The 57,671-nt window shown below is 38.2% G+C and carries 61 protein-coding genes, 1 pseudogene and 2 riboswitches; of the genes and pseudogenes, 23 read left to right on the top strand and 39 right to left on the bottom strand.

Features of this window, described 5'->3' with window-relative positions; translation table 11 throughout:
* Positions 1-115: 115 nt before the first annotated feature.
* A riboswitch (cobalamin riboswitch) is annotated at positions 116-306 on the bottom strand.
* A 64-nt stretch (positions 307-370) separates the two neighbouring features.
* The 7 genes and pseudogenes from ribH to katA all read right to left on the bottom strand — a co-directional run bounded on the left by ribH (position 371) and on the right by katA (position 6,588).
* The gene (gene ribH, locus PH210_RS03460; protein WP_289983079.1) at positions 371-841 is read right to left on the bottom strand and encodes a 6,7-dimethyl-8-ribityllumazine synthase; all 471 of its coding nucleotides are present in this window, start codon (positions 839-841) and stop codon (positions 371-373) included.
* A 49-nt stretch (positions 842-890) separates the two neighbouring features.
* Positions 891-1,496, bottom strand: a pseudogene (gene ribB / locus PH210_RS03455) (3,4-dihydroxy-2-butanone-4-phosphate synthase); the annotation flags it as partial.
* A gap of 12 nt (positions 1,497-1,508) precedes the next feature.
* Positions 1,509-2,168, bottom strand: coding sequence for a riboflavin synthase (ribE, locus tag PH210_RS03450; RefSeq protein WP_289983076.1), 660 nt, complete (start codon positions 2,166-2,168; stop codon positions 1,509-1,511).
* 123 nt (positions 2,169-2,291) lie between these two features.
* Positions 2,292-2,438: riboswitch (FMN riboswitch) on the bottom strand.
* A gap of 92 nt (positions 2,439-2,530) precedes the next feature.
* On the bottom strand, positions 2,531-2,995 hold the full coding sequence (locus PH210_RS03445) for a GyrI-like domain-containing protein (RefSeq protein WP_289983075.1): 465 nt from the start codon (positions 2,993-2,995) through the stop codon (positions 2,531-2,533).
* A 145-nt stretch (positions 2,996-3,140) separates the two neighbouring features.
* Positions 3,141-3,665, bottom strand: a complete 525-nt coding sequence (locus tag PH210_RS03440; protein ID WP_289983073.1) for a CBO0543 family protein — start codon at positions 3,663-3,665, stop codon at positions 3,141-3,143.
* Between the two features lie 97 nt (positions 3,666-3,762).
* On the bottom strand, positions 3,763-4,986 hold the full coding sequence (locus PH210_RS03435; RefSeq protein WP_289983070.1) for a CapA family protein: 1,224 nt from the start codon (positions 4,984-4,986) through the stop codon (positions 3,763-3,765).
* Positions 4,987-5,127: 141 nt separating this feature from the next.
* Positions 5,128-6,588, bottom strand: a complete 1,461-nt coding sequence (gene katA / locus PH210_RS03430; protein WP_289983068.1) for a catalase KatA — start codon at positions 6,586-6,588, stop codon at positions 5,128-5,130.
* A gap of 232 nt (positions 6,589-6,820) precedes the next feature.
* On the opposite strand from katA, the gene PH210_RS03425 reads away from it, so the two are divergent.
* Positions 6,821-7,012, top strand: coding sequence for a hypothetical protein (locus PH210_RS03425; RefSeq protein ID WP_289983067.1), 192 nt, complete (start codon positions 6,821-6,823; stop codon positions 7,010-7,012).
* Positions 7,013-7,071: 59 nt separating this feature from the next.
* Here PH210_RS03425 and PH210_RS03420 read toward each other — a convergent pair whose 3' ends face one another.
* The 3 genes from PH210_RS03420 to PH210_RS03410 form a co-directional block, all read right to left on the bottom strand.
* The gene (locus tag PH210_RS03420; protein ID WP_223587819.1) at positions 7,072-7,272 is read right to left on the bottom strand and encodes a cold-shock protein; all 201 of its coding nucleotides are present in this window, start codon (positions 7,270-7,272) and stop codon (positions 7,072-7,074) included.
* Between the two features lie 123 nt (positions 7,273-7,395).
* Positions 7,396-8,130, bottom strand: a complete 735-nt coding sequence (locus PH210_RS03415) for a Cof-type HAD-IIB family hydrolase (protein WP_289983747.1) — start codon at positions 8,128-8,130, stop codon at positions 7,396-7,398.
* A 135-nt stretch (positions 8,131-8,265) separates the two neighbouring features.
* Positions 8,266-8,571, bottom strand: a complete 306-nt coding sequence (locus PH210_RS03410) for an iron-sulfur cluster assembly accessory protein (protein ID WP_289983066.1) — start codon at positions 8,569-8,571, stop codon at positions 8,266-8,268.
* Positions 8,572-8,942: 371 nt separating this feature from the next.
* On the opposite strand from PH210_RS03410, the gene qoxA reads away from it, so the two are divergent.
* Genes qoxA through qoxD form a run of 4 tightly spaced genes read left to right on the top strand, consistent with a single transcriptional unit; the run spans position 8,943 to position 12,749 of the window.
* Entirely contained in the window at positions 8,943-9,893 is a 951-nt protein-coding gene (gene qoxA, locus PH210_RS03405) for a cytochrome aa3 quinol oxidase subunit II (RefSeq protein WP_289983065.1), read from the top strand.
* A complete protein-coding gene (qoxB, locus tag PH210_RS03400; RefSeq protein ID WP_289983063.1) occupies positions 9,883-11,859 on the top strand; it encodes a cytochrome aa3 quinol oxidase subunit I in 1,977 nt (658 codons plus the stop codon). Before qoxA ends, qoxB begins: the two co-directional genes overlap by 11 nt.
* The gene (gene qoxC, locus PH210_RS03395; protein ID WP_289983061.1) at positions 11,849-12,454 is read left to right on the top strand and encodes a cytochrome aa3 quinol oxidase subunit III; all 606 of its coding nucleotides are present in this window, start codon (positions 11,849-11,851) and stop codon (positions 12,452-12,454) included. Before qoxB ends, qoxC begins: the two co-directional genes overlap by 11 nt.
* 1 nt (position 12,455) lies before the next feature.
* Positions 12,456-12,749, top strand: a complete 294-nt coding sequence (gene qoxD / locus PH210_RS03390; protein WP_223587826.1) for a cytochrome aa3 quinol oxidase subunit IV — start codon at positions 12,456-12,458, stop codon at positions 12,747-12,749.
* 123 nt (positions 12,750-12,872) lie between these two features.
* Here qoxD and pssA read toward each other — a convergent pair whose 3' ends face one another.
* From pssA to PH210_RS03365, 5 genes are all read right to left on the bottom strand, one after another.
* Positions 12,873-13,574: a CDP-diacylglycerol--serine O-phosphatidyltransferase gene (pssA, locus tag PH210_RS03385; protein ID WP_289983057.1), complete on the bottom strand. Its 702-nt coding sequence runs from the start codon at positions 13,572-13,574 to the stop codon at positions 12,873-12,875.
* A gap of 36 nt (positions 13,575-13,610) precedes the next feature.
* Positions 13,611-14,273: a phosphatase PAP2 family protein gene (locus PH210_RS03380; protein WP_289983056.1), complete on the bottom strand. Its 663-nt coding sequence runs from the start codon at positions 14,271-14,273 to the stop codon at positions 13,611-13,613.
* 98 nt (positions 14,274-14,371) lie between these two features.
* Complete coding sequence (locus PH210_RS03375) at positions 14,372-15,154, bottom strand: TerC family protein (RefSeq protein ID WP_289983054.1); 783 nt, start codon at positions 15,152-15,154, stop codon at positions 14,372-14,374.
* 267 nt (positions 15,155-15,421) lie between these two features.
* Entirely contained in the window at positions 15,422-16,063 is a 642-nt protein-coding gene (locus PH210_RS03370) for a pyridoxamine 5'-phosphate oxidase family protein (RefSeq protein ID WP_289983053.1), read from the bottom strand.
* 3 nt (positions 16,064-16,066) lie between these two features.
* On the bottom strand, positions 16,067-17,599 hold the full coding sequence (locus tag PH210_RS03365; RefSeq protein WP_289983052.1) for a carboxypeptidase M32: 1,533 nt from the start codon (positions 17,597-17,599) through the stop codon (positions 16,067-16,069).
* A gap of 270 nt (positions 17,600-17,869) precedes the next feature.
* Between PH210_RS03365 and PH210_RS03360 the strand changes: the two genes are divergently transcribed.
* On the top strand, positions 17,870-19,933 hold the full coding sequence (locus PH210_RS03360) for a peptidoglycan D,D-transpeptidase FtsI family protein (protein ID WP_289983050.1): 2,064 nt from the start codon (positions 17,870-17,872) through the stop codon (positions 19,931-19,933).
* A 7-nt stretch (positions 19,934-19,940) separates the two neighbouring features.
* Here the strand turns inward: PH210_RS03360 and PH210_RS03355 are convergent, their stop codons facing one another.
* Genes PH210_RS03355 through PH210_RS03335 form a run of 5 tightly spaced genes read right to left on the bottom strand, consistent with a single transcriptional unit; the run spans position 19,941 to position 25,215 of the window.
* The gene (locus tag PH210_RS03355) at positions 19,941-20,405 is read right to left on the bottom strand and encodes a (2Fe-2S)-binding protein (protein WP_289983048.1); all 465 of its coding nucleotides are present in this window, start codon (positions 20,403-20,405) and stop codon (positions 19,941-19,943) included.
* Positions 20,406-20,442: 37 nt separating this feature from the next.
* Positions 20,443-21,273 carry an FAD binding domain-containing protein gene (locus PH210_RS03350; RefSeq protein ID WP_289983046.1) on the bottom strand — a complete coding sequence of 277 codons (831 nt, stop codon included), beginning with the start codon at positions 21,271-21,273 and terminating at the stop codon, positions 20,443-20,445.
* Complete coding sequence (locus tag PH210_RS03345) at positions 21,273-23,591, bottom strand: xanthine dehydrogenase family protein molybdopterin-binding subunit (protein ID WP_289983044.1); 2,319 nt, start codon at positions 23,589-23,591, stop codon at positions 21,273-21,275. The genes PH210_RS03350 and PH210_RS03345 overlap by 1 nt, the downstream gene beginning before the upstream one ends.
* Positions 23,579-24,223: a nucleotidyltransferase family protein gene (locus PH210_RS03340; protein WP_289983043.1), complete on the bottom strand. Its 645-nt coding sequence runs from the start codon at positions 24,221-24,223 to the stop codon at positions 23,579-23,581. Before PH210_RS03340 ends, PH210_RS03345 begins: the two co-directional genes overlap by 13 nt.
* Positions 24,205-25,215, bottom strand: a complete 1,011-nt coding sequence (locus tag PH210_RS03335) for an XdhC family protein (protein WP_289983041.1) — start codon at positions 25,213-25,215, stop codon at positions 24,205-24,207. Before PH210_RS03335 ends, PH210_RS03340 begins: the two co-directional genes overlap by 19 nt.
* A gap of 134 nt (positions 25,216-25,349) precedes the next feature.
* On the opposite strand from PH210_RS03335, the gene PH210_RS03330 reads away from it, so the two are divergent.
* Positions 25,350-26,891, top strand: coding sequence for a multicopper oxidase family protein (locus PH210_RS03330; RefSeq protein WP_289983039.1), 1,542 nt, complete (start codon positions 25,350-25,352; stop codon positions 26,889-26,891).
* 108 nt (positions 26,892-26,999) lie between these two features.
* Here the strand turns inward: PH210_RS03330 and PH210_RS03325 are convergent, their stop codons facing one another.
* Together PH210_RS03325 and PH210_RS03320 are read right to left on the bottom strand one after the other, a co-directional pair.
* Positions 27,000-27,188, bottom strand: a complete 189-nt coding sequence (locus PH210_RS03325; protein ID WP_289983036.1) for an NUDIX hydrolase — start codon at positions 27,186-27,188, stop codon at positions 27,000-27,002.
* Positions 27,169-27,507, bottom strand: coding sequence for an NUDIX hydrolase (locus PH210_RS03320; RefSeq protein WP_289983034.1), 339 nt, complete (start codon positions 27,505-27,507; stop codon positions 27,169-27,171). Before PH210_RS03320 ends, PH210_RS03325 begins: the two co-directional genes overlap by 20 nt.
* Positions 27,508-27,923: 416 nt before the next feature.
* Here PH210_RS03320 and PH210_RS03310 point away from each other — a divergent pair, with 416 nt between their 5' ends.
* Entirely contained in the window at positions 27,924-28,274 is a 351-nt protein-coding gene (locus PH210_RS03310; RefSeq protein ID WP_289983030.1) for a hypothetical protein, read from the top strand.
* Here the strand turns inward: PH210_RS03310 and PH210_RS03305 are convergent.
* From PH210_RS03305 to PH210_RS03295, 3 genes are all read right to left on the bottom strand, one after another.
* Positions 28,271-28,900, bottom strand: coding sequence for a TVP38/TMEM64 family protein (locus tag PH210_RS03305; protein ID WP_289983028.1), 630 nt, complete (start codon positions 28,898-28,900; stop codon positions 28,271-28,273). The two genes, PH210_RS03310 and PH210_RS03305, sit on opposite strands and share 4 nt — an antisense overlap.
* 21 nt (positions 28,901-28,921) lie before the next feature.
* Positions 28,922-30,358, bottom strand: a complete 1,437-nt coding sequence (locus PH210_RS03300; RefSeq protein ID WP_289983027.1) for a PAS domain-containing sensor histidine kinase — start codon at positions 30,356-30,358, stop codon at positions 28,922-28,924.
* A 147-nt stretch (positions 30,359-30,505) separates the two neighbouring features.
* Complete coding sequence (locus tag PH210_RS03295; RefSeq protein ID WP_289983025.1) at positions 30,506-31,267, bottom strand: C40 family peptidase; 762 nt, start codon at positions 31,265-31,267, stop codon at positions 30,506-30,508.
* Positions 31,268-31,636: 369 nt separating this feature from the next.
* On the opposite strand from PH210_RS03295, the gene PH210_RS03290 reads away from it, so the two are divergent.
* A complete protein-coding gene (locus tag PH210_RS03290; RefSeq protein ID WP_483312077.1) occupies positions 31,637-32,818 on the top strand; it encodes a TIGR04053 family radical SAM/SPASM domain-containing protein in 1,182 nt (393 codons plus the stop codon).
* Positions 32,819-32,859: 41 nt separating this feature from the next.
* Here PH210_RS03290 and PH210_RS03285 read toward each other — a convergent pair whose 3' ends face one another.
* The 3 genes from PH210_RS03285 to PH210_RS03275 are packed head-to-tail and all read right to left on the bottom strand — an operon-like array spanning position 32,860 to position 36,388.
* A complete protein-coding gene (locus PH210_RS03285) occupies positions 32,860-33,957 on the bottom strand; it encodes a Ger(x)C family spore germination protein (protein WP_289983023.1) in 1,098 nt (365 codons plus the stop codon).
* The gene (locus tag PH210_RS03280; protein WP_289983021.1) at positions 33,954-35,027 is read right to left on the bottom strand and encodes a GerAB/ArcD/ProY family transporter; all 1,074 of its coding nucleotides are present in this window, start codon (positions 35,025-35,027) and stop codon (positions 33,954-33,956) included. The genes PH210_RS03285 and PH210_RS03280 overlap by 4 nt, the downstream gene beginning before the upstream one ends.
* A 26-nt stretch (positions 35,028-35,053) precedes the next feature.
* A complete protein-coding gene (locus tag PH210_RS03275) occupies positions 35,054-36,388 on the bottom strand; it encodes a spore germination protein (RefSeq protein WP_289983018.1) in 1,335 nt (444 codons plus the stop codon).
* 115 nt (positions 36,389-36,503) lie between these two features.
* Between PH210_RS03275 and PH210_RS03270 the strand changes: the two genes are divergently transcribed.
* The 9 genes from PH210_RS03270 to PH210_RS03230 all read left to right on the top strand — a co-directional run bounded on the left by PH210_RS03270 (position 36,504) and on the right by PH210_RS03230 (position 44,722).
* The gene (locus tag PH210_RS03270; protein WP_289983016.1) at positions 36,504-37,847 is read left to right on the top strand and encodes a hypothetical protein; all 1,344 of its coding nucleotides are present in this window, start codon (positions 36,504-36,506) and stop codon (positions 37,845-37,847) included.
* Positions 37,848-37,858: 11 nt separating this feature from the next.
* The gene (gene corA / locus PH210_RS03265; protein WP_289983014.1) at positions 37,859-38,815 is read left to right on the top strand and encodes a magnesium/cobalt transporter CorA; all 957 of its coding nucleotides are present in this window, start codon (positions 37,859-37,861) and stop codon (positions 38,813-38,815) included.
* Between the two features lie 112 nt (positions 38,816-38,927).
* Complete coding sequence (locus tag PH210_RS03260; protein WP_289983744.1) at positions 38,928-39,950, top strand: M42 family metallopeptidase; 1,023 nt, start codon at positions 38,928-38,930, stop codon at positions 39,948-39,950.
* Positions 39,951-40,114: 164 nt separating this feature from the next.
* Positions 40,115-40,264 carry a teichoic acid D-Ala incorporation-associated protein DltX gene (dltX, locus tag PH210_RS03255; protein WP_289983013.1) on the top strand — a complete coding sequence of 50 codons (150 nt, stop codon included), beginning with the start codon at positions 40,115-40,117 and terminating at the stop codon, positions 40,262-40,264.
* Between the two features lie 17 nt (positions 40,265-40,281).
* Positions 40,282-41,799: a D-alanine--poly(phosphoribitol) ligase subunit DltA gene (dltA, locus tag PH210_RS03250; protein ID WP_289983011.1), complete on the top strand. Its 1,518-nt coding sequence runs from the start codon at positions 40,282-40,284 to the stop codon at positions 41,797-41,799.
* Complete coding sequence (gene dltB, locus PH210_RS03245; protein WP_289983009.1) at positions 41,796-42,962, top strand: D-alanyl-lipoteichoic acid biosynthesis protein DltB; 1,167 nt, start codon at positions 41,796-41,798, stop codon at positions 42,960-42,962. Before dltA ends, dltB begins: the two co-directional genes overlap by 4 nt.
* A gap of 5 nt (positions 42,963-42,967) precedes the next feature.
* Positions 42,968-43,204, top strand: a complete 237-nt coding sequence (gene dltC / locus PH210_RS03240; RefSeq protein WP_223588656.1) for a D-alanine--poly(phosphoribitol) ligase subunit 2 — start codon at positions 42,968-42,970, stop codon at positions 43,202-43,204.
* Complete coding sequence (gene dltD / locus PH210_RS03235; RefSeq protein WP_289983008.1) at positions 43,201-44,415, top strand: D-alanyl-lipoteichoic acid biosynthesis protein DltD; 1,215 nt, start codon at positions 43,201-43,203, stop codon at positions 44,413-44,415. The genes dltC and dltD overlap by 4 nt, the downstream gene beginning before the upstream one ends.
* Before the next feature lie 67 nt (positions 44,416-44,482).
* Complete coding sequence (locus tag PH210_RS03230; RefSeq protein WP_289983006.1) at positions 44,483-44,722, top strand: twin-arginine translocase TatA/TatE family subunit; 240 nt, start codon at positions 44,483-44,485, stop codon at positions 44,720-44,722.
* A gap of 52 nt (positions 44,723-44,774) precedes the next feature.
* On the opposite strand, the gene PH210_RS03225 is transcribed toward PH210_RS03230, so the two are convergent.
* Together PH210_RS03225 and PH210_RS03220 are read right to left on the bottom strand one after the other, a co-directional pair.
* Complete coding sequence (locus PH210_RS03225; RefSeq protein ID WP_289983005.1) at positions 44,775-44,900, bottom strand: hypothetical protein; 126 nt, start codon at positions 44,898-44,900, stop codon at positions 44,775-44,777.
* 110 nt (positions 44,901-45,010) lie between these two features.
* Entirely contained in the window at positions 45,011-45,562 is a 552-nt protein-coding gene (locus tag PH210_RS03220) for a hypothetical protein (protein WP_289983004.1), read from the bottom strand.
* Between the two features lie 258 nt (positions 45,563-45,820).
* On the opposite strand from PH210_RS03220, the gene PH210_RS03215 reads away from it, so the two are divergent.
* The gene (locus PH210_RS03215) at positions 45,821-47,044 is read left to right on the top strand and encodes an NAD(P)/FAD-dependent oxidoreductase (protein ID WP_289983002.1); all 1,224 of its coding nucleotides are present in this window, start codon (positions 45,821-45,823) and stop codon (positions 47,042-47,044) included.
* A 67-nt stretch (positions 47,045-47,111) separates the two neighbouring features.
* On the opposite strand, the gene PH210_RS03210 is transcribed toward PH210_RS03215, so the two are convergent.
* The 7 genes from PH210_RS03210 to hmpA form a co-directional block, all read right to left on the bottom strand.
* Positions 47,112-48,059 carry an aminoglycoside phosphotransferase family protein gene (locus PH210_RS03210; RefSeq protein WP_289983000.1) on the bottom strand — a complete coding sequence of 316 codons (948 nt, stop codon included), beginning with the start codon at positions 48,057-48,059 and terminating at the stop codon, positions 47,112-47,114.
* Between the two features lie 8 nt (positions 48,060-48,067).
* Positions 48,068-48,436, bottom strand: a complete 369-nt coding sequence (locus PH210_RS03205) for a VOC family protein (protein WP_289982998.1) — start codon at positions 48,434-48,436, stop codon at positions 48,068-48,070.
* A 286-nt stretch (positions 48,437-48,722) separates the two neighbouring features.
* Positions 48,723-49,703, bottom strand: a complete 981-nt coding sequence (locus tag PH210_RS03200) for an ABC transporter permease (RefSeq protein WP_289982996.1) — start codon at positions 49,701-49,703, stop codon at positions 48,723-48,725.
* Positions 49,696-50,610: an ABC transporter ATP-binding protein gene (locus tag PH210_RS03195; RefSeq protein ID WP_289982995.1), complete on the bottom strand. Its 915-nt coding sequence runs from the start codon at positions 50,608-50,610 to the stop codon at positions 49,696-49,698. The genes PH210_RS03200 and PH210_RS03195 overlap by 8 nt, the downstream gene beginning before the upstream one ends.
* A gap of 15 nt (positions 50,611-50,625) precedes the next feature.
* A complete protein-coding gene (locus tag PH210_RS03190; RefSeq protein ID WP_289982993.1) occupies positions 50,626-51,402 on the bottom strand; it encodes an SGNH/GDSL hydrolase family protein in 777 nt (258 codons plus the stop codon).
* A 324-nt stretch (positions 51,403-51,726) separates the two neighbouring features.
* The gene (locus PH210_RS03185; protein WP_289982990.1) at positions 51,727-52,341 is read right to left on the bottom strand and encodes a DedA family protein; all 615 of its coding nucleotides are present in this window, start codon (positions 52,339-52,341) and stop codon (positions 51,727-51,729) included.
* A gap of 134 nt (positions 52,342-52,475) precedes the next feature.
* A complete protein-coding gene (gene hmpA / locus PH210_RS03180) occupies positions 52,476-53,690 on the bottom strand; it encodes an NO-inducible flavohemoprotein (protein ID WP_289982988.1) in 1,215 nt (404 codons plus the stop codon).
* A 227-nt stretch (positions 53,691-53,917) separates the two neighbouring features.
* Here hmpA and PH210_RS03175 point away from each other — a divergent pair, with 227 nt between their 5' ends.
* Positions 53,918-54,766 (top strand): DegV family protein, encoded by an 849-nt coding sequence (locus PH210_RS03175; RefSeq protein WP_289982986.1) that lies wholly within the window; start codon positions 53,918-53,920, stop codon positions 54,764-54,766.
* An 81-nt stretch (positions 54,767-54,847) separates the two neighbouring features.
* Here PH210_RS03175 and PH210_RS03170 read toward each other — a convergent pair whose 3' ends face one another.
* Positions 54,848-55,513 carry a vWA domain-containing protein gene (locus PH210_RS03170; RefSeq protein ID WP_289982984.1) on the bottom strand — a complete coding sequence of 222 codons (666 nt, stop codon included), beginning with the start codon at positions 55,511-55,513 and terminating at the stop codon, positions 54,848-54,850.
* Between the two features lie 172 nt (positions 55,514-55,685).
* Between PH210_RS03170 and PH210_RS03165 the strand changes: the two genes are divergently transcribed.
* Entirely contained in the window at positions 55,686-56,279 is a 594-nt protein-coding gene (locus PH210_RS03165; RefSeq protein WP_289982983.1) for a YdcF family protein, read from the top strand.
* Positions 56,280-56,312: 33 nt separating this feature from the next.
* On the opposite strand, the gene PH210_RS03160 is transcribed toward PH210_RS03165, so the two are convergent.
* A complete protein-coding gene (locus PH210_RS03160) occupies positions 56,313-56,873 on the bottom strand; it encodes a GNAT family N-acetyltransferase (protein ID WP_289982981.1) in 561 nt (186 codons plus the stop codon).
* A gap of 190 nt (positions 56,874-57,063) precedes the next feature.
* Here PH210_RS03160 and PH210_RS03155 point away from each other — a divergent pair, with 190 nt between their 5' ends.
* A complete protein-coding gene (locus PH210_RS03155) occupies positions 57,064-57,372 on the top strand; it encodes a transposase (RefSeq protein WP_289982978.1) in 309 nt (102 codons plus the stop codon).
* 47 nt (positions 57,373-57,419) lie between these two features.
* Positions 57,420-57,671: IS3 family transposase (locus PH210_RS03150; RefSeq protein ID WP_289983743.1), on the top strand; the 252-nt coding region annotated here is incomplete at its 3' end.

The following is a 57,671-nucleotide window of genomic DNA, read 5'->3' as shown; positions in this document are numbered from 1 at the left end:
ATAGGTCCTCTGATACAAAAAAACATCCCCCTTAACGGAAGATGTTGGTTTGAAAAACAAAATACTGTCATATGTAGCATAGACTTGTCTTTCACCCCCTATCCTCGTAGGTATTTCGGCGATTAAAAGATAGGCAGGTTTCCTGGCTCATGATCATTGCTTCCTATGTCTTCCCATCAATTTGACAGTGACTTAATTATAGGTAAACTCCCATTTACAGTGGCGGGACCGCGTTGGCTTTGCACCAACTTCCCTTTTAAGTTATCATCTTAAAAAGATTTAAACACCTAAATTTCAATATATATTTTTTGTTAATTGAAATTATAAATAATATTTTATAAATTGTATATGTTTTTTTGCAATAATAACATTATTTATCAAGGTTTCTGCACAAGTTTGCCATTTCAATGGCAGAAGCTGCTGCTTCCCAGCCTTTATTGCCGGCTTTCGTACCCGCACGCTCAATTGCCTGCTCAATCGAATCAGTCGTTAATACGCCAAAAATAACTGGGATGCCGCTGTCTAAATTGATACGAGATACTCCCTTTGCAGTTTCATTACAAACATAATCAAAATGTGGTGTAGAGCCGCGAATAACGGTTCCAAGTGTGATGACTGCATCATACTTTTTGCTGTTCGCCATTTTTTGTGCAATTAACGGCAGTTCAAATGCGCCTGGAACCCAAGCAACGTCTACATCTGTCTCACTTACTCCATGCCGTTTTAACGCATCCTGCGCACCGCTTAATAATTTGCTTGTGATAAATTCATTGAAACGTCCAACTACAATTCCAACCTTTAATCCTGAGCCAACTAAATTACCTTCAAAAATATGTCCCATCTTAACTCCTCCAATGAAATATTTTACTTTATAAATTGTTTGCTGTATCTTTTTCCTTATTCTTTCGGTATTTTATTAAATCTTCAATGGTAATCATTTTTATCCCTAGTTTATCGGCAATTTTACGAAGTTCTGGGACACGTGCCATCGTTCCGTCTTCATTCATAATTTCGCAAATCACTCCCGCAGGCGATGCGCCGCATAGTTTAGCTAAGTCTACCGCCGCTTCAGTATGTCCCGTTCGTTTAAGAACCCCGCCATTTCTTGCGACAAGCGGAAAAATGTGCCCTGGCCTCTTAAAATCTTCAGGCTTTGATTCCGTAGCAATCATGCTAAGAACCGTAGCTGAGCGTTCAAATGCTGATATACCTGTTGTTGAAAATTTATGGTCAATGCTTACCGTAAAGGCGGTACCATGCGGGTCTGTGTTTTTTGAAACCATCGGATCTAGTTCCAGCTTTTGTGCCAGTTCTTGATCAATTGGAACACATATAAGGCCTTTACCATGGGTAGCCATAAGATTTATGATATCAGGTGTTGCTTTTTCAGCGAGTGACAAAAAATCTCCTTCATTTTCCCGACCCTCGTCATCACAAACAATAATAACCTTACCTTCTTTTAAATCTGCTAATGCTGCTTCAATCGTATCAAACACGATAAATTCCTCCTAGAAAAACCCGTTTTCTTCTAAAAAATTAGCGGATATCCCTCCACTACTCTTTTGTTGATTATTTTTTCCAAGATTATTCATAAAATGTCCCACGTACTTACCAATCATATCGCATTCCAAATTTACGATATCACCAGAGTCTTTTTGCCCTACTATACTTTCACCAAGGGTATGCGGGATTAAAGATAGGGTAAAGCGATTTTCGGATACCTCAAAAACGGTAAGGCTAGTCCCATCAACTGCTATTGATCCTCTTTCAATGACATATCTTAATAATTCGGGGTCTGCTTCAATTTCATAATATACGGCATTTTCGAATGCTTTCTTACTTTTAATGATTCCTGTCCCATCAATATGCCCTGATACGAAGTGACCGCCAAATCTTCCTCCTGCAGCCATCGCCCTTTCAAGGTTGACGTTAGAACCTCGTTTAACAATATTTAAACTCGAAGCTCTAACGGTTTCCGGCATTACGTCAACAGTAAAGCGATTTGCCGTGAAGGAGGTCACAGTCAGGCATACTCCATTAACAGCAATACTATCTCCAAGATGGACATCTTCAAGAATTTTTTTCGCGGAAATGGTTAGGACAAACGACTCTCCCGTCCTCTGAATATTTAAGATTGACCCAATTTCTTCAATAATTCCGGTAAACATTTTTTCTTCTCCTTTATAAAGGAATACAAAAAACCCTGAAGAATTTTCTCTTCAGGGCCAATAAAAGACAATGGGAAAGCAAGGCTTAGAAACAGGCGATTTTTGCCTTTTTCATAATCCTGTTTTTTCCTTCTCCCATCCAGACTTTAACTGTCGGCCCTGGAATTTCACCAGATCCACCGTTTAACGAGTACGTTAACCGGGTCACGGACTAAGAAGCATCGCTTCATCACCGCCGGTTAGGAATTTCACCTTACCCCGAAGGAATTATTAAAATATACTTTCTATGTTAGTATACTTTAATTAAAGAGTAAAGAGAAAGGACTCCTATTTTCAGAAAAATCCCGGAATGTCCTATTGTTTTAATAAGTTTTCACAGGTAAGTAGATTTCAAAATGGAGATCTCCATTCACATTTTGTTGTTTATGTTCTTCTTTATAGACTTCTAAACTTAAGGCATGGTGATCCTGTTCATAGCCGTATTCTTTCATCCATTCGAACATTTGAAGGTATGTATTCTTAACTTCCTCTTGCGTGCCCTTATGGACCCCGACGACATAGTTTTTTCGCGGGATAGAAAATCCAACCATGCCTTCGGGGATGGTTTCAATTTTTTCTACTGGTTTCGTGACATAATAGGTAAACTCTGTTTCCCTGCTATGAAATGGCGCAATCAACACTGGTTCCACCGTTTGATTTGGCACTTCACTTAAGCGATTTTCCATCTTCTTAAATAGACTTGGAATGATCTCACCCTCTGAATAGGTTCCACTCCAAGAAATTCCAACTACTTTTATCTCTTCTTTTTCTACTACTTGGATTCCCAAGCTAATCCCCCCTTTAAAAATCATCATATTATTAATATTCTAAATTTAGTACTTAAATTCCTGCTTAGTAATTCGGCTAATATAATATTTCATAAAAATTTCCATTAAAAAAACAACCTATGTCCTAGGTTGCCTGCGAAAGAAATTATTTCAAAATATCTTGAGAAACATTAAAAATGTTCCATAGAAAAGTAGCATATATCGCTGATAGAATCCAAGCTAACCATGGTTTTTTATAGTGGACAGCTAAAACGGAAAACATAACAAAGCTAAAGAATGCAGACCACCATAAATTCCAGCCGTTTTTATGGATCAATGCACCCAATTTCAAATCTATGTATTCATTTATCGTGTAGATAAGTGTCCAAGCAAGGATATTCAATATTTTTTTACAAGCCGTCTTCGGCATATGACCTAGAAATATGCTGATCGTAACAGGATATTTTATTAACATAACTAAGAAAGCAATATGCGTATGCTTTGCCCATGATTTATCACTTCCAATCGGAACATATTCCCACATGCTATGTTTAAAAAATAAAAACTGATACACCAAATCCCCAACCATCAAGAAAAGAAAAGTAGGGTAATAGGCCCCCCAATTTTTCCAATCACCCCATTTTATTGCTGAAAAAATAAAAATGGCCCCATATATCACGTTCAGATTCACATAGTTGCTCCTTCATTTTCTAATTACCAATATTTTTCCCAGCAAATTGTAAATTTATGTTAAAAAAAGCAGCGGCAAATAAAATCCCACAGCTTCACTAGTTTCCTGCTTCTGCAACGCTAGCCGAATCTTTAATCATTCCTTCTTGAATTTGCAGATCACCGAACGATAGTCGCTGAAGTTCATTCCATACAGTAAGTTTTTCCCGATCATTTTGTTTGACAATTTGATCGTTATAGATTCGATAAGGTACAAAAGTCATCCCAATTTTTTCATTTTTTATATCTAAGTGTAGTACACCCGTTTGCGCTGCATTCCCTTTTATATAGTTAGGAAAAAGGAAATTTCCGAGTGAATAGGCAATCGGTTTATCTTTATAATATTCAAAGCCTTGCAGCACATGGGGATGACTTCCAATGACCCCATCCGCACCTGCGTCAATCATTAACTTTGCCCATTCTCGCTGGAAGGGTTCAGGTGAGCGCTTCGTTTCAATGCCCCAATGGATAAACACAAATAAATAATCGGCGTCCTCTTTTTCTGTTTGGATGGTGTGGTTAATCAGACTGATATCATAACCATTCGCAAGTCCAGGTTTTGAAGCTGCTGCTACCCAGCTAAAGTCGGGCAGAACCTTCGAAAAAGCCAGGATTTTAACTATTTTCCCTTTTATACTATAGGATTTGGCTGCATATGCTTCATCCTTGTTCAAACCGCCGCCGACATAATCCAGTTGATATTGCTTTAAATTGGCGACAGTATCCGTAAACCCTTGCAGCCCATAATCCAGCGAATGATTATTGGCAAGACTAACAAGTTGAAAACCTGCGTTCTTTAGTCCTGATAACGCAATTGGGTCTGAACGGAACGTATATTGTTTTCCTTGCTTTGTCCCTCCAGTGGTAATGGATGTCTCCAAATTGACTACCCTTAAATCGCTGGAAGCAAGTTCCGTTTTAATATATTCGAAGGGATAATCCGCTCCTTTTTGCTTGACTGTTTGCTTTACTGACCAATCAAACATCGCATCCCCGGCAAACGTTAGCCGAATTGGCTCCTCAATGTGTGTTAAAGCCGCCTTCTGTTTTACTGAGATATTATTGGGTGTTTGCTGTAGAGCCACAAGTTGATCGTAATAGGAAAGTTTCCTATCCTTTGCAGAAAATTGGTTATTAATTCTTTCAAAAAGCTTATCTGCATAAAAATTGAAAAACAATTTATTATCGTTGGTTATGTATTGTTTGCCATAAGCCGTTGAGTCTAATAGTAGTTGACCAACTATAAAAATCAACATGGTGATCAAGATTCTAAATTTAAACAATTCTCCTCCCCCTGTCTATATGAATAAGTTTAATTGGAGAATAGAGAAAATATTGTCATATTTTGTAGAATATTTAGATATTTTTAGTTGTTAAAGGCCGTTCAGTAACCGAACGGCCTTACTAGTTTAATAGATTTAGATTTAGTTAACTTCTTGAGGAATGGCCAGATTAAGCCCTTTTGCTATCCGCTCACCATATTCTGGGTCAGCTTTGTAGAAATGCTTGATTTGTCGGAGCTTAATATCATCTTTTTCAACAGGCTTCATTGCCCCAACGATCGTTTCTACTAAACGTGTCCGTTCGTCCGGAGACATGAGTCGATAAAGATCACCAGCTTGAGTGTAATGATCGTTTTGATCGTATGCCACTTGTTCAGCTGCACCTGAAACCTGGAAGGCCGTTTGCTTATGTTCTGGTGCTTCCTTAGGTCCGCCATAGCTGTTCGGCTCATAATAAATGGAACCTCCGCCATTATTGTCTGAACGCATCACACCGTCACGTTGATAGTTATTCACTTCTACCTTTGGACGGTTAATCGGCAATAGATTGTGGTTCGCGCCAACGCGGTATCGATGAGCATCTGAATAAGCAAAAATGCGTCCTTGAAGCATTTTATCTGGTGATACCTCGATTCCTGGTACCAATGTTCCAGGCGAGAAGGTTGCCTGCTCCACTTCTGCAAAATAATTCTCAGGATTGCGATTAAGCACCATACGTCCTACATCGATCAGTGGATAATCCTTATGAGACCAAACCTTTGTTACATCAAATGGGTCGAAGCGGTATTTATAGGCATCTTCAAATGGCATAATTTGAACTTGCAATCTCCAGGCAGGGAAGTCGCCCTTTTCAATTGCATTAAATAAGTCTTCAGTATGATAATCAGGATTTTCGCCTGCTATTTTACCTGCAACATCCGCTGCCATGTTTTTAACACCTTGATCTGTCTTAAAGTGATATTTCACCCAAACTGCTTCACCCTCTGCATTGACCCACTTAAAGGTATGACTGCCGTAGCCATTCATATGTCTTAATGTTGCTGGAAGTCCGCGATCTCCCATTAAATATGTGACCTGGTGCAGGGACTCAGGTGACAATGACCAGAAATCCCATACCGCATTTGGATTTTTCAAATGAGTTTTCGGGTCTCTTTTTTGTGTATGAATAAAATCAGGAAATTTAATTGCATCCCGAATAAAGAAAATTGGGGTATTATTTCCGACTAGATCGTAATTACCTTCTTCTGTATAAAACTTCACCGCAAAGCCGCGTGGATCACGAACGGTATCAGCAGAACCTAATTCACCAGCAACAGTTGAGAAACGGATAAACATTGGTGTCCTCTTTCCAACACCGTTGAATAGCTTGGCCTTTGTATATTTTGACATATCGTTTGTTACTTCAAAATATCCATGCGCACCGGCCCCTTTTGCATGAACAACACGCTCAGGTACACGCTCCCTGTTAAAATGGGCCAATTTTTCAAGAAGATGAACATCCTGGATTAATGTTGGTCCCTGTGAACCTGCTGTCATTGAATTTTGATTATCACCGACTGGTGCTCCTGTTCCTGTTGTTAAGTGTTTGTTTGCATTACTCATTTGATCACCTCGTAACAATTTTTGAACCATTGACTAAATTATAATATAAATTTTATTAAAATCAATATTAATTTATAATTATTATAAATTAATATTGATTATCAATTTTGTAATAAAAAAGGACGTTATTTCCAAATTCAAGAAATAACGTCCAAAAAAATTGTATTTAGGAAATTTTAATATGTAAAAAAATAGATTATACTGTACTTAACACCATTAATAGGAGGCTAATATGTCCGATTCTAGTCAAGAAACACAAAAAAGGAAAATCAGCTTACAAGAGGCAATGAAACAACAGCTTGAAAATAAAAAGAATAAGGCAGCCGCTGACAATGCGAATTTGAATGGCTCCCAAGCAACTAAAAAACTAAAGAGCCAGCAAACTAAAAAAGTAAGCAACTCGCGCAGAAAAATGGGTGTCTAATGAAGGGCTAAGACAATAAAAAACAGACTCAGATTACTGAGTCTGTTTTTTATTGTTACTTATGATTTACGGACGTTAACCGCTTGTGGTCCACGTTGTCCATTTTCGATTTCAAACGTAACCTCTTGACCTTCATCTAAGGTTTTGTAGCCTTCACCTTGAATTGCTGAAAAGTGAACGAATACATCGTCGCCGCCTTCGCGCTCAATAAATCCAAAACCTTTTTCACCGTTAAACCATTTTACTCTGCCTGTTTCCATTTCTTTGTAGCCTCCTAGCATGTAGCCATAACATTATTTTGCAAAATATTCTTGCTTGATTATTTTTACCAATCCTTTTTCTTCCTATACAAATCTTTTACAAAATATTTTAATTTTTGTATTTTATAGGACCCATTTTCGAATCGCTTTGGCTACTCCATCCTCTTCATTCGTTGCGGTAACCCAATCGGCAGCTTCTTTAACGGCATCTTGGGCGTTACCCATTGCCACCCCAATTCCAGCCTCCTTAATCATCGCCATATCATTTAAACTATCCCCGACTGCCATCACATGACTCATTTCTATCCCAAGGCGGTCGCAGACAATTTTGAGTCCTTTTGCTTTATTGATTCCAGTTGGGTTTACCTCGATGTTTTTTAAGGTGGAATTGCTTAATTCAAACTCCCCTTTTGCCTCTAATTCATTTTTTATGTATTCTCTTGTTGCATCATCCTCGATATTAAAGCCAAATTTTAACCATTCCTTTGTATGTAAATCCTCAGGCATTTCATCATGCCAATTGCGTTCTGTGCTGATTGCCCAGAACTTTGTCTTATGCTGTTTAGACAACTCCCACATCCACTCGATAAGCTCTGATTTAACAAGATTTCTTTCGACGATTTCCCGTTTTTCATCCCATATTTCACTGCCATTTACAGTAACCAAGTATGATGTGAGTTCAAGTGAGTCCGCGTGTTCACGGCTGGTGAGCAAGGAACGTCCAGTGCTTAAAACTACAAAAATGCCTTTTCCTTGTGCTTCCTTAATTGCCTGCCGATTTCCTTCTGATATTTTTCCTTTTTTGTTTAAAAGTGTCCCGTCCATATCCAGAGCAATTAGTTTAATGTCAGTATCCATCACGAAATAACCTTCCCCTTTCAAATGGTTTCATTGTTTAAGTAAACACTTTTTATAAATAAAAATCAAAAATTCCTCACTTGTACATTACATAATAATAAGAGCACCTGGATAATTTTCCAAGTGCTCTTTTTTTTAATGATGATGGTGATGGCTGCCTTTTGATGGATTGGTAATGACCCATTCCTCTTTTGGCACTTGGAAGTATTGAATCCATACGCCATCCAAGTTCTCATCGTTTTTATCGAGAATAAAATCAATATCCTTATCGGTTTTAACAACTTCATCATTTTCAGTTGGCGTATCAAGCATTAAATCATAATGCGCATGATCTCCATGAATACTGGTGACATATACTCGGAACATTTTTCCTTCTGCTTCTTCCACATCCATCATTTTCTTCAATGCTTTAGCTGCAATTCGATTAATTTTGACTTTCATCGTAACTGTCTCCTCTATCTATGTAGTATTAACATTATCTCATTATTATTCTAAAATAGACAATTTTAAGCCATTTTTCACCAATGATTAAGGCTGTGGAATCATATTTCCAAACTATTCCATGATTAGCATTTTAAATCCTTAACAAATTTGTCACAACTTTTTTCAAAAACCTATATTATCATCATAGACATCTTGGTAATATTGTGAAAGAGGAAACTTACTCCGAAAGTTAATCTAAAATAATGATTAGTTTAATTGGATTTTCTGCTTGTATTTTTTTAAAAATGGAGTTATCCTATTGAAGTTTGTGAATGAATTCACGTAAGGATTGTGAAAAAATGAACAATTTGCCTGAGAGGAGCTTTAAAATGTTTAAAAAGGGCTATTTAATCCCCCTACTGGCTTTCCTGCCTGTCTTATTATTAAGTGGCTGCAACAAAATGGTGGTATTTGACCCAAAAGGTCCTGCTGCCAGAGACATTCTTGGTTTGATAAACTGGTCACTCGTATTTATGCTGATTGTCGTTGTCGTTGTTTTCGGATTATTTGGGTATATTGTTTGGAAGTACCGTGCTACATCAAAAAATAAAGACTACGTGCCGCCTGAAGAGCACGGCAGTACAAAATTAGAAATCATTTGGACAGCGATCCCGATTTTGATAGTTATTGCTTTAACAATCCCTACTGTAAATACCATTTATAAACTAGAAAAAGTGCCTGCAGGTTATGAAGATAAAAAACCAATTACCATCAATGTCACTTCAGCTGACTGGAAATGGATCTTCAGCTATCCTGAGCAAGGCATTGAAACTGTGAACTATGTTAACATTCCGGCTGGTACACCGGTTAAGTTTAAATTAACCTCTGCTGGTACAATGCAATCCTTTTGGGTTCCTGCACTTGGCGGTCAAAAATATACGATGAACAAAATGGAAACACAGCTTTATTTGACAGCTGATAATCCTGGTGAATTTTTAGGAAGAAATACGAACTTTAACGGCAAGGGATATGCCGATATGGAATTCACGGTTGAAGCTAAATCCTCTAAGGACTTTGAAAAATGGGTTAAAGAAGTAAAAGCAAACGCTCCTAAGCTTACAGAGAAAAAATACAATGAGCTTTTAAAACCAACTCACTTAGGACGTGAAACATTTACTGGCACCCACTTAGCATGGGTCGACCATGGGAAAATGAATTCCAAAACTTATACAAATCCTGAGTTATACAAGGTTCACGGAGTTCAAGGTAAGATTTTTAAAGATGAAGAAAACAACACGGAAATGAATGATTCTAACGGAGGTGAACACAATGGGAATTAATTGGCATGACTTTTTCATAGTAGGAAACCCATTAATCCTAGGTTCACAGATTGCTATAGTACTAACGATGGTTGGTATAGTTGCCGGTATAACCTATTTAAAAAAATGGAAATGGCTGTGGCGCGAATGGCTGACAACCGTTGATCATAAGCGGATTGGGATAATGTACATCCTTTCAGGTGTATTGATGTTCTTCCGCGGAGGTGTAGATGGTCTGTTAATGAAGGCACAAACCTCACGCCCTGAAATGAAATTTTTAGATGCACAGCACTATAATGAAATCTTTACAACTCATGGCGTTATCATGATTTTGTTCGCAGCAATGCCATTGTTAATTGGTTTAATGAACGTGGTCGTTCCGCTGCAAATTGGAGCTCGTGACGTTGCCTTCCCGCAATTGAACGCCTTAAGCTTTTGGCTGTTCTTCAGCGGTGCGATGCTGTTTAATATTTCTTTCGTTGTCGGCGGATCTCCAGATGCTGGCTGGACGGCATACTTCCCTCTTGCCGGTAAAGAATTTACGCCTGGTATCGGTAATAACTATTATGCAGTTGCCCTGCAAATTGCCGGAATTGGGACATTGATGACGGGGATTAACTTCATCGTCACGGTTTTAAAAATGCGTACAAAAGGCATGACATTAATGAGAATGCCAATGTTCACCTGGACATCATTCATTGCTTCGGTCATTATTGTCGCATCATTCCCTATCTTTACCGTTGCTCTTGCATTGATGACATTTGACCGTATTTTCGGTACCCATTTCTTTACGATCTCAGGCGGCGGAATGGATATGATGTGGGCGAACCTGTTCTGGCTTTGGGGCCACCCAGAAGTATATATTGTTGTACTCCCTGCTTTCGGGATGTTCTCAGAGGTTATTTCAACCTTCTCACGTAAAAGATTGTTTGGATATAATTCGATGGTATTCTCCATCGTTGGTATTGCGTTTTTAAGTATGCTAGTTTGGGTGCACCACTTCTTTACGATGGGTGCAGGACCTGGAGTCAACTCCGTCTTCTCCATTACGACGATGATGATTGCCATTCCAACCGGTGTTAAAATGTTTAACTGGCTGTTCACGATGCGAAAAGGCCGGATTGAATTAACCACTGCAATGCTCTGGGCACTTGCATTCATCCCATGCTTTGTCATTGGTGGAGTTACCGGGGTTATGCTGGCAATGGGTGCAGCTGATTATCAGTACCATAATACCCTTTTCCTTGTGGCCCATTTCCACTATGTACTAATACCTGGTGTAGTATTTGCCGTATTTGCCGGTCTTTATTACTGGTGGCCTAAGATGTTTGGACACATGTTAAATGAAAAAATTGGTAAAATTCATTTTTGGTTCTTTACGATTGGTTTTAACTTAACGTTTATGCCAATGTTCTTCCTAGGATTAGATGGGGCTGTTAGACGTTCTTACACTTATTCTGCTGAATCTGGTTATGCTCCATTATTCTTATTATCAACAATTGGTGCCGTTATTCTCGCGATTGGTTTTGGTGCCCTTTGCTATAACATTTACTGGAGTGCAAGATATGCAGACCGTAATATTTCAAACGATCCATGGGATGCACGTACACTTGAGTGGGCTACCGCTTCTCCAGTTCAATTCTATAATTTTGCGAAACTTCCAGAAGTGAAATCTATAGACGCCTTCTGGTATATGAAGAAGCACAATGAAGGTCTTACTTTAAAAGATGAAGAAGTAGAAGAAATCCATATGCCAAGCAATTCAGGTCTGCCATTTTATATGGGTGTTATTTTTGGAATCACCGGATTCCTCTTGGTATTCGAATGGAAGCTTGCCGCCCTCGTGGCTACGGTTGGAATCCTTGCTGGGTTGATTATCCGTTCATTCGATTACAATGATGGGTTCCACGTTCATAAAGATGAGATCAAGAAAACTGAAAAGGCATGGAGAAGTGTGAATAAAGGGGTGAACAACCATGTCAGCTAACGTCAATACTGCTTTGCCGCTTGAATATCAAACAGAACAAAATAGAATGAATATTTTGGGGTTCTGGATTTTCCTTGGTGCTGAAATCATCCTATTTGGAACATTGTTCGCTGTCTTTTCTGTTCTAAATGCCCGCTATGCTGGCGGGCCTACCCCAAAGGATCTTTTTGAAATTAAGGATGTCATGGTAGAAACCATCCTGCTGTTAACGAGCAGTTTCACCTGCGGTCTCGCAATCTATGAAATGCGCCGCGGGAACCGTAATGGGTTGTTACTTTGGTTCATCATCACCCTTTTACTTGGGGCTGGGTTTGTTTTCATGGAGGTTACAGAATTCATTCATTATGTCCATGAAGGCGCAACAATGCAGACAAGTGCATTTTTATCAAGTTTCTTTGTTTTACTTGGAACACATGGTCTTCACGTTTCCATGGGGATTGGCTGGGCAACGATGGTCATTATCCAAATTTTCAAGCGCGGCTTAACACCTGTCACTGCCCGTAAAACGTTTATTATCGGTTTATACTGGCACTTCTTGGATGTTGTGTGGATCTTTATCTTTACATTTGTTTATTTAGCAAGGATGGTGGCCTAAGATGGAGAAAAATCATAAAGGATTCCCTGTTACACATGTAATCGGATTTATTATGTCTCTAGTGCTTACCTTTGCAGCACTAGGAGTTGCCATCAAAACCTCCCTTCCGTTTAAAACTATACTTTGGATTATTGGATCGCTTGCAGTCGTCCAAGCAGGCCTTCAGTTATACATGTTCATGCATATGAACGAAGGCGAAGATGGAAAATCCCAGGTAATCAACGTAGCTTACGGCTTCTTCATCGCAGTCGTCACAGTTGCGGGATCCATTTGGGTTATGTCATTCGGAATGTAATAGGAAAAGCGGAAGCGCCTTGGTCAGCCCCGACAACTCGAGGGGCTAGGCGCTGGAGCTAGACAAAATTAGGGTGTCAGGCACCATGTGAAATTTTCACATTGGTGTCTGACACCCTTTTTGTTATTTTGGATTTCTTTTCCGTTTTGTTCGTACTAATTGGTAGCTGATAAAGGCGACATATAATGGAATCGCCACATAAATAAAATACGGAAAACGGTGCTGTTCCTTTTTAAACACTAGGTAGATCGCGTAACCCAAGAAAAGAGTAATAATAATACCATATTTCGGTAAAGGAATATCTTTCAAACTTGGAATTTTGATCGTGCTTACCATTAAATAACAAAGGAGAAAAAATGCAATGGGCAGGATGATTTCAGGCATCTTCCAATGGAACAACGTTAACAATGTCAGTACGCCGCCGGCTGCGGTGATCGGAACACCTGTAAAGTATTTAAGCGACGATTTAACCGCATTAATATTGAACCTGGCCAACCGGTAGGCCCCGAATAATGGGAAAAGGCCGGCAATCGCCATTCCAGGAACTCCGAAATAGATAAAATAGGAATAGTAAGCCATCATTGCAGGTGCCACACCAAAGGTGACAATGTCCGCCAATGAATCGAGCTCTTTCCCCAGTTCACTTTCGACCCTCAGCATCCGAGCAATCCGACCATCCATACTATCCAGCATCATCCCTATTAAGATAAGGATGGCCGCATTTTTATAATCACCTTGTGCCGAATACATCACCGATAAGAAACCGCAAAATAAATTTAACAGTGTAAATAAGTTAGGAATACTATTTCTAATAATATGTATCACTCCAATTTTTAACCGCGAAGCTTTCAGTTCTGAACCTTATATCTCGCTTTTATATTTCCTATTATAACGTTTTTCCTTGTAATATTGGAAAAACCATATTAACACAGCCAGCCAAAATCCACTGGCAAAATAACCGCCGATAACATCACTTGGATAATGTACCCCTAAATAAATGCGGCTAATACCGATAGAAAGGATCATCACAATACTAAAGACAATCAAAATACTTCTTCCCCATTTATTTGGAATGTGCCGCCAAAGTAAAAAGGTGATAATCCCATAAACCGAAAAAGCACTCATTGCATGGCCGCTTGGAAAACTATAACCCCCGATTTCAATTAAGCGATGTAAATCAGGTCTTACCCGCTGAAAAATGTTTTTCAATATACCATTTAGACAGGCAGAACCAAGGATGGCTGTAATAAATAAAATAAGTTCAATTCCATGATGCAATACTTTATAAAGGAAAATCATTAGTACCAGACTAAGAATGATAACAAAGGATGCTGAACCAATATACGTTAACACCTTCATGACGATTGTTAATCCAGGGGATTCTTGATCTTGTATCATCTGAATTACCGCACGGTCAAACCTGATTATTTTCTGGTCGCTGATTAATAAGGTGATGAAGCTAAAGCCTATTATACACACGACGCTTACAATAAAAGCCATCATCAAATAGGCCCTTAAAAACATAAAAAATTCCCTCCACCTTAGTATATTTTTACCTTAACAGAAAAAGAAGAAAATGTAAAAAAAGCAATTCCCCGCCAAAGAGGAATTGCTTTCACTCATTATGAAACCTTTGGTTCTTTTTTCAGCGGGTTTGATTCCTTGTTTTTCGAGAAAAACCAGCCTGCTGCAGCAATACCAGCTAATACAACATAAAAGCTTATCTTCCAGGCAGTTGAATGGGCAAAATCTTCATTTAAAATAGCAAGCTCTGGATGTGAAAGTGTATAAACAGCAAGCTTTACACCCACCCAGCCGACAATTGTAAAAGCGGCAATTTCAAGACCCGGCCTTTTTTCTAATAGCTTCACAAACTGATTTGCGGCAAAGCGCATGATGATGAGTCCGATAATTCCACCGGCAAAAATAACCAGGAACTTTCCTCCATCAAGTCCGCCTATTGCTGGAAGCGGTGTATCTGGAAGGACAACTGCCATCGCTACCGCTGCAAGAATCGAATCAACAGCGAAGGCAATATCCGCTAATTCCACCAAAAAGACTGTTCTCCAAAAGCCCCCGCCTTTACGAACCTTACCATCCTTTTTATTCTCTTTCTTTTTTACAACCTTGCGGAAAATGTGATTACCAGCCATAAACAATAAATAAAGGGCACCGATTGCTTGGACCTGCCACACATCGACTAAGAAAGAAATCGCAAATAATGAAGCAAAGCGGAACACAAACGCCCCTGCTAATCCGTAAAATAATGCTTTCTTCCTTTTCTCTTCAGGCAAGTGCTTTACCATAATCGCCAAAACCAAGGCATTGTCGGCAGCCAAGAGTCCCTCTAATGCAACCAAAATCAATAATACCCATCCATACTCCAGTAAAAGAGTTAAATCCATGAAAATTCCTCCCTAAAAGTTAGATTTTTTTCAAAATACTCCTTATGCCAAAAAATAGGCCTTTACTGTATACAGTAAAGGCCATGTAAAAAAGCATACAAAAAGACCTTTACAGTAAAGTAAAGGTCTTGCTAACAACGTAAATGTTGCCAATAAAGCCGGAGAATAAAATTCTCGGAATGACGACTTTATTGTAGCAGCTACTCCCCTTTAAAAAGGAAATATTTAATTACTATTAATATACGATATTTTATTCGAAATGTCAATTTAATATAGTCTCTTCTTGTAACCTTCTATAAGGCTTGCTTCGACTTCATCGACTGAAACCCCTTCAATGTTCGCGTGCTCAGCTAAGATCTTTGCAGCTCTTGGAAGGTGGGCCTTATCTTTCCATGTTTCCGGCTTCCAAAGTCCAGAGCGTAATATTGCTTTCGCACAATGAATAAAACATTCTTCAGCCTCAACCCCTATCCCTAAAAGAGGTTTTTTTCCATTTACCGCCACTTTTTCTAACAATTCATCATCCTTCACTAAACAGGCCTTTCCATTGATTCTCAGTGTTTCGCCTAATCCAGGGATCAAAAATTGAAGTCCAACATGCGGGTTTTCGATAATATTCTTCATCGAGTCCACTCGTTTATTGCCTGGTCGTTCAGGGATTAGAAGCTGTTTTTCATTTAAAACCATGACAAAGCCAGGTTGGTCTCCTCTTGGGGAAACGTCACAATTCCCTTTTTTATCAGCCGTTGACATGACCAAAAAGGGAGACAAGGAAATAAAATTTTGGCAATGTTTGTCAATAAAATGTATAACCTTTTTTTCCGCTCTTTCACTCGGAGTACCTATCAAACTTCTAAGCTCTTCAAATGTTGATATTACGTCTTTAAAAACTAGAGTTCGTGGGATCATAAATTATATTCCATATACCTCAGCATATTTTTTCTCCAGATACTCAACAAGATAATCTGCGTTTAATTCCTCACCCGTCACCTTAACAATTAATTCATTTGGCGTGTAAAGCTTGCCGTACTGATGGATATTTTCTTTTAACCATTCTTGAATCACGTCGAATCTGCCATTTTCTATATGGGAATAAAAATCAGGCAGTTCTTTTTGAATCGTACGAAGAATTTGTGCCGCATAAAGGTTACCTAAAGAATAAGAAGGGAAATACCCAATTCCTCCAAAGGACCAGTGAACATCCTGAAGTACGCCTAACGTATCCGTACTTGGAGTAACCCCAAGGTAATCCTGCATTTTTTGATTCCAAATTACAGGAAGGTCTTTTGCCTCAATCTCTCCGGCAATCAACGCTTTTTCAATTTCATAGCGCAGCATAATATGAAGATTATAGGTTAACTCATCTGCTTCCACACGAATAAAGGACGGCTCAACCGTATTCACTGCCCGATAAAAATCATCAACAGAAACATTCTTCAGCTGGGCCGGAAAATATTCCTGCAGTTTAGGGAAAAAGAATTTCCAAAATTCTTTGCTGCGGCCGACCATATTTTCTAAAAATCTTGATTGGGATTCATGAATTCCAAACGATGCTCCGCTTTGAAGGATGGATTCTTCAAATTCAGGAGTTACATGCTGCTCATAAATTCCGTGGCCGGCTTCATGAATAGTACCGAACAGGGCTGAGCGGACATTTTTTTCTAAATAGCGAGTTGTTAATCGGACATCCCCTGTATTAACGGTTTGAGCAAATGGATGAACAGTTTCGTCTAGGCGGCCGGCATCAAGATCAAACCCTATAATCGGGAGAATATAACGATTAAAGGCTTTCTGCTTTTCAATTTCAAAAGACTGCTGAAAAATTTCGGCCTTTGTCCGTTTTCCATTCCCTCTAATACGCTCTAAGAGTCTAACACTTGATTCTCTTAACTTAGCAAACAATGGATCTAGTCTTTTAACTGTTAAACCTGGTTCAAACTCATCTAATAAAGCATCGTATGGATGCTCCTCATAGCCGAATATTTCAGCAAACTTACGTTTATAGTCAACAATTTTTTCCAAGTAAGGGAGGAACCGCGCAAAATCATTATTCGCTCTTGCTTCCTCCCAGGCATCATTAGCCTGTGCTGTTAGGATACTGTATTCCTGAAAAAGGTCGGCAGGAATACTCTTTGATTTTTGATAATATGCTTTGTATTCGCGAACCTTTGCTTTCGTATTAACGTCTAATTCCTTTGCGCTTTCCGGTTTAGATAAGGTTTCCAGTAATACACCCATTTCACTTGATATCATTAGCTTAAAAACTTCAGTTCTAAGAGTACCGGTTGCTTTGGCGAAAATTGCTCTGCCTTTTTTCGGTGCCATGACCTTTTGGTCCCAATCAGTCAACCCTATGATACTTGAAAAATGGGTGATTTTTTCATCTAATGCTGTAAATTGTTCTAATGCCTTCTGTAAAACTGGATCCATTACTTTCTGTTCCATATGTAGAAGACCCCCTATTTTCTATTTTTAATGGAAATGGTTGATGAACATTACCAATCCAAATTCATTATAAATTAAAAATTCTAATAAGGGAAAAAATTAGAAAATCTTTTGATTGACAAAAAAATCAGTTCGAAAAAATTCTGTCGATACCTCATTCTCACCCCCTAATTATTAGCTGATTAGGAAATACTTTACATAATCTTGATGAGAAACGTAAAATAATAATATCGTATGATGTTTACTGGCTGGTAAAGGATGTGCGAACCTTTGGAAAAGCAAAAAAAGAAAAAGTCTCATTTTCCCTTTCGTTTAAATATATTGTTTTTTAGTGTATTTCTTCTATTTTCTATCCTTATTTTACGACTTGGCTTTGTACAGATTGTGTATGGGGAAAATTTTAAAAGAGATTTAGAAAGAAAAGAGGATATAACGGTTAGTAATCCGGTCCCAAGAGGAAAAATGTATGACCGTGATTTTAAAGTTATTGTTGATAACATTCCCAAAAACGCCATCACCTTCACCAATGAAGGGTTTAGCCAAAAAGAAATGATTGAAACAGCTGAAAAATTAGCCAAACTTATTGAGAAGAAAACAGATAAGGTGACAGACAGGGATCAACAGGATTTTTGGATTTTGAAGAATCCAAAGCGCGCCGAAGCCAAAATTACCAAAAATGAAAAAGAATTATATGAAGCAAAAAAACTGAATGATCGGGATTTATATAAGTTAAAGCGGGATCGGATAACTCCTCAGGAATTGAAGGAAATTAATCAGGACCTTGAAGTACTCGCCCTTTATCGAGAATTTATCAGCGGGTATAAATACACATCGCAAATTATTAAAAATGAAAGCGTTACAGAGCAGGAAATTGCGGCCGTGAGCGAAAATCTTCAATCCCTTCCTGGTGTTGACACCACAACAGATTGGGACCGGACCTACTTGTTCAAAAATACATTAAGATCCGTGCTTGGAAAGGTAACAAAGTCGGATGAAGGTCTGCCCGCTGACAGATTGGATTATTATTTAGCAAAGGGTTACAGTCGAAATGACCGGATTGGGAAAAGCCAACTGGAAATGCAATACGAGGATATTCTTCATGGCTACAAGTCAAGAGTCAAGAATGTAACCGATAAAACAGGAAATGTGATTGAAACCCAAACAATCACGAACGGCAAAAAAGGAAATGACCTTGTCCTTACCATTGATATGGATCTACAAATGTCGGTTGATAAAATTATTGAAGAAGAACTTTGGGCAGCAAAGCAATTTCCTGGAACCAGTCTGACCGACCGGGCTTATGTGGTGTTAATGGACCCTAGAAATGGGGAAGTCTTGGCCATGTCAGGAAAAAAAATAGAAAGAAATAAGGAAACTGGCAAAGTTGAAATGGTAGATGATGCTCTGGGAACATTTACGACCACCTATAACGTAGGTTCTGCTGTGAAGGGAGCCACCGTCTTAACAGGATATAAAACAGGGGCCATTTCTCCCGGTACCATTTTTGACGATGCCGGGCTGAAAATTCAAGCCACCCCCTTGAAAAAATCTTATACCTACCTTGGGAAATTGAACGAAATCAATGCCCTAAAAAAATCATCCAACGTTTATATGTTCCGTACAGCCATAAGAATTGGTAACGGACATTATGAATATGATAAACCTTTGAAAATTGATAATACCGCCTTTGAAACAATAAGAAATTCATTTGCATCATTTGGTCTTGGTACAAGAACCGGAATTGATTTACCGAATGAACAAACGGGTGTTAAAGGGCAAAGCAAACTCCCTGGATATTTACTCGACCTCGTAATTGGTCAATATGATACTTACTCTGCAATGCAATTAGCCCAGTATGTTTCGACGATTGCTAATGGCGGCTACCGAATGCAGCCACATGTGGTCAAGCAAATTCGCGAACCGATTGAAGGGTCCAATGAACCTGGTGCAGTTGTAAAAGATATTCATCCAACGGTCCTAAATACGATTGATGCGAAAAAAATGTGGATGAACCGTGTACAAACAGGTTTTAGAAAGGTCATGCAGGAGCCGGGCGGCACAGCCTATAAATTTTTCAGCGGTGTTAACTATGCTCCAGCAGGTAAAACGGGTACTGCAGAAGCCTTCTATGACGGACCGCTTCGCAGTCTTTTTGGGAAAGAACCACCCCCTGTCATGAACCTTAGTTTAGTCAGTTATGCACCGAGTACAAATCCCGAAGTAGCCATGGCAGTATTGGTTCCCTGGGCTTACGCCGGTAAAGAGGATAACAGAGCAAACCTGAAAATTGGACGCCGGGTATTGGATATGTATTTTCAAATGAAAAAGAAATAGGATGCCTCTAGGGCACCCTATTCTTTTTTAACACCGATTTAACTGCCCGCTCAATTTCAGCATAACCTGTACAGCGGCAAATATTTGATTCGAGCCACTCCTTTATCTTCTCGTCATCGGCATCTGGATGCTGCTCAATTAACGAGTGGCAATTCATAATAAAACCAGGTGTACAGTAGCCGCATTGAAAGGCAAAATTTTCGACAAATGCCTGTTGAATCGGCGCATTTTGCAATCCTTCGATGGTTGTTACCTTTTTTCCAATTGCTTCTACGGCCAGCATTAAACATGATTTCATTGGCCAACCGTCTAGGTTCACCGTACATGCACCGCAATCACCATTTAAACACCCTGGCTTTGATCCTGTCAGTCCAAGCTTCCCGCGCAAGGCATATAAAAGAGTATCAGCTGACCTGACCGTGACAACTCGATTATTTCCGTTAATGTTTAATGTGATGGTATGAAACTTCAAATTTCACTCACCTGCCTTTAACAAAACTATCAAACTCTCATCTCTCAAGCCTCGCCAAAACATCATAAAACAAATTCTGTAAAACAAATAAACGATATTCTGCAGACCCTTCAACATCATCTAATATTGGATCTGGTACGAGCTCAATGGCACCCTGCACTCTTGCCTCAAGCGACATTTCTATATTGTTTAATACAGACTCAACCTCCTTGCTTCGAAATGGAAATGGGCATAATCCACTGATGGCAACACGTAATTCCTGACCTGTTTTTAACGCCGCAATCGTTATTAAGGGGTAGCCTGTATCCCATTGCTGGCGGCGTTTAATACTAATAAATGGTGCAGTTATAAACCGGCTGTCGGTTGCTAATTGGACTAAAAATTCACCTCTTTTTAGCCTTAACTGCTCATGAAAGATTTCATTAATTGGAATCACCTTTTTACCCTCAGGTCCGATAATTAATACTTGACTGTCAGCAAGCAAAAAGGGCAAAACAGCCTCTCTGTAAAAAATTTGTGCACAAATATTTCCGCCTAAAGTTATTTTCCCACGAGCGGTATGGTCAGCTATTTCACTGGCTGTCTTCGTTAATAATGGAAAAAGGTTAGCTTCTTCAATTTCTGTCAGAGAAAGCGTGCTCCCAAGTATTAAATGATCCCCGCTTACCTTCATTACCTTAGACTCAGCAATATCCTTAATGTCTATGACCGCATCAGTATAGGCTAAATCAATTCTTCCGAGTGTAATTAATTCCGTTCCACCAGAAAAAAACATCGGCTGATTTCCCTGTTGGTCTAAATACTGAAATAAATCAACAGCTTCTTTCAGTGTTTCAGGCTTATAATAATCAAAGTCAAATGGAAGCATTACGTTTCTCCCTCCTTCGCCTTCCAAATTAACTCCGGAATCAAAGGCAAATGATTGAGGGATACCCCAGCTGCAACTGACAGAGCATTTCCAAGCGCTCCCGGCATTCCCATTAAACCGAACTCTCCCACTCCCCGGGCTCCATAGGGTGAATCGAGCTGTGGAGTTTCAACAAATCCAACCAAGTATTCAGGATTTTCACCATATCTAAGGGGCCGATAGGTTCGAAGCTGTGGATTTAATACCCTTCCGAGCTCATCGAAATAAAAAGTCTCACGGCTGGCGAAGGCAATACCCATACTCATCGCGCCCATGACCTGGCCTAATGCCGCTTTTTCATTCAAGACCTTCCCAATATCGACAACGGTACATGCTTTAACAACGCGGTACGTGTAATCGCGCCGGTCAAATTCAACTTCCACTCCATAAGCAGCAACCGACCATTCCGGGCCTGGCTTGCCGGCACCTGTTTCGGGATCTAAATGCGTTAAATGCCTTAAAATATATTTCCCCCTGCCAATGATTTGTCCGCCAATTGCGTTTCCATTCGGATAGGTATAGCCATAACCCACTTCTTTAAAATGGAGTCCAATGGCAGGATCATCCCTTAAAAACACCCTGCTATCGGCAACTTCCAGGTCTTCTTTGGGGGCCCTTAAAGCACATGCGGCTACTTCTTTTAATTGATTGATGACATCATCAGCCGCATTCAGAACCGCTCTTCCTGCCATAAAGGTTCCTCTGCTGGCAACCGTTTTAAAATGCTCTGGCATTGTTTGTGTATCCACTTCCATTCGGACATGAATCTTATCAACATCCATTTTCAAACGTTCAGCCAGTATTTGGGCGAGAACCGTTTTGGTTCCCGTTCCAATTTCAATCACGCCTGTCATCAAATTAAGGCTGCCATCTTTATTAAAGGTAATAATGGCGCCTGAAGGAGCATTCGTGTCAATGGTTGACGTCTTCCAGCTGCAGCTAACCCCTTTTACCCTTATAAACCTTTCGTTTATTTCTTTAACAGGTCCTTCATCCCAATTGAATATTTCCCTGACCTTTTCGATACATTTAGGTAAATTCCCAAGGTTACTTTTATTTAACCTTACCCTTGTGGGTGTGGTATTTCCCGGTCTAATTGCATTGATATACCTTAGTTCAAGCGGATCCATATTTAATTTTTGCGCAAGCAGATCCATTGTTCTTTCAATTACGAAGGAAAGTTCTGAGTGACTGAAGCCTCTGAAGGGCGAGGCATAGGGATGATTCGTATACATGCAGTATGAGTCGCACCAAACATTTTCAATATTGTAAGGACCTGTACAATCAACCGCTCCAGACCTCGTCACATCTATCGCTTTATCCGAGTAGGCACCGCCATCCCATAAATGCTGAATTTCCGCTGCCCTGATTTTCCCATTCCGATCGGCCCCTAATTTTACCGTTGCATCCAATCCAATATGACATGGGGAGGTAATAATATCTTCTTCTCTTGTATTAAAAATTTTTACAGGCTTGCCTCCGACCTCTTTCGAAGCTAAATAAGCAAGTATCTCAAGCTGAACAGGTGCTTTGCCACCATATGCTCCGCCAACAAAAGGGGTATGAACAATAATTTTCCCAAGATCCTCGCCAAAGTAATCGGAGATTAACCTTTTAACCATAAACGGTGCTTGAGAAGAGGTCATAATGATAATATTTCCATCGGGCATAATCTCTGCTGTGGCACACCTTGTTTCCATTGCTGCATGGTCGGATGGAGCAAACGAAAAGGTTGCTTCTACTACAGTGTCACTTTCCGACCAGCCCTTTTCCATATTTCCCTTACGGATTTTAATATGGGTAGCAATGTTGGTGTCAGGCACCGGATGTGAATCTTCTTCCTTTTTGTATTCACCTAAACGCTCATGGACAAGCGGAGCATCCTTTTGAAATGCCTGTGTAGGCGAGTTGACAACGGGCAGTAATTCATATTGGACTTTTATTAGATCGCCAGCAGTTTTGGCTTGTTCAGGAGAATCAGCGACGACAAGTGCAACAACTTCTCCGTGGTAACGAACCTTATCAACCGCAATCACAGGCCGGTCACGAATCGCTTCCCCTGTTAATGGATAGTGATTTCCGGCGAGAATTGCATGTACACCCGGAACTTTCCAGGCCTCCTCTGTGTCAATATCGACAATTTTGGCATGACCAAAAGGGCTGATAACCTTATGCCCCGAAAGCATTGAAACTGAATGATAGTCATTTGTATACTTCGCCCTGCCCGTCACCTTTTCAAGTGCTTCTTTTCGAATGACGCTTTTGCCTATAACCTCCAATCTCCAGACCTCCCTTTTAATGGCCAAATTTCCAGTAATGCTTGGTAGTCCTCAAAGGTATCAATATCAAAAAAATAAATGCCGCCATTTAGTTCCACTTGTTTACCTTGCAATGCTTTCTCACTGCGAATTAAGGAGCGCGCTCCCTGGTCCCCTTCCAATTCCATTAAGGATGGAAAAAGTTTTCTTCCAAGAAGAACAGGCGGTTTAGAATTTCCATTTTGCGAATAACTTAAATGAGAATACTCATTAGATGCAGAGAATTCATCGACTAAACGATTAATCAGCGCACTTGTCACAAATGGCTGGTCCGCTAGGAGTATCACTACTCCGTCCGCTCCTAGTTCTGCTGCAGCCTTTACTCCTGACTTTAAGGAAGCACTCTGTCCCCGGTCAGCTTCATCACAAACTAGAATACTTACATCTTCTCTATTTGAAAAAGGAGCTAACCACTTAAGTGTATCTCCTTTTCTTGTAACCGTTATGGTGTGCTCCAGCTTTGATTCTAATGCAGCCCGTAAGGCCAAGCTTCCCAGCCAGGTTTCATAGACCGGTAAATTCAGTTTACTCCTGCCCATCCTAGTGCTTTTGCCGGCCGCCAAATATATTCCAACTAATCTGGAACTGTCCATAATAACTCCACCTTTTTACGAACCGGCTTTCTTAACACTTCAATCATTTCTGCTACGATACTGACAGCGATTTCAACAGAACCCCTTGACCCAATTGCGAGGCCAATGGGAGAATGGAGCCATTTGGGAATTTCCTCATTTCTAAGCAGCCGTTTGGTTCTTTCTTTCGGTCCCAAAATACCTAAGTATCTAACATTCTTATTAAATATGGACAAAAGAATCTCTTGATCTTTCTGAAAATGATGCGTCATGATAATCACAAAATCATAGGGGGTAAACGAAATTTCTTTTAGTAACTCACTAGGAAAGCCCAGTAAAAGACGGTCAGCACCTGGAAAATATTTTTTTTGACAGAATTCGTTGCGCCAGTCACAAATCGTAACGGAAAATCCAGTTTCTGCCGCCAAGGATACCAATGGTCTGGCATCAGGTCCTGCTCCGAATACAATCAATCGTGGCTTTGGCTGATAGGTTTCCTGGTAAATAGGCAGTCCATCCGTGACTCCAGATTTACCCTGGATTTCAACTTTTGGTATAACACCTGACCATTGACCAAATCGGCGCCCTTCTTTGGTAAGAAAAACATACTCTCCTACATTGCTTAAATTTTTCAAAACCGTAACAGGAGTATTATTTTCTAATTCTTCCCTGACTAATATCAAATCCTTTTGAAGCTGTGTGGTAACGGGTTCTAGCAAAATATCAATTGTCCCATTACAGCCTGACCCTTGCCCCCAGCCTATATCCTTTTCGTCGCTCATGTCATAATGGAGAGTAAAGGCCCTTTGCTTTTCGAACACCTCCTGTACCCTTACAGCTAAATCTGTCTCCAAACAACCAGCACTTAATAGGCCAATTTGACTGCCATCCTCAAAAAACAGCATGGAAGCTCCTTCTTTTTTATAGGCAGAGCCGTTTACTCGAATGATAGTCGCAAGTACCTTTTTCCCAGAGCCCTTTATTGCATCCAAAATTAGGAATATATCTTCCATCAAAACTCCCTCACTTCAGACAAGTAAATTCCTAATTTATTTATATTAAGGTGGAAGCTATTCCTAGAATGGTTAATTTTTCATTCGAATCATTCATAGATATTAGTAACATCAAGAAAAAAGGGGAGGTTTTCATGAAATTAACGAAATTTACAGATCCTTTACCTATCCCCCCTGTTTTAAAACCAAAGTGGAAATCTAAGGAATACACGTATTATGAAGTTAGTATGAGGGAGACCAAACAATCGTTGCATCGTGATTTGCCTAAAACAACGATTTGGGGATATGAGGGAATTTATCCAGGGCCTACGATTGAGGTTGAAAAAGGAGAAAAAGTATTTTTCAAATGGGAGAACGATCTTCCAGCCAGACATCTTTTTCCAATTGATCACACCGTTCATGGAGCGGAAAAACAAATTCCAGATGTTCGAACTGTCGTCCATCTTCATGGTGGCAGGACAGAACCAGCGAGTGATGGCTACCCCGATGCCTGGTTTACCAAAGACTATAAAATAAAAGGATCCTTTTTTCAAAAACAAATTTATCAGTACTTTAATCAGCAAAGCGCTCGTGCCCTTTGGTATCATGACCATGCAATCGGGATAACCCGATTAAATATCTATGCCGGGCTGGCTGGATTTTATCTGATTAGGGATGAAAAGGAACGTTCGCTGAACCTTCCAAGCAGATTTTATGAAATACCGCTGCTTCTCCAGGATAGATCGTTCCATAAGGATGGATCGTTTTTATATCCGGAACAGCCTGAGAAAAATGAATCTGGAATCGGTCCCTCGATAATATCGTCTTTTTTTGGAGAAACAATTCTTGTTAATGGCAAGGTTTGGCCTTATTTAGAGGTTGAACCAAGAAAATATCGCTTCCGGTTGTTAAATGGGGCAAATTCCCGTTTCTTCGGACTATCCTTGGATTCAAAGCAATTGTTTTACCAAATTGGAACAGATAGTGGATTTTTGGAGCAGCCGATTGGAGTGAAAAGATTATTGCTTGCACCAGCGGAAAGAGTCGATGTTATCATAGACTTTACAAACTTAGAGGGTAAAGTGGTTACGTTGAAAAATGATGCACCTACTCATTTCCCAATTGGGGACCCTGTTGACCCAGAAACAACCGGAGTAATTATGCAGTTTCGAGTAAATAAAACCTTGGCCACGATTGATACCACTGTGATTCCGCCCCATTTAGACTCGATTGGCAGCCTGCCGGAACAGACTGCATGGAAATATCGATTTTTAGAATTAAGTGAGGAAAAGGATCAATATGGAAGACCGCTTTTGCTGCTTGATAAGAAGAAATGGGATGATCCAGTTACCGAAAATCCCATTGTCGGTTCAACTGAAGTCTGGAATTTCGTTAATACTAATGGCGATGACCATCCAATTCACGTCCATCTCGTTCAATTTCAAATAATCGACCGCCGCCCGTTTGATGTGGAATATTTTAAATCGACCAAACGTATTAAATTCACAGGCCCGCCAGTCTCCGCAGATCATACTGAACGGGGCTGGAAAGACACGGTAAGATGTCCTCCTGGTCAAATTACAAGAATCATCATTCCGTTCTTCCCCTATACTGGGCAATATGTCTGGCATTGCCACATGCTCGAGCATGAGGATTATGAAATGATGCGGCCATACATTGTACATCCTCAGCACTAGCCTTAAAAATTTACCTGGTGGATTTATATCCACCGGGTTTTCATTTGTCTGAAAAAACGGGAGCAAATTTTAGTTTTCCTAATTGGTAATCATCATTAAAAAATCTGCTTAATCAATTGAAATAAATCCCTTCAAAATAGCTTGTAGCAATGCGTAGCAAAGCTCTGAATCCTGCAGCTGATTTTCTTTGACAAGATGAAAACATTCATGAATACTTATTTTTTTCACAATAATTTTTTCATGGTCTTCAAGCTGTTGATTTAGGTTTTCTCCAACTTCATCCGTAAAAAAAAACATGAGTTATTTCATTTGTTCTCCAGGATGCAGGCTGCAAAGTCCCAAGAAAATGTACAGAGCCGCATGTATATCCTGTTTCTTCTAGAAATTCGCGTCTAACTGCCTGTTCCAGATCCTCCCCTTTTTTCACACCGCCGCCCGGTAACTGCCATACAGTTGAATTAACTGGCCCTCTATATTGCTCAATTAATAAAAGAGAATCATTTTCCTTTGCAAGCATGACAACTCCTTGAAATTCCTCTAATTCGAAATAAGGTCTTTTAAAGGAATCCTCCTTTAAATTCATTCCACTTAAGGATATTAATGTTTTATCACCCATTAAAGACCGCCTCCAGACTCTTTTCTCGTCATTAATGGCAGGATATTCTCTTTCGGACTCCAGCAGTTAAATTTATAGTTAGTTTTGGTTTCATAGCCTAAACGGCTGCAGAAATATCGCATTCCTTCCGGTTTCCTCTCGGCTATAAAGTGTTTGCACGTAGCACAACAATGGAAATCTTTCAACCTGCTCACCTTTCTTAAACTATTAAACTTTCTTTCATAGTTTGTTCATATTTATCGATTAAGATATTAATAGGTTCACAAGAGAACCTTAACCTCCGCCCCCCTTTATATAGATTTTGTTTGGTACCCGGCATTAGGCCGGGTATATTTTTTTGAGGAAAATCTTAATGTATACTTCTTTCGAACCCTGTCAATAACAATACCAATCACTCTAATAAGAAGGTGTTAGGATTGAAGGGTATTTATTTTATCAATGACCGAATAAGTTTAAATGGATTATCAATGGATGAGAGCAAAAGACTTCAGGAACAGTCGATTAAAAATTATATACAGCAGCAAAAGATAGAGATTGTTCCACTTAATCCCTATCAATTAAATGATTATTACACTATTCCACATGCCCTTTTATATGATTTAAAGAAAGAAAAACAAGCATTTGATTGCTTGATACACTATTCCAATCTAGTTTTGGAGGATTTTATTTATAGCTATCCCGCCAAATGGCTTATTTTAAAAAGCTATTTTACCGACATTATCCAGGTTGAGAACCGGAATGATGTAAATATACAAATTGTCATTTAATCTAGAGATTTTTTGGCTGTTTTTCGATAAACGATGACAAAATTAATGAGGAAAATAATGAGTATATAGATTCCATATAAGCCAAAGGAATAAAGCTTACTGCTTTTAAATAAGGCTCCTGCAAAAGACAAGATTAAAATATTGGGAAGCTTTCCAATTGTTGACGCAATAAAAAAGATTGGCCATTTGACATGACTTAATCCACAAATAATATTAACTATCGGTGCAGGAATAATTGGAACTAATCGGCATGAGAGGATTGCTACGAAGGAGTTTCTGTTAAGAAAATCCTCGTATTCTTGGACTTTTGGATGCTTAGATAGTTTTGCCTGCGCGAAATCCCGAAATCCATACCTGCTTAAGAAGAAAAATCCCATAGTCCCAAACATAGCACCTGTTAATGAAACAAACACCCCCTGGGCTGTTCCAAAGACACCACCTATGATTCCTGCCAATACAGGAAAGGGAATGACTGGAAAAAACACACAAATAGCTACGAGAAACATACTGATCAGAAGTGAGGCAGAGCCGCCTGCTTTTATTAATTGCAATAATTCATCCTTTTGAAAAAATCCAATCGCAACGATCAACAGTAAAATCGTTAAGCTTACGAATCGCTTTAACATTTTATCTCCTCTAGACCTCAATTAATTTGAATGATTTTTTTGATGAATGGGAAGCCAAATGATTACGGTGGTCCCTCGTCCCTCTTCACTCTCAACTTTTATTTTTCCGTGATGGCTTTCTATAATTCGGAAGCTGGTCATTAATCCGAGCCCCGTTCCTTTTTCCTTAGTTGAATAAAATGGTTCACCAAGCTTTAACAGCCTTTCCTCTGGTATCCCGCAACCGTTGTCCTTAATCTTAATAATAACTGCTAATTTATCTACACAAATAGAAACATCAATTCGGCCCTTTTCGGACAATGCATCTAGGGCATTTTGAATGACGTTCATGAAAACCTGTTTTAATGAATTGGGATCTCCAATTATCGAAGGCACTGAATTAATAGATGTAAAGTTGACTTCTAAGTTCTTCATCAATGCCTGCGTTTGTAATAATTGAACCACCTGTCCAACAAGACTATTTATTTGAACAAGACTGGTTTTTTCTGCATGGGGCTTTGCCATCGTTAAAAATTCAGAAATGATGACTTCGAGGCGCTGTAATTCATCCAACACAATACCTAAGTAAACTGGGTTAATTTCTTTTTCTGTGTTTAATAACTGCATAAATCCTTTAATAGGAGTTAGTGGATTTCGAATTTCATGGGCTACAGCTGCAGCCATTTGGCCAACAACAGCCAGCTTTTCGGATTTTCGCAAGCGTTCGCCCGTTTCAATTCGGTGCTGGATATCCCGCGATACTGTCACAATTTCCTTCACTTTACCAGTAATAGGATCTATTAAAGCCTTGATGGTTGACTCTAACCAAATAAAGTTTCCGTCTTTCTTTTTACAGCGGTAAGTAACTAACATCGAAGTATTTTCCGGTCCTATTAGTTTAAGCTGTATTAACATTGCCTCCATATCATCGGGATGAATGAATTCCTCTGGATTTTTTCCAAGCAATTCCACTAGTTCGTAGCCTAGAACCGTCTTTACTGAGGGTGATATATATTGGCAGGAAAAATCCACCTGATGCAGCACGATGACATCTGATGAATGCTCAGCCAGGAGTCTGTATTTTTGTTCGCTTTCCCTTAGAACCGTTTCCATTTGCTTTTTTTCTGTTATATCAATAACCTGTGCAAGTATATACTCTTCCTCAGTTCCTTGGGCCTTAATTTTGGAAACATTTAAAATACCGGTCTTAATTGCACCAGACTTATGTATATACCTTTTTTCAATTTCATACTCATTTCTTCGTCCACTTAAAATCTCTCGAAACAAATGGACATCATTGGCAAGATCCTCTTTATGTGAAACTTCCTCAATAGATAATGAAGCTAATTCGTCCATTGTAAACCCAAGAAAATCACAGAAAGCAGGATTATATTGCATATTTGTAAAATCAATGCAGCCTATTAATTGAGGAATCCTAGATTGATAAAATACTTCTTTTAAAAGTGTGGAATTAAACATAAAATCCTCCCGGCAAGCTTGCAGCTTTAAAAAGAGATACCTATCTAGTATAAAGCTAAAACCCTATTTCATAAACTATTAATTTTCGAATTTTCCGAAAGAAAAAACCTTTTATCATTTTAGATAAAAGGTTTTTTTAATATTTTATTAATAAGGGGTTCTTGCCCCAAGGTACCTTGGTTTCCAGTAGGTATTTGTCATATCCGCTATGGCCACACCGTGCGATCCCGCTTGAATAAATTTATTATCGCCTAAATAAATTCCAACATGTGTTGGTCCCGGTGCATACGTTTCAAAAAATACTAAATCACCAGGATTTGGGGTGCTGATCACCTTTAAACCAGACCACTGAGTTGCAGCTGTACGTGGAATTGATATGCCAACTTTATTGAAGACATAACTCGTAAACCCGCTGCAATCAAAGCCAGCCGGAGTATTTCCTCCCCATAAATACGGGGTTCCGATATATTTCTTTGCTTCATCCATTGCCATTTGAGCCTTTGAAACCGTTGGAGTCGGAATTATTGATTGCAAATTCGCTGTAACCTTTAACACTTGGCCCACATAAATCGTATCTGATGTTAAGTTATTGATAGATTTAAGCTGTGTTACCGAGAGATTATTTCGGGCTGCGATTCCCCAAAGGGAATCCCCCTTTTGAACTGTATATGTTGTTTCTTGAGTATGCGGAGCTAATAATGATAGTTTTTGATTTACAAAGATATTATCGCTAGTAAGCTGATTCCATGCTCTTAAATCAGCAACTGACACACCGTTCGCTTGCGAGATTTTCCATAGGGTGTCCCCTGATTGGACCGTATAGATATTTTCATGTGCGTATACAGACCCTCCAAAAGAAGTAAACAAGATGCCGGCAGCGGCCGCAACGGTCAGTAGATGTTTTTTCATAGAGGCACGACTCCTTTTAATATATTGGTACATATATCATAAAGGAGATAGATACCTGGTTAATATGGCAAAGATATGGTTTTCAATACAGTTCATACCTAAGTTGGTAATGAATGCACCTATTATTACACGAAAGAAATATTGCCTTTCTAGGTATTGTTTAGGCTAGAACCACTTTTTTCAAAAACAGGCTATACCTATGTAACATATTTGTAATATTTTACGAACTAGATATTTTACTAGTTTCCTATAAAACAATGTAGAAATTTTGTAACAAACCTCCCATGCACACACCGGCGATAAAATTATAATGAACCTATAGAAACAAATTAACTGTTTTAAAAAATAATATTGAATCTGGTGATGAATATGCATGGAATTAGTAAAGGGCATCCGAATCTCAAAAGCCATCCACATGGAATGGGTAAGACAATTGATTATGATCAAAACCCATTTATCGTGATTTGGGAAGTAACAAGAGCTTGTCAGCTAAAATGCGTTCACTGTCGCGCTGATGCTCAGGTTACCCCTGACCCGCGGGAATTATCCCACTCGGAAGGAATCAATCTCATTGACCAAATTTACGATATGGATAATCCAATGCTTGTGTTCACTGGCGGGGATTGCATGATGAGAGAAGACTTATTTGAACTCGCTGATTATGCCATAAAAAAAGGTATGCGAGTTTCGATGACACCTAGCGCGACGCACAATGTAACTATTGAAAAAATGAAAAAGGCAAAAGAAGCAGGTCTTTCACGCTGGGGTTTCAGCCTTGATGGACCAACCCCGGAAATTCACGATCACTTCCGAGGAACACCAGGTTCATTTGAACTTACGCTTGAAAAAATAAAATACTTAAATGAATTAGATATGCCGCTGCAAATTAATACGGTTATCTCTCGATACAACTATGATCACCTCGAAGATATGGCCAAGATGGTTGGTGAATTAAAGGCAGTAATGTGGTACATCTTCCTGCTTGTTCCAACTGGCCGCGGCCAATTAGACGCATGCATTTCACCAGCAGAGCATGAAAAAGTTTTTCGCTGGCTATACGAATTAAGCAAAACAGCTCCATATGATATTAAGACGACCGCAGCACAGCATTACCGCCGGGTGGTATTGCAGCAAAAACAGCGGGACCATTTAATCGAAAAAGGCGAAATTAACTACGAAGATACGATTACAACTGATTTCGCCTCGATGCACGATGGCTTAAAGCGTGCTCCAAAAGGTGTAAACGATGGAAACGGCTTTGTATTCGTGTCTCATATTGGCGATGTCATGCCAAGCGGCTTATTGCCGATTGTCGGTGGAAATGTTCGTGATACACCACTTGCAGAAATTTACCGGGAATCTAATGTATTCAAGGAGCTTCGTCAGCCTGACAACTATAAAGGCAAATGCGGTGTCTGTGAATACAACAAAATTTGCGGCGGTTCCCGCTCAAGAACGTTTGCGGTGACTGGAGACTATTTAGAGAGTGAACCATTTTGTGTATATATTCCACAAGCCATGAGGAATAAAGAAACATCCGCTTTAGTTTAAAATAAGAATGGGCATTTCAAATTTAGGAATGCCCTGCTTTTTCATTCAATTAATCCCGTATCACTAATCTTTACCTTCGTATCTACCTTAAAGACTAGATGAGGATAAATTCGCTGCCATTCTTCCCAATCATTATTATTAAAATGTCTGGAGCGATAACGTAAGCCAAAACCAATTGGGTCTACATTTGCTTTTTGAATTTTAACTAATACCCCTTTTATTTGCTTTTTTAATCGCTTTTCGGCAGCTTTTTCATAACGTGATAATTTTTCATTTGTTATTTTTGCTGTCGTTTCCTCAATAGTCCCATTAACCTTAACACTAACTTTAATGAATGGCTGCTTTCCTTTTAGTGTAATAATTTTATATTTTGTTTTTATTTTAGTCGTGTTCACAATAAATTTAATGTTTCCTGTTTTCACCCATAAGGCACTTTTATTTTCCCGATTCATTATGTGATTTAGGATTTTCGTCTCTTCTTGAGATAGATTAAGAATCAATTTGCTTTTATTAAAAAGCCCCACTGTGTTAACTTCCAGTAAATCTTTTTTCGCTTCAATGATTGGCAGAAAGGGGTCTAATCCTCTTTCAATTAATCTTTTTTTCATATCGAAATAAAACTCGGAAATGATATAGGGCGTTTCAGATCCATCTTTACCGAGAGATAGGAATAAGGCGTTTGATGGGAGCTGTTCTGATTTAGGCTTTACCTTAAGGACATCCATGGCGGTTGGTGTACCGATTGCCACCCAGGCAATTTCTTGGATATCTCTTCTTCTTGCTAGCCAATAATATACCCCTGCGTTATCTGTTAACTTGACCATTTCTTCGCTGAATACAAATACTTTGGCATGACTAAAATCAATTTCCTTATCCACTTTTGTTTTAATAGCCCTTACAGCTTCTGCCATAGAATCAGCTTTTTCAGTAACAATAAAAAAATCATTTGCCTTATTCTTTCCACCCGGTATCGCAAATTTAAGGCTGACCAGATATTTCTTTGTGCTATTTCTTGCTTTATCTATTCCGATACTGACAACAAATAAGCGTTTATCAATGTCTTTAAAGCCGCAGCCATTTAATAATAAAACTGCTGATAAAGAAATTACGATCAATCTCCACTTCACAAGAGTTTTCATGCTGTTCGCCTCCTAGCCCAAATGAAAAAGATAGAGACAGTCATCACTTCAACACCAAGAAGAAGGATCATCCAATAAGCCGTTATTTTATTTAGGAGAACCGTATTGAGAAAAAGGACACCAGCAATTGCACAGCACATAAAGGCAGCCATAATCATCCAATTCTTCTTATTGTTTTCTTTTTCCTTAAAGGTCCCCTTCAATAATTCAAAGGCAACATGCCAGTGAATGGAAATACTCATTAATGAAATACTCATATAAAACATTAAAAAAATATATAGGACTCGTTCAATTGGACTATATACTAATCTAAGGGAATCTGAAGTAGAAATCCACGGATAGAGATATTCCTGTGCCCCATCTGAACCGTGAAAACCAATAGGAATAAAAAAGGTGGTAAATAAATTAAAAACCCCTAAAAATAAAATAATAATAAAATTCCAAATCTTTAATTTTTCTTTGATTACCCGATTAAATATGATTAAATTTGTGAATCCAGAAAAAGTATACGTCGCTGCAGCCATTGCTTTTAAGCTTGGTTTCTCAAATAAGTGTGTTCCCACTTCCAGTATAGAATCCCAGCTTAAAAACTCGCTTGTAAGCGTCTTATAGATTATAAAACCTATTAACGGCGTATTGAGAAATAGGACAATTTCCAGAAAATACATGACCCTTTTGGTCGGTAGCTGGATGATTAAAAAAATCGCTGCTAAATAAATCGTGATCAGAAAAAGTTTCGGCATCTCCGGATTTACGAAACGGCTTAATATATCGATAAAACCAAGTAAAGTAATGAGCCCAGCTGAAAACCACAAAATTTGAATACTCCCTAAGTGAAGATTTACCAACCACCGGTGCTTTGAATCGGCTAATATTTCTGGTAAACCCTGGCCTGGGAATTTATTAAGGGAGTGACTGTATAAATAATTCATTCCAATCCCGATTGGTATCGCAATAAGAACCCCCATAACCGAACCGTTATACCGATGCTCAATCAATATTTTCGGAACAAAGATAATAACATTGATCAGCATATTCAAGAAAACTAAATATAAAAAATATCGATTCACTGACCTCCCCCCTCAAAAATCAGTTACTATTCTTTGGTGGATTTGGTTTGTACAAGTGTTAAAAATGGCTGGCCAAAACTGTCAAGCTTAACCATATAAGCGAGAAACATAAAAAATCCAAGGACAACGCCCACCAATCCGAAACAGGTAGCTAACGCTAAGATGATATATTTTACGATCCTTACAGAGAAACTAAAGGCATTAATTGGCACGACAAAGTTAGAAATGGCAACGGCTGATACGATGATAATCATAATGTTGCTAACCAGACCCGCTTCAGTAGCTGCCTGCCCTAAAATCAAGCCTCCAACTGTTGTTGCCGTAGGTCCAATGGCTTTTGGAAGACGAATACTAGCCTCCGTTAATAGCTCCATCATGAACAACATAATTACAACTTCCACAAAGGATGGGTAAGGTACTGCTGATCGGCTTCCGGCTATGGACAGCGCCAATTGAAACCTAAATAGTTCCGGATTATAGCTTGTTACTGCTACATATAACCCTGGCAGGATAAGGCTGGTAACAAATCCGACATATCGCAGAACCTGTAGAAAAATGGAAACCCAATAGGTTTGATAGATATCTTCCATGGAAGCCATAAAATCCTTCATGACAGTTGGTAAAATGACGGCAAAGGATGAACCAGATACAAGCAGAACAACTTTTCCAGCCGCTAAATTCACCGCCACTCTATCCGGTCTTTCTGTTACAAGCATGACAGGAAATAAAGCCCGATTGCTTTTTTTTATTAGGTCCAATAACTGCTCTCCAGTTTGAAACATTTGGATATCAACTTCGTCTAGAAATTCTTTAACTCTTCTTAAGACATCCTGATCTACTAATTTTTCATCGTGAAGAATCATTACTTTTGTCTTTGAAATTTCTCCGATTGTAGTGGATTCCACATTTAAGGTAGTTTCTGGATAACGGTGGCGAATGAGACCGAGGTTTGTCGGCAAGCTTTCACTAAGTCCTGATTGAGGACCTTGAATGGTCGTTTCAACCGTCGTATCTAAAACCGAATTATTCCTGTCTACTTTACTATCAAATATAAAAATAAAATCTTGATAAAATAGTACGGCCACTCCCCTGATTAACTCTTCAAGAGTTTGCTCTTCACTCTCAAATGGTTTTACCTTCGGGTGTGATTGCAGATAAGCCAAAAACGTTTCTGCTGTTGCAATTTCGAAAAAAGGTTTGACCACATAATCTTGGATGACGGTCTCATCACTAATAGTTTTTATATATAAAGCTTCAATGTATTTTTCTTTCGTATGGAGTTCCTTGAAAACAGCATCCTCTGACTGCATTATTTTTTCTTTTAATTCTTCTTTTATGGATTGAACTTTATTAGATGGCATCTCCATGCTCCTAACAATTTCTTTCAACCTAATTTCCCTCAAAGATTGGAATTTTATTCTATTAAATCGGGAATGTTGATTTTAGACAGCTTTTATTTGAAAGGAAAATAAGGAAATGATGATAAAGGAAAAACAGGTATCACAGGCATTTTTTCAATTCATTCTTCCCTTCTCATGGAAGGCAGTTACGATACGCAATTTCATCTTATTTCTACAAGAGAATCAATTTACTCCATATCGCTTAAATGAATTACAAAATGAATCGGCCTATTATGGAGGCTGCCAAGTCTCACACAGTGATATGGAGGCTTTTTTTCATCCATTAACCACTCAATTTCTTTTTCCAAAATCCGGACATGAGAAGGGGTTACAAAGATATTCGAAAGAAATTAACATAGAAAGCTTGTTGAACATTGACCATCTAAAAATTCCGTTTCAAATCCATTCCTTTGATTTAATCCTCTGTCCTTATGAGCTTGGATTCATAACAGTACGGACAGAAATAAAGGGTGCCGCTTTATCGAATGTGATAGAATTTGCCAATCAATTTAATAAGAAGGATTTTGAAGACTTGCTTCCGGATTTGGAATCCTTTGTTGATTGGGATTCCCCTCCCCCTTTCTTGGAGCCAGACAAAATGCATATCCAATCGCTTCTTCATTTCGCTGATGGAGAATCCATTGATGAAATTGATCTATTCCGCTCAGCAACGCTTAGTGGTGAAAACGAAGGAAACCATGAATATATAACCAACTATGTAAAAGACCACAGCTATAGCCGTTGGGCTCCCAATACATATATCTGTGTAAATGAACACTGTTTTTCATGTCTAATCAATAGCAGTACCCCAAAAATAATGGCTGTGGCCAAACGCTTTTACGGAGAATATTACTATTTGCATCTAATCAATCTATTTAATAAATTGGTGTTTGTTAAAATTGCCCAAAACTATTCAACCATTCGCATTGAGAAAGATTATAATGAAATAGAAAAACTAATATATTTTATTAATTCGTTTACTTCAAATTTTTTCTTTATAGAGTATCCTATTAATTCAGAAGGTCAGGAGCTTTTTAAACTTTTCAAAAGTGCCTATAATATTGACACGTTGTATTCAAATACAAAAGACACTCTTTTTAGCTTGTTTAAATATGAGGAAAATTCAGTGACAAAAAAGGACAGTATGCTGCTTCTAGTCCTTACACTTTATACAGTAATCTGTGGAATCTTCAGCATGAATTTATTTGCCAAGGACCTAGAAGGGAAGATTCATTGGTCACATTTTAAGTCATATAATCCCTTTGAATACTTCGCCGTCTTTATTGTTTTTAGTGGTATTATTGTGGTAGCCATACTTGGTTTCCAAAGCTTGTTTCAAGTCATTCAAGAGAGAAAGAATAAAAAGAAGTGGGATGAGCAGGCTGTTATTTCATCCCAAGTTCCCAAAAAAAGTAATTAGGAGTTATTAATATGATTAGTTTCATGGGTATTACCCAGGCAAATACATTAGTCAAACAAGATACAATTGATAAATTGGCTCTACCCAAATATAAACGCTTTTGGGTAGATTTTAATGAACCGACTGATGAGGAGATAAAACACTTAAGCGAAACTTTTAATTTTCATCCACTTGCTATTGAAGATTGTGTAAATACTACCCTTCAAAGGCCTAAGCTCGATTATTACGATGAATATACATTTTTTATTACACATATTGTTCGAGAAGAAAGACAGGAAATTATAAAGGAGGAGCTAGAATTTTTTGTAGGTGAAAACTATATAGTAACTTTCCACCTTAAGCCTTCTCTTGAAGTTTCTCAAGTGGTGGAAAGATTAACAGCTCAAAAAAGCTTTGATAAGTTTACAAATACTCATGTGTTTTATGAAATTTTAGACAAAATCGTAGACAACTACTTCCCTATTATTTACAAAATTGAGGATAAGTTAGATGAAATTGAAGATAACACTCTTAATAAACCAATGAATAATTTATTAAAAGAATTATTCGAAACAAGATATATGTTATTAAATCTAACGCATACTGTTAATCCAATGCGTGATCTGCTCTACCGAATGTTAAATTCTCAGCATTTGAAAAACTTAATTACAAGAAAAGAATATTATTCTGATATCTACGACCATCTTTTAAAGTTATCGGAAATGCTGATGGCAAACCGGGAAATAACCGCTGATATCCGGGATAATTATCTCTCGTTAAATTCCCATCAAACCAATAATGTGATGAAGGTTCTTACCATTATGACCTCCATATTCGCGCCCCTAACCTTAATTGCGGGAATCTTCGGGATGAATTTTAAAAATATGCCCGAATTGGATTGGAAATATGGCTATGGCTATTCTCTTGTCTTAATGGGCGTAATCGGATTGTCTATGTTTCTCTGGTTTAAGAAAAAGGGATGGTTTTAATTTACTAGCACTATTGTTAAATTTTCGATATGAGCCAATCTATGTATAATAAGAGTGTATCAAAAATCAGAAAGGGGAAAATGCCGTGCTTAATACATATACAGAGGAAACCATGAAATTATTGACGGACTTAGTATCAATTCCAAGCCCCTCCGGCAATACGAATGAAGTTATTACTTTTGTTGAAAGATTCCTTTCCGAGCTGAAAATTGAGACGAAAAGAAACCGCAAAGGCGGATTAATTGCGACGATTGAAGGTAAGGACCAAAGCCGCCACCGGATGCTGACGGCTCACGTTGATACACTCGGGGCAATGGTCAAAGAAATCAAATCGAATGGGAGACTCAAAATTGACCTGATCGGTGGATTTAAGTTCAATTCGATTGAAGGAGAATATTGCCAAATTGAAACAAGCAGCTGCAAAAAATATACAGGGACCATTTTAATGCACCAGACCTCGGTTCACGTTTATAAAGATGCCGGAAAAGCAGAACGAAATCAGGAAAACATGGAAATTCGAATTGACGAAAAAGTACATAATGCCGACGATATTCGGGCACTTGGAATTGAAGTAGGCGACTTCGTATCCTTTGACCCGCGAGTGGAAATAACGCCAAGCGGCTTTATTAAATCCCGCCATCTAGATGATAAGGCAAGCGTGGCTCTGTTGCTCCAGTTAATGAAGCAGATTAAAACTGAAAATATAACACTCCCTTATACGACTCATTTTCTGATTTCTAACAATGAAGAAATCGGCTATGGCGGCAATTCTAATATAACACCGGAAACAGTTGAATATTTAGCCGTTGATATGGGAGCTATGGGCGATGGACAATCTACCGATGAATACACTGTCTCCATTTGTGTAAAGGATGCAAGCGGCCCTTACCATTATGGATTACGAAAAAATTTAGTGGCTTTAGCAGAAGAAAATCAAATTAAATATAAACTCGATATTTATCCGTTTTATGGTTCCGATGCGTCTGCCGCCATCCGTGCCGGCCATGATATTGTCCATGGGCTAATCGGACCTGGGATTGATTCATCTCATGCCTTTGAACGGACTCATCAATCGTCGCTTGAAAATACAGCTAAGCTTTTGTTCCATTACATTCAATCAGAATTAGTTCTATAAACATCCTTCCAAAAAGGCCAAGTATCACAACTTGGCCTTTTTTATATTTATTTTTAGGATTTGGTCACTTAAATTTAATTCTTTTCTCATCTAATTTTAATGCAACAGATTCAAAACCGCATTATTATAATTAAGTCAGTTGGGATTTTAGGGGGTACACCACGATGTTTGCTAAATTTAAAGCTTTCATTGTCAATCAAAAGTTAAAGTGGTTCGGCCGCTTTGTCTATTATTTGCTGATTCTTCTTTTGTTATTTTTTATGTACGGTTTTAATGATGCAAGTGCCGGTTCTTATATTTACAACGACTTTTAATGTGAGGTAGGTAAACAATGAGAATATTAAACACCATAAGAGAGCTTGCACAAATACAACCAGAAACATTGGCCTATATTTCACCAAGTTCGGAAATTAGTTATTCCGAGCTTTGGAGACAGTCTGAGCAAGTAGCTGACTTTCTATTAAACCAAGATTTACAAAAACAGTCACCGATATTGGTATATGGACATATGGAAGCCTCGATGCTGGTTTCTTTCATAGGCAGTGTAAAGTCAGGTCATCCCTATATACCAGTAGATACCTCGATTCCGTCGGAGCGCGTGATAAATATCATCAACAGTGCTCGATTAGAATTAGTCATTAATTGTTCTGGGCATGAAATGGACATTGATAATTCTTCAATTTCTGTTGTGACTTTAGAGGATATTCTTTTGGGGCAACCCTTAGAAATCCAAGTTGACCCCAAAAACTGGGTTGAAAGCCAAGATAATTTTTATATCATATATACGTCCGGAAGCACTGGTAACCCTAAAGGAGTTCAAATTTCAGCAGCTAATTTGGAGAGCTTTGTGGATTGGATGATTGCGGATTTTCCGATCAATGGACCATTTCGATTTTTAAATCAAGCACCTTATTCCTTTGATTTATCTGTGATGGACCTTTACCCTGCTTTGGTCAGCGGAGGAACCCTTTTTGCTATCACGAAAGAAATGATTGCAAGGCCAAAACTATTATTTGAGGCATTATATGTTTCTAACACACAAATTTGGACATCTACACCCTCTTTTGTGCAGATGTGCTTAATGGACCCCTCTTTTAATGAGGAGTTGCTGCCAAACCTTTCCGTGTTTTTATTTTGCGGGGAAATCCTCCCTGTTGGCATCTGCCGGCAATTATTCGAAAGGTTTCCTAAAGCAAAAATATTCAACACCTATGGACCAACAGAGGCGACGGTAGCAGTAACCTCGATTGAGGTTACTGTTGAAATGTTAAATTCCTATCCATATCTCCCGATTGGAAAACCGAAAGAAGATACACAGATCCTATTTCTAGATGAAAATGGTAATGAGGTTTCCACTGGTGAAAATGGAGAAATGGTTATTGTCGGTCCAAGTGTTAGTAAAGGGTATTTTGGACAACAGGAGCTAACGGAACGGGCTTTTTCTCAATATAATGAGCATCTTGCCTATCGCACAGGGGATGCCGGCTACCAAAATCAAGAAGGGCTTATTTTTTACAAAGGCAGGATTGATTTTCAAATTAAACTCCATGGCTACCGAATGGAATTAGAAGAGATTGAATTCCATATTGCCAAATCAAAATTTGTGAAAGCTGCAGCCGTCATTCCTGTGTTTCAAAATGAAAAAATTGATTATTTAGAAGCCGTAATTATCCCTGATAACCATGATTTTGAAAAAGAATATCAGTTAACTGGAGCGATAAAAAAAGAACTTGGCGAGTTCCTCCCTGCTTACATGATTCCGAGGAAGTTCTCCTATCATAAAGAGCTTCCGATTACAGCCAATGGGAAACTGGATCGAAAAACAATAAAGGAAATGATGCGGACATGACGCCATATGGTTCGTTCACATTCTTTTTCATAATCGCCATCCTTTTAGCTCCAACGATTATTCTTGGTTTACGGGGAAAAAGATTTCATACCTATAATATGTTGGCCACGATTGCTGCCTTAGGTTTGATTTTTTCATCTTCACTTAATCAGGCATTGGCGTTAATACTGTTTACCATTTGGCAGGTTTTATTAATAAGGTTATATATCCATTACCGAAAACAATCAAATAGCAATGCCATTTTTTACACAGCGGTTTTTCTATCAATTCTGCCCTTGGCCATTTCGAAGCTGCTGCCTTATTTCTCAGACATTAATGTTATTGGTTTTCTAGGAATTTCTTATTTAACCTTTAAGGGTACACAAATCATCATGGAGATTAGAGATGGGCTTATTAAAAAGGAACCGCCTTTAGCTAAGCTGCTTTATTTTATCTTATTCTTTCCAACCATCTCATCTGGCCCGATTGACCGGTATCGCCGGTTTGAGAAGGAATTAGAAACAGAAATATCTGGAAATGATTATAAGCAGTTCCTTTATGATGGAATCAATAAGATCTTCCTTGGATTTTTATATAAATATATTATTGGTTATTCAATCAATCATTTTTTTATCGCTAATTTACGATTTATTGCCCATAGCCAATTTCAGCACCACTTATATTATATGTATGCTTACAGCCTCTATCTCTTTTTCGATTTTGCAGGATATAGTGCTTTCGCGATTGGTGTTAGTTATATTATGGGAATTAAATCTCCGGAAAACTTTAACAAACCTTTTATCAGCCGGAACATCAAAGACTTTTGGAATCGCTGGCATTTGAGTCTCTCCTTCTGGTTTCGAGATTATGTTTACATGAGGTTTGTTTTTTGGATGACAAAGAAGAAATGGATAAAAAACAGAAACATTGTCTCAAATCTTGGCTATATTTTACTCTTTTTAATCATGGGCTTCTGGCATGGCCTTGAAATCCAATATATTCTCTATGGAATCTATCACGCCCTGCTGATGGTTCTATATAATTCATTTGAACGATTTAACAAGAAGCATAAATGGTGGCCAAACAATAAATTTACCCATGTGGCAGCTATTATCATTACGTTCCATTTCATTTGCTTTGGGTTTTATATTTTCTCAGGACAATTATTTCAAAAGGGAGTTTGATTAACATGGAATTTAAAAATGAAGTTATCGCATTATTAGCTGAAATCTGTCAGGACGATGTTGTGAAGGAAAATCCAGATATTGATTTATTCACATCTGGTTTGTTGGATTCTTTTGGCACTGTTGAATTACTTGTTCAGGCCGAGGAACGGTTTAATATTCTCATTCCTATCACAGAATTCGATCGCGAAAGTTGGAACACGCCAAATAACATTGCCAATTTATTGGCTGATAGAAGATGAAAAAAAATTTATTTTCACCAATTTTCTTAGCTTTCCTTGTACTGGCTATGCTGATATTAATACCCAATCAATGGATTGAAGAACTTATTCCAAAATCTAGAGTTGCCCAAGCGGCAACGGAATTAAATCCATTTATGTTTCAAGGAAAATATGTTCAAGAAAAGATGTTGGAGAATAAACAATATTTGCCGATTTATGGCTCATCAGAGCTTTCAAGGCTGGACCGTTTTCATCCGTCCAATTATTTTAAGGAATCGAAGGATGGATTTACACCATTTCTTGTTGGCCGTGGAGGGACAGAATCGTTAATTCACTTTTTAAATTTTTCAGAACATACGAATCAGCTTAAGGGGAAAAAGCTCGTTTTTGTCCTGTCTCCACAATGGTTTCAACCGGGAGGAGCCGACGAAAGCCATTTTGTTCCCAATTATTCTTCCCTTCAAGGATATGATTTTGCCTTGAATCAAAATATAGATCCAGTGATAAAGAAAAAAGCCATTAAGCGTTTGCTTACTTTTTCGCCGATAAATAGTGATCCACTTCTTTCAACGATATTAAAAGCAGAAATTACGAATGATCCTTGGATAAAGAAAAAGGCTGCTATCTATCGTCCCTTTGCTACTCTTTATCATGCTTTATTGGTTAAGAAGGATTTTTATTATACGCTTGCAGGCGGTTTTTCCCGTAATCGTGATATTAACAAAAAAGTCCGAAATAAATCCTGGGACCAATTAGAAATCCAAGCTGAGCATATGGGAGAAAGACAATCAACGAATAATCCTTTTAATATTAGTAATTATCAATACAATAAAATAAAGAAAATGGTTCCTTCCTTAAAGAATTCAAAGGTCGGGGCATCCTATGGTGAATCCCCTGAATATGGTGATTTCCAGCTTATCCTTGATTTGCTGAAGGAATCAGGAGCGAAACCATTATTTGTATCAGTTCCCGTAAATGGTAAGTGGTATGATTATACAGGCTTTCCGTTAGAAGGCCGGGAAGCTTATTACACCCGAATAAAAAAGCAAATTGAGTCCGAGGGCTTTCAAATTGCCGATTTTTCAAATCATGAATATGACCCTTATTTTATGAAGGATACGATTCATATTGGCTGGAAAGGCTGGGTATATACGGATAAAGTTATAAAGGACTTTTATGATGGGAAAAATGTATCTGATACAGTAGCAGAAGCAAAATCGCTGAAAAACTAGAATAATTATAATATATCCGTTATAATAATATAGACTATTTACCAGCCACTCACTAGGAGATGTAATTATGTTTTCAAATATTGGTGTACCGGGATTAATTTTAATTTTAGTGGTTGCTTTGGTTATCTTTGGGCCAAATAAGCTGCCGGAAATTGGACGTGCGTTTGGCAAGTCAATTCGTGAGTTTAAGAGAGCGACTGAAGGAATTGCGGACGATATCAAGGAAGAAATTAAAGAAGATATAAAAGAAGCGAAACAGCTAGAAATTAAAGAAGTGAAACCGGAAAAAATTGAATTAAAAAAGTAATGTCGCAAATGAAAAACATCCCTTCTTTCGAAAGGGATGTTTTTATTATTATTTATTTCCGGGATTTCTTTGCCATCTCTTGGAACTGGTTCATTAGCATTTTTCTGGATTTTCCATTTCGTAGTAAAAACGCTGCCCCTAATCCTACAGTTGCCAGCATTAAATTTTTTCTTTTCATTCAGATACCTCCTCATATAAGCATCATTATTAATTTCCCCAGGTTTTGCATTTTAACTACCGAAATTAGAAAAAGCCAATCCTAGAGAATCGGCTTTTTCACTACAGTTATTATTTTTTTAATAATTCTTTAAGCTTTTGGTTATGTTCTTTGGTTTGCTGTAATAACTGATTTAATAGCAGCGTTGCTTGTTTGGAATCTTTTTTCTCAACGGCAAGACTTAAATCATGGTACATTTTCCAATGTCCCATCCCCTTGCCGCCATGCGCCTGCTTTATGAATTCCTCTTTTGTAATTTTACCTTCATCCAATTGCTTTTTTAATTCCTGCATTTTTGCCATTTTCTCATTTTTCCATTGCTCGCGCTTTTTCGCATTTTCAGGACTCATCCACTGCTTGTGAAGCGTCTTTCTTTCATTTAGAACGTTCGTCCATTCTGCTTTTTTATTGGGTGTAAATTGGTCTACCCAAGCTAGAAGCTTTTGCTCTCTTTCCTGCATATGAGCTTGCCAGTCTCTGTGCATTTGATGATGCTGTTTGCCTTCTGCACAATCACAAGGCGTTTTTTCCATATGGTCTACCGGTGCATGTTCATGTGCACCCGCAATTCCTGGAAATGTCAATAATAGCCCCAACGACAAACTGAACAATTTTAACTTCATTTAATATCCCATCCTCACTTTTATACTTAGAAGATTAAACCAGATTTAAATTGGCACGAAATTATCATTCCCAATTTTTCAAAAAAAATTTACCATTTTGACAAAAATTTAGGGATTAAACTCTTGAGTTCTTTTATAATGTGTCGTAATCTATAAATAAGAATTTATGTGAAATATTTCACAATAATTATAGGGCGACTGCTCTATTTTTTAAAATAATACTTGTGAAATATTTCACATTACTAGGAGTGAATAATCATGAAAAAACCGAAAATCGTAATCTTGGGTGCCGGATACGGCGGAATAATGACAACTAAAAAACTTGAAAAGCTGCTAAAACCAGGTGAGGCAGATGTAACCCTGATAAATAAGCATGATTATCATTATATTACAACCCAGCTTCATAAAATCGGTGCTGGAACAGCAGCAGACCGGCAAATTGCCATGTCCATTCCCGACTTAATTGACCAAGACAAAACTCATTTTATAAAAGGCACAGTCTCTTCTATTGATATCAACTGCCAGGAAATTCACCTAGAAGGCGGTGATACAATGGAATATGATTATTTATTAGTGGCATTAGGATTTGAGGTTGAAACATTTGGAATCCCTGGTATTAAAGAAAACGCATTTGAAATAAGAAGTTTTAGAAGTTCTAAAGCCATTTACCATCAAATTATCAAACAGCTAACTCTTTATAATGAGGATGAAGATCCTTCCCGCTTGACCTTTGTCGTGGCTGGAGGCGGCTTCACTGGAATTGAAATACTGGGCGAATTATGTGAAGGACTTCCTAAGCTATGTAAAAAGCATAAGGTTCCATATGATAAGGTGAGAATAGTCGCGGTTGAGGCTGCAGATTCAATGATTCCATTTTTTCCAGAAGAATCTATTCAATATACAACTGAAGTGTTAGAAAAAATGAATGTGGAATTACACACGGCAACCAAAATTTTGGAATGTACGCCTGAAAAAGTTAGTCTAGAAAATAATCTGGAGATTGCCGCACGGACACTTATCTGGTCATGCGGGGTAAAAGGCAACTCAATCCTGGAAAATTGCGAATTACCACTCATAAAGGGTAAAGTCCCTGTAGACCGCTTCCTTCGAGTTGAGTACAGGAAAAACGTCTTTAGCATCGGAGACTGTTCATTATTCATAAAGGATGAAAAAACAGCATTGCCTCCAACCGCACAGGTTGCCTTACAGGAAGCCGATGTATGTGCAAAAAATATTGTTGCCACCATACGAGGGAAAGATCTAACAGGCTTTGAATACCACCATAAAGGGTCTGTTGCCTCCATTGGAACAACGGCGGCAGTTGGAAAAGTTGGCAATTTCCGCCTTTCTGGCTTATTTGGAGGCTTTATGAAACAGATCATTGAAGCAAGGTACCTATATAATCTTGGTGGTCCTGCTCTTATTGTAAATCAGCATTTTGGTGTTAACCGTGAACCAGTAAAAATTACAGCAAAACAATAACCTTATTTTATTCAGTAATCCCCCCATTTAAGGAGAACAGCCCCATTTTTTTAATGGGGCTGTTCGATTAGGAGATCGGAATTAGGATTCTCGCCAATTCATTAAAATTAGCTGCAAGTTTAGCCTCCTGGTTTTGCGATGCAAAATAATTTATATCGCTAAAACGATGGAGGATTGTATACGTCATTAATTTTTTTTGCAGTACGTGATTAACCTCTATTTTTGGAAAACCATAAGACTCAAGGAAATGCTTAATAAGTTTTTGATTACTATTAAACATAAACATGATAGGTCCTAATAGATCATAGTCACCATCTCCCAAAAAACAATCAGCAAAATCAATAACGCCGGTTAACTTCCAATTTCCATTTCTATTGTTTAACAGTAAATTAAAAGGAGTGTATTCACCAGTAAGCAATTTATTCTCAGGATTTGTGTTAATATATTTTTCTTCCACATATAAATCTAAATCTGAATATAAATTCGAATTTAACTCCATATTTTGGTGGTAATGCTTCATATTTTTGAATTGTTTTTGTATGAAACCATTCCAATTACTGGGCAATTGTTTTAAACCCGTAATCGGAACTTCATGAAATTCCTTTATCGTCTTTCCTAAATCTTTACTTAGATTCTCTTGTTCCTCATTTGTTAATCGATCCCAAATATCAATTAACAGTTCCCCCTGCAGCTGGGTCATGATTAAATAATTCCAGCCTTCAAATGAACCATGATTGACCAGTTTTGGTGTATCGACGATTTTTATTTTTCCTTCAAGAATTGTGAGGACTTCTAATTCTCTCGTATACTGTTCATTTAAGTGCTTTGGAAATAACTTTATGACAAATTGATTTCCTCCGAAACTGTAAACAATGTTGGCACCATAATGAAATTTTCGAATGCCAGTTAATGGTAATTTTTCCTGAATCAGTATTTCCGCAATTTTTTGATCCCAAAAAGAACATTCCTCTTTAAGTAATTCATATTGTTGACTATTAATATCTGATAATATCATTATAGACTTTATACCCATTCTAAAAATTCAATACGATTGCCGAATGGGTCATGGACATGAATCCGTGAAGCTCCAGGAAGATTATCGTCAGATGTAAAATCAACTTGCTTACCCTGAAGGCGGGCTTTTAAGTCTTCAATATTTTCAACTACGAAAGCTGGGTGGGCCTTTTTAGCTGGTGCAAACGGCTCCTCCACTCCAATGTGAATTTGGAAGGTACCAAATTCAAACCATACCCCGCCGCGTTTTTTTAATTCCTCGGGTTTCTCTACCTCAGTCAATCCAAGGATTTCACCAAAAAATTCTCTTGCAGCCTCCTCACACCCTTTAGGTCCCGCAAGCTGAACATGATCGATTTTTTTAATGGTAAATGACATACTGACCCCTCCATTTCTTCATATATACACTACTATTTTATAAAATTAATAATTTTCTATCAAATATAAGTTATACGAATTAAAAACTATTTCCGCCAGAACGGAAATAGTTTTTCATTAAGTCTATTTTCGCATAAATTGTTGTTTTACGTATAAGTTTAAACACCCGTATAACTAGAAGCGTCGTGGCATCTTTTCGTAAGCACTTTTGCGAAAAATGCCCATACACTTAGTAATTGAATCTTATTAGGTTCCAAAAGAAAAAAGTTTACGAAAAGAGCATTTATTAATAAACATCTTTTTTTGTAAACACTATAAAGGAAACAAGAAGGGCTGCTGCCCACCAAACAAACAAAACCATCATTGAAAATGAAAGATTCATTCCTTCAATGGGTGGTGCCGTACCTTTCATGTAGTCGGTTAATCGTAAATTGACCATAAAAAAGTATTTTGCTGATTCCCAAGATGAAACCATATTACTTAAGATTGCACCTGAAATTAATGCAGCGAGCATTACTCCCATACCAGCGGCCGTACTCCGAATCAAAACGGATAACATAAAGGATAATGTACCAACGACGATAGAAACGAACCATACAAGCCCAAAATCCATTAACAAGAACTTCCATAGACTTAAAAGCTTCACTTCTGACGTATTTAAACCTGTATCCGTTACATTAAATCCTGTTAAAATCGGGGCTCCCCAGCCTTTATAGCCAAAAACAACCCCAGAAATGGCATAAGACAAAATACCTGCAATCGCAATCACTAATGACACTGCTAAACAGAGAGTTATGTATTTACTTAGGAGCACTTTCCACCGTTTCACAGGTCGTGTTAAAAGCAGCTTTATCGAGCCAAGGCTATGTTCAGATGAGACCAAATCACTGGCTATGACCATGACCATTAAAGGGATAAATAAATCAATCGAGCTTTCCAGGAAAATCCTCATGAAAGTTGGAGCACCAGGCTCTGCTGGATTAATGTCATGGTCCAGATAATATTGCTGCTGCTGTAAAGAGATTTGAAGCTGCTTTTTCCATTCGTCTGAAATTCGGCTGCTGCTTAACCGATTAGTCGTATCGACGATCTGCTGCTGTAAAATCGTTCGCCAGTCACTGGTCCCTAATTTTTCCCGCTGAGTTTGAACCTGCTTATACTGTGCATATGTAAATAACATAACGAGAATACCGATAATGATGGCAATGACAATCAAGCGTTTTTTAGCTATCAGCTTCATCATTTCATTTTGAATCAGTTTATTCAATCGTATCACCCCCGGTTAATTCGAGGAATAAGTCTTCGAGTACAGGCATTTTTCGATTGATTTCAATGACAGACACTCCTGCTTCCACGAGTCGTTTATTCCATTCCGGTGTCTTCTTTTCATCGAAATCAGTTAAAATGGTTCGATCGTCTTTTTCCTCAATGGATGTTAAGGAGCTTAATACTTGTTTTCCTTTTTCAAAAGGATCTATATGCCAAACCACTCTTTCTCGATTCTCCAGAAGCTGTTGTACCGTATCAACACGGATAATGACTCCTTTAGAAATAATCGCCACCCGGTCACATAAAAGTTGGATTTCACTCAATAAATGGCTGGAAACGAGGACACTTAATCCTTCTTCTTCTGCCAAAAAACGGATAAACTGCCGCATCTCTCGAATTCCTGCCGGATCCAGCCCATTTGTTGGTTCATCTAAAATTAACACTTTAGGCTTTCCCAGGAGTGCCTGAGCAATTCCTAATCTCTGTCTCATCCCTAAGGAATAGGTTTTCACCTTATCATGAATCCTTTCCGTCAATCCAACAAGTTCAGTAACTTCTCTTATTCGCTCATCGCCAACATCATCAAGCATGCGGGCAAAATGGAGCAAATTATTATACCCTGATAAGTATGGATACAATTCCGGATTTTCAACAATACAGCCAAGGCTGGTCATCGCTTCTTGAAAATGGTCTTCAATATTGTTTCCACAAATTTGAATACTGCCAGAGGTCGGTTTGATCAAGCCTACAAGCATACGAATGGTGGTTGTTTTGCCGGCCCCGTTTGGCCCAAGGAAACCGAATACCTCCCCTTCACGCAAATCAAAAGTCAAGTTCTTAATTATCTCTCTCCTTCCGATTACTTTTTTTAAATTCTTTACTGATAACGTGATTTTTTTCTCCATACTATTTCCCTCTCCTTACCAGGTGAGTAATGAAGCCACTCTTTCGGCAATTAAACGATACCCTTTCGAATTTGGATGAAACTTGTCCGAATAAAGATAATCATTAACTTTCAGTTCAAATAAATCAAATGTAGGAACAAATACGATTTTAGGAAAAGCTGCACTTACTTCTGCACTGTCGTAATTCCAGTGACGAACGACCTTTGACATTTCTTTTCCTTGATTCAATTCAATAAAGGGATTGTATAATCCAATAAAAAAAACGTTTGCCTTGCTATTGCTTTTACGGATTTGTTCGAAAATAAACTTCAAATTATCAAGATATTTCTTCTCTATAGCAGCAATGTTTCCTGCTTGGAAGTCAACTAATCCTTGTCCGCCTCTAAATAAATCGTTTCCGCCAATTGTTACGAGCACCATGTCAGCTTTTTGGATTTGTCTTTGTACTTCCTTTTCTCTGATTTGCTTTCTAAGCTGGTCCGATCTTTGTCCATTGATGCCGAGATTTGTTAGCTGAACAGGACGCTTTGTTTTTTCCTTAATTTCATCCATTAAAACGCCGACGTATCCTTTACCAGTCTCATCCCCCGTTCCACGTGTGAGTGAATCGCCTAGAGCCAGGATGGTTAATCCTTTTTTGTTTTCCACTTTTTTAGATACCGTGTTTGTTTCCGGTACTTTTTCTGGTTTTCCTGCATAATACTCACCCACTGCAAAGCCAAGACCGATCAGCCAGAGGAGGCAAAATAGGACTGATATGACAGTAATGGATCGTATGACATTTTTATTCAAAAAACTCATCCTTTCTGGCCTTTTCTCTTATTTAATCACAGATGAAGAATGAATCAAACTTTCAGGACTTTCATATATGTAATGTTCATTATTTATTAACATTTCATTGTTTGACTGGGCTGTTGATTTGCACTCCAGGCGCTTCGCTTTCCGCGGCGGTCCGGTGAGCCTCCTCGGCGCTTTAGCGCCTGTGGGGTCTCACATGCCCCGTTCTCCCGCAGGAGTCTTCACGCCTTCAGCTCCAATCAACAGTCTTAAATAATAAAAATGACCTATTTCAAAGTAAAAATAAAAGGAATCCGCATATGGATTCCTACTTTCTTTTTACCTTGTTTGTTCTTGTTTTAAGATTCCTTTTTTATATTTTTTAAATAGCAAAACTCCTAAAAGTAATATTCCGAGAATAATGCAAATTACCATTATGTATTTCTTAATGATCCCGTGAAATAAGAGCTCCCAATTCGGACCGAGCATTTTTCCTAAAAAAATAAAGCTGGAAACCCATAGAAAAGAACCTAAAAAAGAATAGATGGAAAATACCTTTAAAGGCAGCCGGGTGATTCCTAAGAAATAGCCCGTAATATGTCTTAAAACCGGGATAAAAAAAACAATAATTAAAAGCTTGTTTCCATATTTATTAAACCATACTGAGGTGGAATGAATCTTTTCCGGACGAAAACGCAACTGTGAACCATATTTTTCAAAAAAGGGCATACCAAGCTTTGCTCCAATATAGTATGAGACGATCATACCAATCACACAGCCCAGTGTAGCTGCAATGACACAGCCAATCCAGTTTAGCTGACCTTGAAATGAAAGAAAACCTGCATAACCCATCAAGGCTTCCATTGGAATCGGCAGTACGATGATCCCAAGTGCCAATGAGAGAAATAGGACGAGGTATCCATATTCGTTCATAAAGGAAAGTAAAAACTCCATATTCTTCACCTCTCCCTAAAAAATAGTTAAGACCATTTTTTGTCATAACTATATTTTATCCATCTTTTGTAATAACCATTATTTATTTAATAAAAAATGCCGGCTTCCTATTTGGAAACCGGCAAATTCCTCTATTAATCTTCTAAATTGCCCTTAGGACCAAAGAATTCAAAGTGGATTCTTTCTTCATTCACTCCTAGTTCCTTCAAAAAGCGATTAATTGCTTTCATAAAAGGTACAGGCCCGCAGAAATAAAAATCGGAATTTTCAATGGAGACTTTTTCTTGCAGCCATTCACTTGTTACATAGCCTTCAACATCGAAACGATTGTTCTTGCGGTCTTCCTCTGTTGGTGAATCATAGAAGAAATAGGATGTTACATTTTCCAGTTGAGCTAATTCCTCAACTTCATGCCTTAGAGCATGGACATTTCCATTGGCAGCGGCGTGGACAAAGGTAACCTTTCGTTCCGGCTGCACTTCCACAACAGTTTTTAACATGCTCATCATTGGTGTTACCCCAACTCCGCCACTTAATAGAACTAATGGTGTTGATTTTTTTGTATTAAGGACAAAATCTCCCGCTGGAGCACTTACCTTCAAAATATCCCCTTCATTCACTTGAGCATGAAGGTAATTGGAGACCATACCATCAGGACATTGTACTCCTGATTCACGCTTAACACTGATACGGTAATAATCTTGACCAGGTGCATCAGAGAGACTGTATTGACGAATATGGGTATATTCCTCTCCCTCAATCTCTAGCTTGATGCTGATATACTGACCTGGAATAAAGTCCGCGATTTCCTTTTGTTCCTTAGGCTTAAGGTAAAAGGACGTAATGACATCACTTTCAACCACTTTCCTATCAACTTCAAAATTTCGGAAGCCATCCCATCCGCCTTTTTGGCTTTCAGCTTCATCATACATTTCTGCTTCAATACTAATAAAGGCATCTGCGATGACATTATAAGCTTGAGCCCAAGCGTCAATAATTTCATCTGTTGCTGCATCGCCTAAAACATCCTTAATTGCAAGCAGCAGATGTTTTCCGACAATGGGATATTGTTCAGGTTTAATCCCAAGGCTTCGATGTTTATGGGCAATTTGTTTTACAACAGGAATAATGGCTTCAAGATTATCAATATACATGGCAGCGGCATATACCGTTCCTGCAAGAGCTTTTTGCTGCCTGCCCTGTTTTTGGTTTACATGATTAAAAACATTTAAAAGTTCTGGGTGATTCCCAAACATTAGCTGATAAAAGCGCGTGGTAATCTTTTCTCCATGTTGTTCTAAAACGGGTACGGTTGATTTGATGATATCAATTGTTTTTTGGTTTAGCATTTTTAACACTCCTTACTTGTTTTCCCTATTTCCAAAGTGATTATATTGCTAAATTGACATCAATTAAGTGATTTAAATCACACTTTGCTATGATTCATTAATTTTTGCGAAAATTTTCACAAATTGTTCACTTTTTCATATGACAAATATAACTAGTGATAAATTTGCTATTTTTGTATTGTGAACCTAGTTAGAAAAAGGATTTTATAAAGGCAGGATAGGAAAATATGAAGAAAGCAAAAATTGCTTGGATCACCGATACCACTTCTTCTCTAAGCAAAGAATTTATTCAACAGCACCATGTACATGTGATTCCCTTGCACGTTGTAATTAATGATGAATTTTATAAGGAAACAATTGATATTTCGGAACAGGAATTTTACGACCGAATGAAAAACGAGGACGGGAAGTTTCAGTCCTCTCAGCCTTCCATTAATGACTTTGTAGAACTTTATCGTCAATTAAAAGAAGACTATGACTTTGGAATTGCTATCCACGCTTCGAGCCTTTTAACTGGTACCTATCAATCCTCTGTCATGGCAGCTGACATGGAAGATTTTAAATTGTTTGCGATTGATTCCCAAACTGGGTCTTATCCGTTATCTTTTTTAATCAAACGCGGAATCGAACTGGTGGAGCAGGGGCTGGATATTCATGATGTGGTTGCTGCTTTAAATTATTATCGTGAGGACACACGATTATTTTTAGTGCCTTCCAATTTAGATCAGCTCCACAAAAGCGGACGTGTGTCAGGCAGCCAAAAACTATTGGCGTCTCTTTTTAATATCAAGCCAATCTTATCAATTGAAGAAGGAGCTGCAAAAATAAAAGATAAAGTCCGTACCGATAAAAAATCACAAGCGTGGCTTGTTAATAAATTAAAGGAAGACCTCGAATCTAAAAAGGTTCAAAAAGTAGCCATCGTCCATGCCAATGACTTGGATAGGGCAATCGGGCTTGAAAAATTAGTAAACGAATCATTCCCAGGGATTGAAACAGAAAATTTAATGCTAATAACGGTTGCGGGAGTACATACGGGGGTTGGGACACTTGGACTTTCGTGGGTATGTGAATAAAAGGACTCTATTTTAAGACATCCATGAGGACAGAACCATGTTTATAAATTTAACTCTGTCCTCAAAAAATTAATCGTTAAGTTATAAAATCCCTTTAGTTTTTGCCTCTTCTAACCAGAAAGGAAATTCGTTTAGAAGCTGATTATACAATTCTTCATCCGTTGTTCTTTCGATATCTTTAATATGGAAAAAGTTCGCATTATCGACAAAGCGTCCTTCCATCGAGTCTAATTTTTCTAGTACCTCAAAATTGGAATCTCCGATGCCAACAAATTGCCAAAAGATGGGCTTATTTGAAGATTCGACCACTGGTTTTTTTATCGTTCTTTTGCAGCCGCCATCGTTAATAAAAACGATAAATGCTGGTTCTTTTGATGAAGATTCAATGATGTATTTCTCAATAACGTCCTCCATTACAGGAGGCTCATCATTTCTCCCAAATTTATGAATCATATCGTTATTTAAAATATAGTCTTCAACATAATTGACAAAATCACTCTCAGTGACTGATTTTAAACGAGAAAATTCATTGTCATACACCCAAACATCCAGTGTGCCATCATCATCGAATTGGCTGGCAACTGCCAAAATCCGCTCAACCACCTTCTGAACAGTGCCATTTTTGTATAATCCTCTCATTGACCCAGAAATATCTAACACTAAACCAACTCGAGCCACAACTTTTGTCAGCTTCTTCTTTTCTAAAACGATACCTGCTTTTTTCTTAAGTAAACTAATTGTTGACATTTCATTCCCTCCTAAAATGTACCGTTGAAGTCCTATCTTTTGATAAAAGATTCTTCTATTATTATACTCTATTTGAAAAATATGTTAGTAATTTCAACCAATACTACTTTATTATTTTGTATAATATTGATAGATTGATATTTAAAAATTTTACGGAAATGGATTTGTAATCATGAAGAATAAGAAAAAAGGAATTCAGTTGCTGGGGTTATGTATGGCTCTAGGGCTGATCTATTTCGTCTTTTTACAAGTTAAGATTGGTCAATATAGTGATGTGGAAGCACCCAAGAATGCAGATTATTTGATTGTCTTGGGGGCACGGGTGAAAGGAACCGTCCCTTCACTAGCCTTTGCAAGCAGAATAGAATCAGCAGCGATATATTTAACGGAAAATGAAAATACAATCGTCATTGCCTCTGGGGGGAAAGGACCTGGGGAAGATATATCCGAAGCAGAATCCATCAAGAGAGAACTAATTAAAAAAGGAATTAGCGAGAATCGGATTATCCTAGAAGATCAATCAACTGACACATATGAAAATATTCGTTTCTCAAAAAAACTGATTCCAAAGGAAGCTAAGGCTGGCATCATCGTTACAAATAATTTTCATTTATATCGGGCCATTTCAATTGCACGTGACAATGATTTAGAAGTGAAGGGCATACCTGCGAAGACTCCTTTGATAGCTGTACCGAAATCCTATACTCGTGAATATCTAGCGATTACGAAGTTTTATTTAAAGAAATATATTCTAGATAGTATATAAGAGTACCAATTTTGGTACTCTATTTTTAATTGGTTATAGGGTCTTTGCAAATATGCAAGTGTCTCTTAATTCATTACCTTCTGCTGAAAAAGCATCATTTATTAAAATACCTTCTAAATTGAAGCCGAGTCGTTCAGGGATGGCTTTACTTCTTACATTTTTTGAATCACAGCGAATCTCAACTCTTCTTGCTTTCAATTCAGTAAATGCAAAATTTGTAATTGCTTCTACCGCTTCCGTAATGTATCCTCTCCCACTATAACGCGAGTCTATCCAGTAACCAATCTCAAATTTTGGCACATCCCAGTTAATTCTATGTAAACCAGAAGATCCAATGAATTGGCCAGTCTCTTTATCATAAAGATGCAGCCTTAAATCTTCCCGAGTTAAAAACTTGGCGTGTGCATCTCGCATGTTTGCTTCTACATCTAGCTCATTCTGCTTCCGATGGGCCCATGGCATCCATGGCTTCAGTTCTTCTATTGAAGCCTGCATAGCTTCGTAAACGGCTTGCCCGTCGCCAGGCATTGGTTTGCGGATCAGCAGTCTCTCTGAATAAAACTCATCTGGAAAGTCATTTAAAATAGGTTTCATCCTTTTTGTCCCCCTTCTGACATATTTAAATTCGCTGTAATTACTGAATTTCCTTTTATAAAAAGCAATTCGCTGATAAATTCGTTAGATTCGCCGATAAACTAGTCAGAATGATGCTAGTATAAAAAGTGGACACGGGTAGTGGCGTCATGTTTAAATCATAATCAACAATATTAAGGACGTGTTTAACATGGCGAAAAAACATAAAAATTACCCTACTGAGTTTAAAGAGTATGTTTCTAAATTGATCGTTCTCGACGGCCGGAAACAAGTTGATGTCTGTAATGAGCTTAAGATTCCCTATGATACGCTGCATAAGTGGGTTAGCAGCTATCGTAAGAAGCAGCAGGATGCAGAGAAAGCTAAACAGGATCAACTACTCACAGCTTCTGAATACAAGGAACTGTTTGAAGCAGAAAGATTAAAAAGGCTCGAGATAGAAGAGGAAAATGCCATCCTAAAAAAGGCCATGCATATCTTCACGCAGGAAAAGAAGTAAGGTTTGCCTTCATTCAAGCGCACAAGAATGAACATACCATTGTGAAGATGTGCCAAGTATTAGGTGTGTCAACCTCCGGTTTTTACGTATGGGAAAAGCGCCAGAGCCAGGAATCGACAGAAAGGGAAAAGTGGAACCATCAATTGGATGAGCGAATTAAGTTTCACTTTTATGATAACCTTTCGGCATTTGGCAGCCCTAGAATCCATGAAAGGCTAGTAAATCGGGATAACATAAAGGTTTCCCAAAAGACGGTGGCCAATCGGATGAGGGATTTGGGTCTGTTCGCTACTCCTCCA

Origin of the sequence: Paenibacillus sp. BSR1-1, from assembly GCF_030403775.1 — a bacterium.
Classification (GTDB): Bacteria; Bacillota; Bacilli; order Bacillales; family Cytobacillaceae; genus Neobacillus.
Note: the sequence above shows the minus strand (reverse complement) of the source record. Positions and strands in the feature narration are given on the sequence as shown.

Coding starts and splice junctions, on each gene's coding strand:
- ribH (WP_289983079.1), bottom strand. CDS start 841: ATGGGACATATTTTTGAAGGTAATTTAGTTGGCTCAGGATTAAAGGTT.
- ribE (WP_289983076.1), bottom strand. CDS start 2,168: ATGTTTACCGGAATTATTGAAGAAATTGGGTCAATCTTAAATATTCAG.
- katA (WP_289983068.1), bottom strand. CDS start 6,588: ATGAGTAATGCAAACAAACACTTAACAACAGGAACAGGAGCACCAGTC.
- PH210_RS03425 (WP_289983067.1), top strand. CDS start 6,821: ATGTCCGATTCTAGTCAAGAAACACAAAAAAGGAAAATCAGCTTACAA.
- PH210_RS03420 (WP_223587819.1), bottom strand. CDS start 7,272: ATGGAAACAGGCAGAGTAAAATGGTTTAACGGTGAAAAAGGTTTTGGA.
- PH210_RS03415 (WP_289983747.1), bottom strand. CDS start 8,130: ATGGATACTGACATTAAACTAATTGCTCTGGATATGGACGGGACACTT.
- PH210_RS03410 (WP_289983066.1), bottom strand. CDS start 8,571: ATGAAAGTCAAAATTAATCGAATTGCAGCTAAAGCATTGAAGAAAATG.
- qoxA (WP_289983065.1), top strand. CDS start 8,943: ATGTTTAAAAAGGGCTATTTAATCCCCCTACTGGCTTTCCTGCCTGTC.
- qoxB (WP_289983063.1), top strand. CDS start 9,883: ATGGGAATTAATTGGCATGACTTTTTCATAGTAGGAAACCCATTAATC.
- qoxC (WP_289983061.1), top strand. CDS start 11,849: ATGTCAGCTAACGTCAATACTGCTTTGCCGCTTGAATATCAAACAGAA.
- qoxD (WP_223587826.1), top strand. CDS start 12,456: ATGGAGAAAAATCATAAAGGATTCCCTGTTACACATGTAATCGGATTT.
- PH210_RS03380 (WP_289983056.1), bottom strand. CDS start 14,273: ATGTTTTTAAGGGCCTATTTGATGATGGCTTTTATTGTAAGCGTCGTG.
- PH210_RS03375 (WP_289983054.1), bottom strand. CDS start 15,154: ATGGATTTAACTCTTTTACTGGAGTATGGATGGGTATTATTGATTTTG.
- PH210_RS03370 (WP_289983053.1), bottom strand. CDS start 16,063: ATGATCCCACGAACTCTAGTTTTTAAAGACGTAATATCAACATTTGAA.
- PH210_RS03365 (WP_289983052.1), bottom strand. CDS start 17,599: ATGGAACAGAAAGTAATGGATCCAGTTTTACAGAAGGCATTAGAACAA.
- PH210_RS03350 (WP_289983046.1), bottom strand. CDS start 21,273: ATGCTTCCATTTGACTTTGATTATTATAAGCCTGAAACACTGAAAGAA.
- PH210_RS03340 (WP_289983043.1), bottom strand. CDS start 24,223: ATGGACAGTTCCAGATTAGTTGGAATATATTTGGCGGCCGGCAAAAGC.
- PH210_RS03335 (WP_289983041.1), bottom strand. CDS start 25,215: ATGGAAGATATATTCCTAATTTTGGATGCAATAAAGGGCTCTGGGAAA.
- PH210_RS03330 (WP_289983039.1), top strand. CDS start 25,350: ATGAAATTAACGAAATTTACAGATCCTTTACCTATCCCCCCTGTTTTA.
- PH210_RS03325 (WP_289983036.1), bottom strand. CDS start 27,188: ATGTTTTTTTTTACGGATGAAGTTGGAGAAAACCTAAATCAACAGCTT.
- PH210_RS03320 (WP_289983034.1), bottom strand. CDS start 27,507: ATGGGTGATAAAACATTAATATCCTTAAGTGGAATGAATTTAAAGGAG.
- PH210_RS03305 (WP_289983028.1), bottom strand. CDS start 28,900: ATGTTAAAGCGATTCGTAAGCTTAACGATTTTACTGTTGATCGTTGCG.
- PH210_RS03300 (WP_289983027.1), bottom strand. CDS start 30,358: ATGTTTAATTCCACACTTTTAAAAGAAGTATTTTATCAATCTAGGATT.
- PH210_RS03295 (WP_289983025.1), bottom strand. CDS start 31,267: ATGAAAAAACATCTACTGACCGTTGCGGCCGCTGCCGGCATCTTGTTT.
- PH210_RS03290 (WP_483312077.1), top strand. CDS start 31,637: ATGCATGGAATTAGTAAAGGGCATCCGAATCTCAAAAGCCATCCACAT.
- PH210_RS03285 (WP_289983023.1), bottom strand. CDS start 33,957: ATGAAAACTCTTGTGAAGTGGAGATTGATCGTAATTTCTTTATCAGCA.
- PH210_RS03275 (WP_289983018.1), bottom strand. CDS start 36,388: ATGCCATCTAATAAAGTTCAATCCATAAAAGAAGAATTAAAAGAAAAA.
- PH210_RS03270 (WP_289983016.1), top strand. CDS start 36,504: ATGATGATAAAGGAAAAACAGGTATCACAGGCATTTTTTCAATTCATT.
- corA (WP_289983014.1), top strand. CDS start 37,859: ATGATTAGTTTCATGGGTATTACCCAGGCAAATACATTAGTCAAACAA.
- PH210_RS03260 (WP_289983744.1), top strand. CDS start 38,928: ATGAAATTATTGACGGACTTAGTATCAATTCCAAGCCCCTCCGGCAAT.
- dltX (WP_289983013.1), top strand. CDS start 40,115: ATGTTTGCTAAATTTAAAGCTTTCATTGTCAATCAAAAGTTAAAGTGG.
- dltA (WP_289983011.1), top strand. CDS start 40,282: ATGAGAATATTAAACACCATAAGAGAGCTTGCACAAATACAACCAGAA.
- dltB (WP_289983009.1), top strand. CDS start 41,796: ATGACGCCATATGGTTCGTTCACATTCTTTTTCATAATCGCCATCCTT.
- dltC (WP_223588656.1), top strand. CDS start 42,968: ATGGAATTTAAAAATGAAGTTATCGCATTATTAGCTGAAATCTGTCAG.
- dltD (WP_289983008.1), top strand. CDS start 43,201: ATGAAAAAAAATTTATTTTCACCAATTTTCTTAGCTTTCCTTGTACTG.
- PH210_RS03230 (WP_289983006.1), top strand. CDS start 44,483: ATGTTTTCAAATATTGGTGTACCGGGATTAATTTTAATTTTAGTGGTT.
- PH210_RS03225 (WP_289983005.1), bottom strand. CDS start 44,900: ATGAAAAGAAAAAATTTAATGCTGGCAACTGTAGGATTAGGGGCAGCG.
- PH210_RS03220 (WP_289983004.1), bottom strand. CDS start 45,562: ATGAAGTTAAAATTGTTCAGTTTGTCGTTGGGGCTATTATTGACATTT.
- PH210_RS03215 (WP_289983002.1), top strand. CDS start 45,821: ATGAAAAAACCGAAAATCGTAATCTTGGGTGCCGGATACGGCGGAATA.
- PH210_RS03210 (WP_289983000.1), bottom strand. CDS start 48,059: ATGATATTATCAGATATTAATAGTCAACAATATGAATTACTTAAAGAG.
- PH210_RS03205 (WP_289982998.1), bottom strand. CDS start 48,436: ATGTCATTTACCATTAAAAAAATCGATCATGTTCAGCTTGCGGGACCT.
- PH210_RS03195 (WP_289982995.1), bottom strand. CDS start 50,610: ATGGAGAAAAAAATCACGTTATCAGTAAAGAATTTAAAAAAAGTAATC.
- PH210_RS03185 (WP_289982990.1), bottom strand. CDS start 52,341: ATGGAGTTTTTACTTTCCTTTATGAACGAATATGGATACCTCGTCCTA.
- hmpA (WP_289982988.1), bottom strand. CDS start 53,690: ATGCTAAACCAAAAAACAATTGATATCATCAAATCAACCGTACCCGTT.
- PH210_RS03175 (WP_289982986.1), top strand. CDS start 53,918: ATGAAGAAAGCAAAAATTGCTTGGATCACCGATACCACTTCTTCTCTA.
- PH210_RS03170 (WP_289982984.1), bottom strand. CDS start 55,513: ATGTCAACAATTAGTTTACTTAAGAAAAAAGCAGGTATCGTTTTAGAA.
- PH210_RS03165 (WP_289982983.1), top strand. CDS start 55,686: ATGAAGAATAAGAAAAAAGGAATTCAGTTGCTGGGGTTATGTATGGCT.
- PH210_RS03160 (WP_289982981.1), bottom strand. CDS start 56,873: ATGAAACCTATTTTAAATGACTTTCCAGATGAGTTTTATTCAGAGAGA.
- PH210_RS03155 (WP_289982978.1), top strand. CDS start 57,064: ATGGCGAAAAAACATAAAAATTACCCTACTGAGTTTAAAGAGTATGTT.